A 52967-nucleotide genomic window follows, 5' to 3' on the forward strand; every position below is an offset into this window, starting at 1 on the left:
CGCGCGCGCAGGCTGTAGCGCGGCTGGCCGGCGTAGACGGCGTCGGCGCCAAAGTTGTAGGCGGCGCGCATGCGGTGCAGCGAGCCGGCGGGCAGGAGCAGTTCGGGGGCTTTCATCAGGGGGTGGATTGTCCCGCATCGCCCGCATCCCTGCACGGTCACAAGACCGCACGCCGTGTGCAGGCATTCGCACTGCCCACAATGGTCCGAGCATTTTCAGGAGAGCCCAGCGTGTCGACCACCCGTTTCCACCACCCCTTCTCGGACACCGTCAAACCCTTTCGGACCGCGTCGGGCAAGACCGGGCGCCTGTATTCGCTGCCCGCGCTGGCCCGGCGGTTTCCCAGCGTGAAGCGGCTGCCGGTGTCGCTGCGCATCGTGCTCGAAAGCGTGCTGCGCCATTGCGACGGCGAACGCGTGACGCCCGAGCACGTGGCGCAGCTGGCCCACTGGCAACCCCAGGCCGAACGCACCGACGAGATCCCCTTCACCGTGGCGCGGGTGGTGCTGCAGGACTTCACCGGCGTGCCCCTGCTGGCCGACCTGGCCGCCATGCGCAGCACCGCGCAGCGCCTGGGCCACGACCCGAAAAAAATTGAGCCCCTGGTGCCGGTGGACCTGGTGGTGGACCACTCGGTGACGGTGGACCACTACGGCACGCCCGACGCGCTGGACCTCAACATGCGGCTGGAATTCCAGCGCAACCAGGAGCGCTACCAGTTCATGAAGTGGGGCATGCAGGCCTTCGACACCTTTGGGGTGGTGCCGCCGGGCTTTGGCATCGTGCACCAGGTCAACCTGGAATTTCTGGCGCCCGGCGTGCACATGAAGGGCGGGCTGTACTACCCCGACACCCTGGTGGGCACCGACAGCCACACCACCATGATCAACGGCCTCGGCGTGGTGGGCTGGGGCGTGGGTGGCATCGAGGCCGAGGCCGCCATGCTGGGCCAGCCGGTGTACTTCCTCACGCCCGACGTGGTGGGCTTCGAGCTGACCGGCCGCCTGCGCGAGGGCTGCACCGCCACCGACCTGGTGCTCACGGTCACCGAGATCCTGCGCCAACACAAGGTGGTGGGCAAGTTCGTCGAATTCTTCGGCGAAGGCACGGCCTCGCTGGCGCTGCCCGACCGCGCGACCATCGCCAACATGGCGCCCGAATACGGTGCCACCATGGGCTTCTTTCCGGTCGATGACAAAACGCTGGACTACCTGCGCGGCACCGGCCGCAGCCAGGGCGAGATCGAGGCCTTCGAGGCTTACTTCCGCGCACAGGGCTGGTTTGGTGTGCCGCAGCGCGGCGAGATCGATTATTCGCAGGTGGTCACGCTGGACCTGGGCGCGGTCACGCCCAGCCTGGCTGGCCCCAAGCGCCCGCAGGACCGCATCGAGCTGGGGCAGGTGGCGAGCCAGTTTGCGTCGCTGTTCAGCCAGCCGAACGCAAGCAACGGCTTCAACCGCCCGGCCGAAACGCTGCATGCCCGGTACCGCGCGTGGGATGGTGCGGCCGTGCCTGCGCCGCGGGCCAAGCCCACGCCCAACGGCGCACCGCGCTCGGTGGTGGAGATGGTGGCCAACCGCCCGGCGCACACCAGTGGGTCGGGGCACTCTCCGATCGGCGGTGATCTCACCATCGGCCATGGGGATGTGCTGATCGCCGCCATCACCAGCTGCACCAACACCAGCAACCCCAGCGTGCTGCTGGCGGCGGGCCTGCTGGCCAAGAAGGCGGTCGACGCTGGGCTGAAGGTGCAACCGCACATCAAGACCTCGCTCGCACCGGGCTCGCGCATCGTCACCGAATACCTCGAAGCCACCGGCCTGCTGCCCTACCTGGAAAAACTCGGCTTCGCGCTGGCGGGCTACGGCTGCACCACCTGCATCGGCAACGCGGGGGATCTCACCGCCGAGATCAACGCGGCCATCACGCAGAACGACCTGATCTGCGCAGCCGTGCTCTCGGGCAACCGCAACTTCGAGGCCCGCATCCACCCCAACCTCAAGGCCAACTTCCTGGCCAGCCCGCCGCTGGTGGTGGCCTACGCCATCGCCGGCAACGTGATGACGGACCTGATGACCGAACCCGTGGGCACCGGCCACGGTGGCCGGCCGGTCTACCTGGGCGACATCTGGCCCAGCAGCGACGAGATCCACGCCCTGCTGCGCCATGCCATGAAGGGCCGGGCCTACCGCGACAACTACGCCCGCGTGAAGACCGACCCCGGCGTGCTGTGGGAACGCATCGCGGGGGCAACCGGCACCACCTACGACTGGCCGGCCAGCAGCTACATCGCCGAACCGCCGTTCTTCGAGGGCTTCACACTGGACGCCGGCGCGGCCCCATCGGCCGACGTCAAGGGCGCGCGCATCATGGCCCTGTTCGGCGACTCCATCACCACCGACCACATCTCGCCGGCCGGTTCCATCCAGGCCAGCTCGCCGGCCGGGCAGTGGCTGCGCGCACGTGGTGTGCAACCGGCCGACTTCAACAGCTACGGCGCGCGCCGCGGCCACCACGAGGTGATGATGCGCGGCACCTTCGCCAACGTGCGCATCCAGAACCGGATGCTGCCGCCGCTGGCGGGCGGATCGCGGCCCGAAGGCGGCCTCACGCTGCACCAGCCCTCGGGCGAACAGCTGCCCATCTACGACGCCGCCATGCGCTACCGCGCGGCCGGTGTGCCCACGGTCATCTTCGCGGGCGAGGAATACGGCACCGGTTCCAGCCGCGACTGGGCCGCCAAGGGCACGCAGCTGCTGGGCATCCGCGCGGTGATCGCCAAGAGCTTCGAGCGCATCCACCGCAGCAACCTGGTGGGCATGGGCGTGCTGCCGCTGCAGTGCGCGCCCGGCGACGGCTGGGAGGCGCTGGGCCTGCGCGGCGATGAGGTGATCGACGTGCTGCCGCAGGCCGACCTGGCGCCGCGCAGCCCGGCCCGGCTGCGCATCACCCGGGCCGACGGCACGGTGGAGGAGCGCATGCTGGTGCTGCGCATCGACACCCCGGTGGAAGTGCAGCAGTTCCGCGCGGGTGGCATCCTGCCGTTTGTGCTGCGGCAACTGCTCGGCGCTTGAGCCCGCGACGGCCATCCGGCATCATGTGAGCAACGCACCCGCTTCGGGTGCCAGAGGAGTCGCGATGCGCCGTTCCGCCCTCTACAGCCCCTCACGGCGCGCCGACGCGGCGCCGGGGCCGGCGCGCCCGGCCGCAGCGGACGCGGCGCCACCCCACGGGGCCTGGCGCGCACGCCTGGCCCGCGCCGCGGTGGACCCCCGCCTGCTCTGGGGGGCGCTCGCGGCCCTGGCGGCGCTGTTACTGACGCTGCTGTGGCAGCAGGCCGCCCACCCGCCGCGGGCGCTGACCCAGAAAGACATCGACGCCGCGGTGCTGCGCACCCTGACCACGCAGAACCTGCCCTCGCGCGCAGCGCGCGCGGCCGACAAGATCCGGACCGCGGTGGTGCGGGTGGAAGCCCTGGCCAAGAACAAGCGCGGCGAGCTGGTCGAGCAGGGCGTGGGCACCGGCGTGGTGATCACCGACAAGGGCATCATCCTGACCAACCTGCACGTGGTGCAGGCCGCGCAGGCGGTGCGGCTGGTGTTCGCCGACGGCAGCACCTCCGACGCGCAGCTCGCCGGCGTGCAGCCCGAGCACGACCTGGCCGTGCTGCAGGCGCTGATCATTCCCGACGACTTCCACGCCGCCACGCTGCGCAGCACGCACGACCTGCGCCCCGGTGACGAGGTGGTGGCGGTGGGCTTTCCCTTCGGCATTGGCCCCTCGACCTCGGCCGGCGTCGTGTCGGGCCTGGGGCGCTCGTTCCGTGCACCCGAGGGCGAGCAGGACATCGAGAACCTGATCCAGTTCGACGCCGCGGCCAACCCGGGCAATTCCGGCGGTCCGCTGGTCACCATGGACGGTGAGGTGGTCGGCATCGTCACCGGCATCCTCAACCCCACCCGCCACCGCACCTTCGTGGGCATTGGTTTTGCGGTGCCGATCGAGAGCGCGGCGGCGGCCGCAGGCCTCCCCCCCTTCTGACCTCAAGGAGTTTTCATGAGCGACACGCAAACCCCCGACACCGCCCGGCTCATGGAACAGATCCTGTACGAGGTCAAGCGCGTGGTGGTCGGGCAGGATCGCTTCCTGGAGCGCGTCATGGTCGCGCTGCTGGCGGGCGGGCACCTGCTGGTCGAGGGCGTGCCCGGCCTGGCCAAGACGCTGACCGTGAAGACCCTGGCCCAGGTGGTGCAGGGCCGTTTCAAGCGCATCCAGTTCACGCCCGACCTGGTGCCGGCCGACCTGGTGGGCACGCGCATCTACAACCAGAAAACCGGCGACTTCGCCACTGCGCTGGGCCCGGTGTTCGCCAACCTGTTGCTGGCCGACGAGATCAACCGCGCGCCGGCCAAGGTGCAGAGCGCGCTGCTGGAGGTGATGCAGGAGCGACAGGTGACCATCGCCGGCGAGACGCACCGCGTGCCCGAACCCTTTCTGGTGATGGCGACGCAGAACCCGATCGAGACCGAAGGCACCTACCCGCTGCCCGAGGCGCAGGTCGACCGCTTCATGATGAAGGTGCTGGTGGACTACCCGACCGACGAGGAGGAGGTGGTGATCGTCGAACGCGTCACCGGCCCCGCCGTGCAGGTGCAGGCGGTGGCCACCACCGACCAGCTGGCCGCGCTGCAGGCGTTGTGCCGCGAGGTGTATGTCGATCCCTCGCTGGTGCAGTACGCGGTCAGGCTGGTCTCGGCCACGCGCACGCCCGACAAGCACGGCCTGAAAGACACCGCGCGCCTGATCACCTACGGCGCCAGCCCGCGCGCCACCATCGGCCTGGTCGAAGGGGCCAGGGCGCTGGCGCTGCTGCGTGGGCGCAGCTACGCGCTGCCCGAAGACATGAGCGACCTGGTGCCCGACGTGCTGCGCCACCGTGTGGTGCTGTCCTACGAAGGCCTGTCCGAAGGGCTCACCAGCGACGCGCTGATCGAACGCATCATGAAAGCCGTGCCGCCACCGGCCAAGCCGCTGGAGCACGAGCGCAAAGTCGCCTGACGGAGTGCCGCCATGTTGCTGAGCCTGTTCAAACGCAAAGTGCCTCCGCCTCCCGCGGCGCCTGCGGGCGACGGTGGCCGGACAGAAGCGCTGCTCCAGCGGCTGGAATGGACCGTGATCAAGCGGCTGGACGGCTGGCTGCTGGGCGACCACCGCACGCTGATGCGCGGCACCGGGCTGGACCTGGCCGACCTGCGCGAGTACCAGCACCACGACGACGTGCGCCACATCGACTGGAACGTCACCGCGCGGCTGCAGACCCCGCACGTGCGCGTGTTCACCGAAGACCGCGAAATGGCCGCCTGGTTCCTGCTGGACCTCAGCCCTTCGGTGGACTTCGGCTCCGGCACACGGCGCAAGCGCGAACTGCTGCAGGGTTTTGTGGGCGTGGTGGCGCGGCTCATCAGCCGCCACGGCAACCGCGTGGGCGCCATGCTCTACGGGGCCCGCGGCGTGGCCGCGGTGGACACGGTGCTGCCCGCGCGCGGCGGCCGCATCCAGGTGCTGCGGCTGATGGGGTTGTTGGGCACCCCCGCCGCGCTGTGCGCGACCCCCTCAAGGGGGCGACACCAGCCGTCCGGCGAAGCCGGCCCGGCGGTGTCTCTGGCGAAGCCGGGGGCAGACGCATCGGCATTCGGTGGTCCCACGCGCCTGGCCGAGCTGTTGCGCAGCGCGGTCCTGTCGCTGCGCCAGCGTTCCACCGTGTTCGTGGTGTCCGACTTCATCAGCGAACCTGGCTGGGAGCTGCCCCTGGGCGAACTCGCCCGACGGCACGACGTGGTGGCCGTGCGCCTGCTGGACCCGCTGGAACGGGAGCTGCCCGACCTGGGCCTGCTGACCCTGCGCGACGCCGAGACCGGTGAACAGCTCCTGGTGGACACGCACGACAGCGGCTTTCGCCAGCGCTTCGCGCGCATCGCCGCCCAGCGCGAGGCGCAGCTGCGCGAGAGCCTGGCTCGCTCCGGCGTGGACGCACTGGAACTGGCCACCGACGACGACCTGTTCGAAGCGGTGCGGCGCTTCGTGCAGCTGCGCCGCCAGCGCACCCGCCCGCAGGGTGCGCACTCACCGGGAGTCGCCGCATGAACGCACTGGACTTTCTGGGTGCGCTGCCGGTGCAGTTCCTCTGGCCGCAGTTTCTGTGGGGCCTGCTGGCGCTGCCGCTGCTGGTGCTGCTGTATGGGTGGCTGCTGCGCCGGCGGCGCCGGGCGGCGCTGCGTTACGCGAGCCTGTCCATCGTGCGCGAAGCCATGGGCGGCGGCCTCCACTGGCGCCGGCACGTGCCGCCCGCGCTGCTGCTGCTGGCCTTTGCCGCCATGCTGCTGGCCAGCGCACGGCCCATGGCCACGGTGCTGCTGCCGTCCACCCAGCAGACCATCATCCTGGCGATGGACGTCTCGGGCAGCATGCGCGCCACCGATGTGCTGCCCAACCGGCTGATCGCTTCGCAGCAGGCGGCCAAGGCCTTTCTGGCGGAGCTGCCGCGGCACGTGAAGGTGGGCATCGTGGCCTTTGCCGGCAGCGCCCAGGTGGTGCAGCCGATCACCCTCAGCCGCGAAGACCTCAACACCGCCATCGACAAGTTCCAGCTGCAGCGCGCCACCGCCATCGGCAGCGCCATCGTGGTGGCGTTGTCCGAACTCTTCCCCGGCCAGGTGGACCTGGCCAGCGTCACCTACGGTCGGCAGAACGACCCGTTTGCGGAGCAGGGCCGCGCCATCGACCAGTCTGCGGCGGCGGGCGACAAGAAACCGTTCCAGCCGGTGCCGCCGGGCTCGTACGGCTCGGCCGCCATCATCCTGCTGACCGACGGCCAGCGCACCACCGGCGTGGACACCGAAGAGGCCACCCAGATGGCGGCCGACCGCGGCGTGCGCGTCTACACCGTGGGCGTGGGCACCGTCGACGGTGAGGTGATCGGCTTCGAGGGTTGGTCCATGCGGGTGCGGCTGGACGAAGCCACCCTTAAAGCGGTGGCGCGCGAAACCAAAGGCGAGTACTTCTACGCCGGCACGGCCGAGAACCTGAAGCAGGTCTACGAAACCCTGAGCACCCGCCTGACGGTGGAGAAGCAAGAAACCGAAATCTCGGGCCTGCTGGCGCTGGTGGCGGCGGTGCTGGTGCTGCTGTCGGCGGGCCTTTCGCTCTTCTGGTTCAACAGGGTGTTGTAGGCGCCTTTCCCCCCACGCTCCGCCGCTGCGCGGGTCGCTGCCCCCCAGGGGGGCTGGGCCTGCCTTGGGGCGGCCCGGCGGCTGGCCTGTCACCCCCACGCTCCGCCGCTGCGCGGGTCGCTGCCCCCCGGGGGGGCTGGGCCTGCCTTGGGGCGGCCCGGCGGCTGGCCCGTCGCCCCCACACTCCGCCGCTGCGCGGGACGCTGCATCCCAAGAGGGCTGGGCCTGCCTGGGGGCGGCCTGGCGGCTGGCCCGTCGCCGCTGCACGGGGCGTTTGCGTTGCGTCAAGGCGGTGCGGGAGGCGGCGGGCACAATGCCCCGCCATGACACAACACGTGGTGATCGCCGGAGGGGGCATTGGGGGTCTGGCTTGCGCTTTGGCGCTGGCACGGGCCGGGGTTTCGGTGGACCTGCTGGAACAGGCGGGCGCGCTGGGCGAGGTGGGCGCCGGTCTGCAGCTCGGGCCCAACGCGGTGCGGGTGCTCGACGAATGGGGCCTGATGGCCCCGTTGCACGCGCGGGCCGCCTTCCCCGACGAACTGCGCGTGCGCGACGCGCACGGTGGTCAGACCCTGGGCCAGCTGCGGCTGGGGGCGGTCATCCGCGCACGCTATGGCCAGCCCTACGCCACCATCCACCGCGCCGACCTGCACGGCCTGCTGCTCGAAGCCGTGCAACGCCACAGCGGCGTGCGCCTGCACCTGGGCGCGCGGGTCGCGGCCTACGAGTCCACGGCGTCGAGCGTGCGCGTGACCTGTGAAGACGATTCGGTGTTCCAGGGCGCGGCGCTGATCGGCGCCGATGGCCTGTGGAGCCGCGTGCGCACACAGCTGCTGGGCGCGCACCCGGTGCGTGTGAGCGGGCACCTGGCCTACCGCGGCATGGTGCCGGCCGATCAGGTGCCGGCGGCGCTGCGCGGCAACGGCGTCATCGCCTGGCTGGGGCCGCGCCTGCACGTGGTGCAGTACCCGGTCAAGCGCGGTGACTGGTTCAACGTGGTGGCCGTGGTGCACGGGGTGCTGGGTGCGGGCCACGGCGGACCGCCCGGTGGCGATCCGCAGAGCTGGAGCCACGAGGCGCGCTGGAACGACCTGCAGCACGCCCTGGGTCCGGTCTGCCCCGATCTGCGGGCCATGCTGGCGGCGGTGGGGGAGTGGAAGCTCTGGGCCTTGAACGACCGCCCGCCCATGGCCGGCGCCCACGAACAGGCCCAGGGCCGCGTGGCGCTGCTGGGCGATGCGGCCCACCCGTTGCGGCCCTACCTGGCGCAGGGCGCGGCGATGGCGATCGAAGACGCCTGGACGCTCGGGCGCCTGGTGCAGGGCCAGCGCGACCTGGGTGCCGACCCCTGGCCCGAGTGGCTGCAACGCTTCGCGCGCACGCGCTGGGCGCGCAACGCCATGGTGCAAAGCCGTTCGCAGCGCAACGGCACCATCTTCCACGCCAGCGGTGCGCTGCGCCTTGCGCGCAACGCGGCCATGACCATGCGCGGCGAACCGTTGCTGGACAACCCCTGGCTGTACAACGGCCCCCCAGCGCCGGTGGCGTGAGCTCCTGGCACGTCTGACCCCTCTGCCTCCGGCTGCGCGGGCCGACCCCGGCGGTGGCCGGGCAGGGCCCGTTCCACGGTGGTCCAGGGGCCTTGCGTGCAGTTAGGCTGATAACCTGTCGCCCTGTTTTTGACCCACAAAGGAATGCCGTATGCGCCACATTCAACGCCGCTCTGTCATCGCCGCCGCCATCGTCCTGGCTTGCGGTGCCTCCACCGCGTTGGCCCAGACCACCTGGCCCAGCAGGCCGCTGAAGCTGGTGGTGGGGTTCCCGGCCGGGTCTTCGCCCGATCTCACGGCGCGCCTGCTGGCCGAGCCGCTGTCGCAGGCCCTGGGCCAGCCGGTGATCGTCGAGAACAAGGCCGGCGCCGGTGGCAACATCGGTGCCGATGCTGTGTCCCGCGCCACCGACGACCACACCATCGGCCTGATGATCAACGGCAACCTCACCATCGCCAAGATCCTCAACCCCGCCACCACCTACGACCCGCTCAAGGACCTGCAGCCGGTGTCGCTGATCGCGGTCTCGCCGCTGGTGCTGGCGGTGCCGGCGAGCACGGTGGCCAGCGGCAAGGCTTTCTTCGATGACGCGAAAGCCCAGGGCGACAAGCTCAACTACGGCACGCCCGGCGTGGGCACCGTGGCCCACCTGGGCATGGAACTGCTCAAGGCCAAGGCCGGCATCGCGCCGGTGCACGTGCCTTACCCGGGCAATCCGCAGGTCATCACCGGTCTCATCGGTGGCCAGGTGCAGATGGCGCTGCTGCCGCCGGGGCTGGCGATGGCGCAGGTCAAGGGTGGCAAGCTCAAGGCCATCGGCGTCACGTCCGCCGGCCGCAGCAGCGTGGCCCCCGAACTGCCCAGCCTGGCCGAGGCGGGTGTGCAGGGCCTGCAGCTGGAAATCTGGAACGCGGTGGCCGCGCCGGTGGGCCTGCCCAAGGCGCACGTGCGCAAGCTCGCCAGCTTGCTGGCCGAGATCGTGCGCCGCCCCGAGGTGCGCCAGAAGATCCTCAACCAGGGCTGGCAGGTGGCGGGCACCTCGCCCGAGGGGCTGGCACGGCGCATCGCGACCGACACCGCGGCGATGTCTGACGTGATTCAGAAGAACAACATCAAGCCGAATTGAATCGGGACACCCCCGCGCCGTGCTGCGCGCGTGCCTTGCAGGCCGCGCCACCGTCGGAGCCGGTGTCACTTCGGGCTGTCCCAGTCTGCGCGGGCAGACTCGGAGCCGCGGCCCTCAGCCCCCTCAAGGGGTCGATGCGTGTGGCCCGGCGGAGCCGGTTCCACCGCATGCTGAATGGGGCAGGCGCTCGGGCTCAGCTCTGTCGGATCTCAAGAAAACCGGCCACGTCCGCCAGTTCGGCGTCCAGCGCCGCGCGGTAGTCCGTTTCTTTCGGTGCCTGCCCGCTGACGTAGCCGATCTCGGCCCGCAGCCGGCCGTCCACCACCGACAGGTTGCCCCAGCCGATCACCGCATCGCGCCAGAGCAGGGGCAGGGCATAGTAGCCGCGCACCCGTTTGGCGGGCGGGGTGTAGGCCTCGAAGCGGTAGGCCCAGCCCCACAGGTGTTCGAATCGGCCACGGTCCCAGACCACGGGGTCGAAAGGGGCCAGCAGGCGCACCCGGTCGGGGGCCTTCCAGCGGCGCGCGGCCGGGTCTTCATCCACCGGCCAGAACCAGCGCACGCTGTCCACCTCGGCGTTCGGCAGCCGTTGCATCGCACGTTGCAGCGCACCCCGCAGCTGGCCCTGCCACTGCGGCACGGCGTGCCGGAGCATGGCCACCAGCTGGCGCAGGCCGGGCTGGGGCAGGGGCGCGTACTTCATCACCAGCACGTCCACCAATTGGTCCAGCACGGCGGCCACATCTTCGGGCGGTTTCTGCGGCTGGTGGGCCGCGTAGAGGCGCACGCCGTTGTCGCGCCGCGCCACGCGCAGCAGGCCGCGGTAATGCATGGCGTCCAGCAGCTGGGTGCTGGCCTTGGAACGGCCACCGAAGCCGTTGGTGGTGTGGCCGTGGGCGAAGTGCGCGTCGACCTCGCGCGGGTGCGCCTCGCCGCGCGCCTGCACGAAGTGCCAGACCGCTTCGGCCTGCGCCCAGCGCTCGGCCGGCCAGTCGCGCAGCGCGCTGCGCGGGTGCATCAGCGCGTGCAGCGCGGGCGTGACGAAACCGTAGTTGACGAAGAAGTCCTCTTCCACATCAAGCGCCGTGTAGCGCCGTTCCAGCTCACCGGCGCGGTACCCTTTTACGCGGTGGCGCAGGATCAGGTCCTGCGCCCGCGCGGGGGCGCGGATCGGGTCGGCCTGCACGAAGCCCAGGCGCGCGATGGCCTTGGGCAGTGTGGTGGGGGTGAACAGGCTGCGCGCCACGGCGTGGCGGCGCAGGTGGGCGAGGGTGATGGCAGGCATCGGCCCATCATGCCGCAGTGGGCCGCATGTCCGGCGCGAAGGGGCTGATCAAGGGCACCGCGGAACCGGCTTTGCCGGGCCGCCAGTGCCGCCCCCTGGGGGGTGACGCGCGCAGCGCGGCGCGGGGGGGACCTCAGAGCGCGGTGCGCAGCGTCCAGATTTCCGGGAATAGCACCACGTCCAGCATCTTGCGCAAGTAGCTCACGCCGCCGGTGCCGCCGGTGCCGCGCTTGAAGCCGATCACGCGCTCCACCGTGGTGACGTGGCGGAAGCGCCAGAGGCGGAAGGCGTCTTCCAGGTCGGTGAGTTCTTCGCCGAGCTGGTAGAGGTCCCAGTACTGTTTCGGGTCGCGGTAGACCTGCAGCCAGGCCTGCTCGACGCCTGCGCTGGCCTCGTAGGCTTGCGTCCAGTCGCGCGCGGTGTGCGAGGCGGGCACGGCGATGCCCCGGCGCGCCAGCAGGCGCAAGGCCTCGTCGTACAGCGAGGGCGCTTCGTAGGCCGCCTGCACCATGGCGGCGCGTTCCGGGTGGTGTGCGTGCGGCTGGAGCATGGCCGCGTTCTTGTTGCCCATCGCGAACTCGATGCAGCGGTACTGGAAGCTCTGGAAGCCGCTGGAGTGGCCCAGGTAGGGACGGATCGCGCTGTACTCGGGCGGCGTCATGGTGGCCAGCACGTCCCAGGCGTGCACCAGCTGTTCCATGATTTTCGAAACGCGCGCCATCTGCTTGAAGGCGGCGTTGAGTTCGTCGCCGGCGATGTTGCGCACGGCCGCGGTCAGCTCGTGCAGCATCAGCTTCATCCAGAGTTCGCTGGTCTGGTGCTGCACGATGAACAGCAGCTCGTCGTGCGCGGGCGAGAGTGGCTTCTGCGCGTTCAGGATGGCGTCGAGCTGCAGGTAGTCGCCGTAGCTCATGTCACGGCTGAAATCCAGCTGCGCTTTCTCGTCGCGCACGATGGTTTCGGTGGCCGAGGTGGGGGTCTGGTCGTGCGTGCTGTGGTGGGGGCAGGTCATGGCGGCTCCTTTCAGGTCACGGCGTGTTTGCGGTTGAATTCGGGGCGCTTCCATTCGTCCGATTCGAGCACCTGCCTGAGGTGCTCGACCGCGTTCCACACATCGGCAAAGCCGATGTACAGCGGCGTGAAACCGAAGCGCAGGATGTCCTGGTGGCGCCCGCCATCGCCGGCGCGGAAATCGCCGATCACGCCGCGTGCGATCAGGGCCTGCACGATGGCGTAGGCGCCTTCGGTCCTCGTCAAACACACTTGAGAACCCCGGTGCGCGTGTTCACGCGGCGTGGCCAGGCCCAGGCCATGGCCGGCGCAGCGTTCTTCCACCAGCGCGATGAACAGGTCCGTCAGCGCCAGCGACTTGGCGCGCAACGCGGCCATGCCACCCAGGGGCTCGGCGCCCAGCACGGTGTCCACGCCGCACTCCAGCGCGGCCAGGCTGATCATGGGTTGCGTGCCGCACTGGTAGCGCGTGATGCCCGGCGCGGGCTGGTAGTCGGGCGTGAAGGCGAAGGGCGCCGCGTGGCCCCACCAGCCGGCCAGTGGCTGCCAGAAGCGGTCGGCGTGCAGCGGATTGACCCACACGAAGGCCGGGGCGCCCGGGCCACCGTTGAGGTATTTGTAGCCGCAGCCCACGGCGAAATCGGCCTTGGCCTTTTTCAGTTCCACCGGCACCGCGCCCGCGCTGTGCGCCAGGTCCCAGACGGTCAGGATGCCCTCGGCGTGCGCGGCGGCGGTCACGGCCGCCATGTCGTGCATGGCGCCGGTGCGGTAGTTGACGTGGGTGAGCATGAGGATGGCGACCTCGGCCGTCAGCGAGGCCGCGATCTCTTCGGGCTCCACCAGCACCAGCTCCATGCCGTGCTGTTTGCACAGCGCTTCGGCGATGTACAGATCGGTCGGGAAGTTGCTGCGCTCGCTCACGATGCGCTTGCGCTGCGGTGCATCGGCGGCCGCGATGTTCATCGCGGCGCTCAGCACCTTGAACAGGTTGACCGAGGTGCTGTCGGTCGCGACCACTTCGCCGGGGCCGGCGCCGATCAGGCGCGCGATCTTGTCGCCGACCATGCCCGGCATCTGGAACCAGCCGTGCTTGTTCCAGCTCTGGATCAGGTCGGTGCCCCATTCCTGCGTGACCACCTGGGTCACGCGGGCGGGCGCGCTGCGCGGCATCACGCCCAGCGAGTTGCCGTCCAGGTAGATGGTGTTGGTGGGGATGTTGAAAGCGTCGCGCAGGTCGCGCAGCGGATCGTTGGCGTCCAGGGCGATGCAGTCTTGTTGTGTGGTCATTCAGGTCTCCTTCGGGTCACAGTTCACGGAGCACCGCGCGCACCGGGCTGGCGTCGGCGGTGGTCAGTTTCAGGGGCAGGGCGATCAGCTCGTAGTCGCCTTCGGGCACGTCGTCGAGCAGCAGGTTCTCCAGCACGCGCAGGCCGCGCCGGCGGATGGTCTGGTGGCTCTCCAGGGCCTTGCTCTCGGCCGGGTCGATGCTGGCGCTGTCGATGCCGATCAGCACCACGCCACGGTCGGCCAGCAGCGCCACGGTCTCGGGCGCGAAGGCGGGCAGGGCGGTGTCGAAGCGGTCCTGCGGCATGCATTCGTACACGCGGACCAGCACCCTGGGCGGAAGGGGGTTGAGCCCCCACGCTCCGCCGCTGCGCGGGTCGCTGTCTCCCGCGGGGGCTGATTCGCCTTGGGAACGGCCCGGCGGCGAATCGCCTAAGGCATGGGCCAGGTGTTCTGGCCGCACCAGCGGCCCGCAGCCGATGGCGTGGATCACGCGGCAGGGGCCTATGAAGGCCTGCAGCTCCACGGCGCCGATGGCCGCGCCTTGGGGGTCGTAGTGCAGCGGCGCGTCGGCGTGCGCGCCCACGTGCGGGCTGAGCGTGATGGCGCTGACGTTGACCGGGCAGCCCGGCGAGATGCTGGCCACCCACTGCTGGTTGTAGGCCGTGTCACCCGGGAAAACCGGAGATGCCGCGTGAATGGGCGGGGAAATGTCCCAGAGCTTTTTCATCGCCGGGCCGCCCCAAGATGAAAAGTGCCCCCTTGGGGGGCAGCGACCCGCGCAGCGGCGGAGCGTGAGGGGTTGTTTTTCATGGTCCGGTGAAGGTAGCACCGGGGAAAAAGCCGTGGTGTCGGTAATTTCCAACGACCGGTGTTGTTTGTTCTGAACCTGTCCCAGATGGCTGTTGTCGGCTGGTTGTAGCCGTCCTGCGTCGCGTTCATCACGGAGCGACGTACCGCGAGTTGAATGCGGAAAGCCTGACAGGCTCTGAACGGGGCGCGCGACGTGACCTTCCATAGAATATGGACGCTTACTTTTGTAAACACCTTTTATTTCGACAGGGAGTCTGAATGAAGCGCCATCTTTTTGTGTCGGTAGGTCTGGTCGTTACGTTTGCGATAGGTGGCTGCGCTACCGAAGTCTCTCGGGCACTCGTGGTCGAGAAGACGCAAGCTGCTTCGACGGCATATTCGGGGGTACGGGTCCCGGTATCGGTTGGTAAGTTCGACAATCGCTCGAACTTCATGCGAGGGGTCTTCTCTGATGGCGTTGACCGCCTGGGCAGCCAAGCGAAGACCACGCTCATTTCGCATCTGCAGCAGTCTCAACGTTTCTCTGTTCTGGATCGCGAAAACCTTGCGGAATCCAGTCAGGAAGCCAAGCTGCAGGGGGCCGCTCAGACCATCCGCGGTGCCTCGTACATCGTGACGGGCGACATTTCGGAGTTCGGTCGCAAAGAAGTTGGGGATATGCAGCTCTTCGGCATTTTGGGTCGAGGCAAGAAGCAGATCGCCTACGCAAAGATCACGCTGAATGTGGTCAACCCCCTGACCTCCGAAGTGGTCTTTTCTTCGCGCGGCGCTGGTGAATATGAGTTGTCCAACCGGGAGGTGCTCGGATTTGGCGGCACTGCCGGGTACGACGCAACACTGAATGGCAAGGTGTTGGACCTTGCACTCCGCGAGGCGGTTGATGGACTGGCGGCCGGGCGTGACGCTGCTCAGTGGGGGAAATGATGCTTCGTACAGCACTTAACTTGGCTGTGATTGCAGGCCTTCTGGGCTTGGTCGGCTGCGCCAGCAAGCCCAAACCGCTCTATCACTGGGAATCGTTCACCAACCAGCAATACAGCACGTTGCTGCGGGAGACTTCCAGCCCCGATGGGCAGATTCGCACTCTCGAAGCGCAGGCCGAAAAAGCGCGCGCGACCAACGCCGCGTTGCCGCCAGGTTTCCGGGCCCACTTGGGCATGCTCTATCTGAGCGCGGGCAATCCTCAGCGGGCAAAGGAACTGTGGGGCGCGGAGAAGGCTGCATTTCCAGAGGCTTCGCCCTATATGGACCGGCTACTCAAGAAACTGGATGGTCCTGTTGAATCGAAGAAGGCAGGGAGCCACGCATGATGAAAACTTTCACGGTATTTGCTTGCACAGTCATGGGTGCCATGTTGATGGGTGGTTGTGCGACCAAGGTACCGCCATACGACTACACCGCATTCAACCAAGCCAAGCCTGTCACGTTGCTGGTATTGCCACCGGTCAATGAATCGCCTGACGTCAAGGCAACGCCTTCGCTCTGGGCCAACGCAGCCAAGCCGCTTTCCGAGGCCGGCTATTACGTTCTGCCAGTCACGCTGGTGGATGAAACGCTGAGGCAAAACGGCGTGGACACAGCAACTGATGCGCACTCGATAGCCGTCAACAAGCTCAGAGACTACTTTGGCGCCGATGCTGCCGTGTATATCAAGGTGGCACGCTACGGGTCGACGTACTCCGTCGTGATGAGCGAAACGGTTGTCGAGGCAAACGCCAAGATAGTCGATTTGCGTTCTGGAGCATTGTTGTGGGAGGGAAAAGCGCGTGCTTCATCGGCTGAGCAACAGCAAAATCAGGGCGGAGTTGCCGGGCTCCTCATTGCTGCTCTGGTCCAGCAGGTGCTGAGTACAACCACAGATGCGGCCCACAGCTATGCGGGTATCGCCAGTGAGCGGCTGTTCGCTGCACCTCGTTACAACGGGGTGTTGCCTGGGCCTCGCTCACCGATGTACGGAAAAGCGGTCTCGACACCTTGATTGGATCAAGCGCACACCGCGATCGCCTCGTCTATTGCCGCTGGAGCGAGTCGCGCTCCAGCGGCTCTTCAACCGCTGACCACTAGAACCTTCAGCGCCCGGTCGGAAGAAACGTCGGCGAACACGGCGGGGTTGGGCAGGCGCTGCTCGATGACGAGTTCCGGCGCCTGCTCTGCCAGCACGTCGTGCAGGAACTGTTCGGGGATCTCTGGCGCGTTCAGGCAGAGCAGGGCGTGGCCGCCGGGGCGCAGCAGGTCGGGCAGGCGGCGCACCAGACGGGCGTAGTCCTTGTTCGCGACGAAGCTGCCTTTCTGGTAGCTCGGCGGGTCGGCGATCACCAGACCGTACGGCCCCATGCGCGTGACCTTGCCCCACGAACTGAACAGGTCGTGCGCGAGGAACTTGGCGCCGTTGTTGAAGCCGTTGAGCTGGTGGTTCTGCTGGCCGGTGGTCAGCGCGCCCTGCGCCATGTCGAGGTTGACCACCTCCTTCGCGCCGCCCTGCAGCGCGGCCACCGAAAATCCGCAGGTGTAGGCGAACAGGTTGAGCACCTTGTGGCCTTGCGCGTGCGCACGCACCCAGCGCCGGCCCTCGGCCATGTCCAGGAACAGGCCGTGGTTCTGCCCGCGCAGCAGGTTGATGCGGTAGCGGGCGCCGTCTTCGCTGACCACGTGGGACTCGGGCACGTCGCCGGCCAGCACGGTGGTCTCGCTGCGGCCCTCGTGCCGCGTCTGCAGCACGGCGTTCAGCGGCTGGTCGGGCGCGACCTGCACCTGGCGCGCCTGCAGCGCATCGGTCAGCGCGGCCCGTTCCTCGGGTGTTGCTTCGCCGAACTTGGTGACCAGCCAGACCGGCGGGTAGGCGTCCAGCGCCCAGGCCTCACTGCCCGGGAAGCGGCCACCGCGGCCGTGGAAGAGCCGCTGCGCGTCGCTGGGCATGACGGCGGTGGCGATGGTGTCGAGCAGGGCTTGCATGGGGATCGGTTTCAAAGGGGCAGGCCATCGCCCAGGGCGGGCAGGCCGTGGCGGCGGCGGGCCTGGGCGCAGGCGTCGCTGCCTTCTTCGAACTCGCGACACGGATTGGGCCGCCATTCGTAGATGCCGCAGGTGGCCTTTTGCCCAATCGGGCCGTACAGCGCCGCGCAGCGCGGGCGGCCGTGGTCGGTGCCGCGCATGCGGGCGGTGTGGTCGGTCACCGGTACCCACAGGCCGTCGGGCACGTTGCCGCCTTCGGATTGCGTTTCGAACACCGAGAAGTCCACGCGGAAACTGGCGCAGCAGGCGCCGCAGCTGGTGCAGGCGCTCACGGAGCGATCTCATGCACGTACATGATCGCGCCGTTGTACTGCGCGACCTGGTCGTAGAGAGCGCGGGCCGTGCTGTTGTCTTCAAAGGTCGTCCAGTACACCCTGGAGCAGGCTTTGGACCGCGCTTCTGCGTACACCCGCTCAATCAGCGCGCGGCCAACGCCCCGGCCTCTGGTCACTGGCGAGGTGAACAGGTCTTGCAGGTAGCAGACATCGTTTTGGCGGCTGGTGCTGGGGTGGTAGACCAGGTGCACCAGGCCCACGACCTGCCCGTCCAGCTCGGCGACAAACGCCTGGACGGGATCGGATGCCACGAAGAAGCGATCCCATGTCTGGCGGGTGATCGCTTCATCCAGGGCCGTGTCGCCCGTACGTCCGTAGAACGCGTTGTAGCCGTCCCAGAGCGGACGCCAGCCAGCGTAGTCTGTTTGTTCGACAGGGCGAATCCGCATCGATTCCGATCAGGCCAGCTGGCCCAGCAGCAGGTACTCCATGAGTGCCTTCTGCACGTGCATGCGGTTCTCGGCCTCGTCCCACACCACGCTCTGCGGGCCGTCGATGACTTCGGCGGTCACTTCCTCGCCACGGTGGGCGGGCAGACAGTGCATGAAGAGGGCATCGGGTTGGGCCACGGCCATCATGGCCTCGTCCACGCACCACTGTTTGAAGGCGGCACGGCGGACCTCGTTCTCGGCCTCGTAGCCCATGCTGGTCCACACGTCGGTGGTCACCAGATCGGCGCCTTTGCACGCCTCATTCGGGTCGCTGAACACCTTGTAGCAAGCCGGGTTCGTGATACCGGCGAGCTTCGCATCCACTTCGTAGCCGCTGGGCGTGCTCACGTGCACGGTGAAGCCCAGCAGCTCGGCCGCCTGCAGCCAGGTGTTGGCCATGTTGTTGCCGTCGCCCACCCAGGTCACAACCTTGCCGCGGATGGCGTCCAGCGGGTCGCCGCTGGGGGCCGGGCGGTATTCGGTCAGGGTGAACAGGTCGGCCAGGATCTGGCAGGGGTGGAACTCGTTGGTCAGGCCGTTGATGACCGGCACGCGCGAGAACTGCGCGAACTTCTCGATCTTGTCCTGGCCGAAGGTGCGGATCATCACGAGGTCGACCATGCGGCTGATCACGCGCGCGCTGTCCTCGATGGGTTCGGCGCGGCCGAGCTGGCTGTCGCCGGTGGTCAGGTGCACCACCGAGCCGCCCATCTGGTACATGCCGGCCTCGAAGCTCACGCGGGTGCGCGTGCTGGCCTTCTCGAAGATCATGGCCAGGGTGCGGTCCGGGTCGGCGAAGGGCTGGTACTTCTCGACCGCCTTGAACTTGGCCTTGATGAAGGCGGCGCGGCGCAGCAGGTAGCCGTATTCGGCGGCGCTGAAATCCTTGAACTGCAGGTAGTGGCGGATGGACATGCGGTGCACTCCGGGCGATCAGCCCTGTTCTTTGAGGAAGGTGTCGATGATGGGCAGCAGACGGGCGACGATTTCGTCGGCCTCGGCGCCGGTGATGATCAGTGGTGGCACCAGGCGGATCACGCTGTCGGCGGTGACCGAGAGCAGCAGGCCGGCGTCGGCCGCGCGCTGGGTGATCGCGCCGCAGGGCATGTCCAGCTCGATGCCGATCATCAGGCCCTGGCCGCGCACTTCCTTGACGCCCTTCTTGCCCATCAGGGCGGTCACCAGTTTGGTCTGGATCAGGGTGCCCATTTTCGCGGCGTTCTCCAGCAGACCGTCCTCTTCCATGATGCGGATGGTCTCGATGCCCGCGCGCATGGACAGCGGGTTGCCGCCGAAGGTGGTGCCGTGGTTGCCCGGCGCGAAGATGTTGGCGGCCTTGGGGCCGGCGACGACCGCACCGATCGGCACGCCAGAGCCCAGGCCCTTGGCCAGCGGCATCACGTCGGGCTGGATGCCGGCCCATTGGTGGGCGAACCACTTGCCGGTGCGGCCCATGCCGCACTGCACTTCGTCGATCATCATCAGCCAGTCGTTGGCATCGCACAGCGCGCGCACGCCCTGCAGGTACTCGACGCGCATCGGGTTCACGCCGCCTTCGCCCTGGATGGTCTCGAAGAACACCGCCACCACATTGGGGTTGCCGGCGGTGGCCTTCTTCAGCGCTTCGATGTCGTTCATCGGCACGCGGATGAAGCCTTCGACCAGCGGGCCGAAGCCGGCCTGCACCTTGGGGTTGCCGGTGGCCGACAGGGTGGCGATGGAGCGGCCGTGGAAGGCCTTCTCGTAGACCACGATCTCCGGGCGCTCGATGCCCTTGTCGTGACCGTACTTGCGCGCCAGCTTCAGCGCGGCTTCGTTCGCCTCCAGCCCGGTGGAGCAGAAGAACACGTTGGTCAGACCCGAACGCTCCACCAGCAGCTTGGCCAGTTCTTCCTGCCCGGGCACGTGGTAGTAGTTGCAGCAGTGGATCATGTCCGCCACCTGCTGCTGCAGCGCCTTCACCAGCTTGGGGTGGCCATGGCCCAGGGTGTTCACGGCGATGCCGGCCAGCGCGTCCAGGTATTCCTTGCCGTTGACGTCCCAGACACGGCAACCCTTGCCGTGCGTCAGGGCGATCGGGAGGCGCCCGTAGGTGTTCATCACGTGGGGCGACGACGGGACGATGGGGGCAGCGGCGCTCATGCAGGACTCCAGAAAAGGAAGGGCGGACCGATAGAAACAGAAGCGGCCCAACGAAGGGTTGAGCCGTTGAAAGCCGATTTTAGGCGCTGCATTGGGCACGATCATTGCTGATGCAGCATCGCTGTCATGAAAGCACGCCAGCATGTCAATCCGGTGGCGCGGCGACCCCGAGACGGGCGCGCCGTTCATCCGGGTAATCCCTTGGCTCAAGTCTTATATAAGATATAATTCCGGCATCCGCAACGGCATCCCATCCGATGACGTTGCGTTGCACAGCCGCCCTCCACACGAGGCTCAGCGCACGACGCCCACCGCCCGCTCGCTCCCCCACCCATGGCCGCCAACCCCACCGCCAAACAAGTGTTCATCCAGGGCGTGACCCGGAGCGGACGCACGTTCCGCCCCAGCGACTGGGCCGAGCGCCTGGCCGGCGTGATGAGCCAGTTCCGCCCCGGCGGGGGCAGCGCCCGCATCGGCAGCCACCTAGCCTACTCGCCCTGGTGCGTGCCCACGGTGGTCAACGGCATCAAGGTCGTCATCGTCCACACCGATCTGCGCGACGCCGAACCCATGGCCTGGGACTTCTGCATGAACTTCGCCAAAGACAACGACCTGCAGGTGGCCGAAGGCTGCCTGCTGCCGGACGCCAAGTAACCCGCCCCCGCCGCGCTGTGCGCGACGACTCCCTCAAGTGGGCAGCGCGGTGCGGCTTGGCAGAGCCCGTTCCGCCGCGTTCTGGTCGGGCGAAATGGCGCGTCGGGGAGTTTCCGCCGACCCGCCATCTGCATCCGCTATCCTCCGCCGGTCGGGCCGCCAGGCCCCTACCTGTAACGGAGCAAACCATGGCGATGGATGTGGTGGATTACCAATTGCACGGCGACGACATGCAGTTCGTCGAAATCGAACTCGACCCCGGTGAGGCCGCCATCGGCGAAGCCGGCAGCATGATGTACATGGAAGACGGCATCCGCATGGACACCGTCTTCGGCGACGGTTCGGCCGGCTCCGGCGGTGGCGGCCTGTTCGGCAAGCTGCTGGGCGCGGGCAAGCGCCTGATCACCGGGGAGTCGCTGTTCACCACGGTCTACACCAACGAAGGCCGTGGCAAGAAGAAGGTCGCTTTCGCTGCGCCCTACACCGGCAAGATCATCCCGTTCGACCTGAGCCAGCACGGCGGCACCCTGATCTGCCAGCGAGACGCCTTCCTCTGCGCCGCCAAGGGCGTGGCCCTGGGTGTGGCCTTCCAGCGCAAGCTGGGCACCGGCTTCTTCGGCGGCGAGGGCTTCATCATGCAGAAGCTTGACGGCGACGGTCTGGCCTTCGTGCATTCGGGTGGCACAGTGCTCGAACGCAAGCTCGCCCCCGGCGAGGTGCTGCGCGTGGACACCGGCTGCGTGGTCGCCTACACGCCGGACGTGGACTTCGACATCCAGTTCGTGGGCGGCGTGAAGACCGCGCTGTTCGGTGGTGAGGGCCTGTTCCTCGCCACGCTGCGCGGCCCGGGCACGGTGTGGATCCAGTCGCTGCCGTTCGCTCGCCTGGCCTCGCGCATCTTCGCGGCGGCACCCATGAGCCAGGGTGGCGGCGGCCGCGGTGGCGAGCAGGGTGGTCTGGCCGGTGGCATCCTGGGCGGCAGCCTGCTGGGCGGCTTCATCGGCGGGGACGACGACTGACCGCCAGGTGAGCGCCCAAAGAAAAACCGCCCCGAAGGGCGGTTTTCTCTTTTTGCTGGCAGCGCACCGTTTCAAACGGCAGACCGGGGCATCGGCGATGCATCGGTCCGGGCTGATGGCCTGCCGGGGCAGGCCGGCCGTCGCTGAAATTAAGCGGCGGCGGTGGCCAGGGCCTTGACCTTGGAGGACAGGCGGCTCTTGTCGCGAGCGGCCTTGTTCTTGTGGAAGATGCCCTTGTCGGCGACGGTGTCGACCACGGTCTGCATCTTGGCGAACAGCTCGGCGGCCTTGGTCTTGTCGCCGGCCAGAACAGCCTTTTCGACGTTCTTGACGGCGGTGCGGTACTTCGAACGCAGCGAGGTGTTGGCTGCGTTCAGCTTGACGTCCTGGCGTGCACGCTTGCGGCCAGACGCCAGACGGGGGTTCTTTTTCTTCGGCTTGGTTGCCATGGTGTGATTCCTTTACGTGTTTGGGATGATGCCAGCAAAGCCGAACATTATAGCCCGGCGCTCCATCGCTCGCTACCCACCTGCATTCAGCCCGCGGTGCCCGTGAAAGGGCTTGAGTCCGCCGCTGGCCGTGTTCCCCTTCCAGGCCGCAGGTGCCAGAGCGCGGGCGGCGGCGCCGAAGGCAGCGCAGGGGGTGCTCTTACACTCCTCGCGTGTCGCTCTTCAAATCCGCCTCGCTCGTCTCCCTGCTGACCCTGGCCTCGCGCATCACCGGGTTGGTGCGCGAACTGCTCATGGCCTCGGCTTTTGGCGCCAGTGCGCTGACCGACGCCTTCAACGTCGCCTTCCGCATCCCCAACCTGCTGCGCCGCCTGTTCGCCGAAGGCGCGTTCAGCCAGGCCTTCGTGCCGGTGCTGGCCGCCGCGCGCCAGAAGGAGGGCGACGACGCCACCCGCCAGATGGTGGACCAGATCGCCACCGTGCTGGCCTGGGCGCTCACGCTCACCTGCGTGCTGGGCGTGGCGGGGGCGCCGGTGCTGGTCTGGGCCATGGCCAGCGGCCTGCAGCAGAACCCGCACGGGTTCGAGGCGGCGGTGTTCATGACGCGCTGGATGTTCCCTTACATCGGCTTCATGTCCTTCGTGGCGCTGTCGGCCGGCATCCTGAACACCTGGAAGCACTTTGCCGTGCCCGCCGCCACGCCGGTGCTGCTGAACGTGGCCATGATCGCCGCCGCCGGCTGGGGCGCGCCGTGGCTCCAGACGCTGGGCATCGAACCCATCTACGCCATGGTCGGCGGCGTGCTGCTGGGCGGCACGCTGCAGCTGGCGGTGCAGATTCCCGCGCTGCGCCGCCTGGGCATGCTGCCGCGCATCGGCCTGCGCTGGGCCACGCTCCAGGCGGCCTGGAACCACCCCGGCACGCGCCGCGTCACCACGCTCATGCTGCCGGCCCTGCTGGGCGTCAGCGTGGCGCAGATCTCGCTGCTCATCAACACCCAGATCGCCTCGCACCTGACCACCGGCAGCGTCAGCTGGTTGACCTACGCCGACCGTCTGATGGAATTCCCCACCGCCATGCTGGGCGTGGCCCTGGGCGTGGTGTTGCTGCCGCAGCTGGCCGCGGCCCGGGCGGCCGACGACGGAGACCGCTACAGCGGCCTGCTGGACTGGGGCCTGCGTCTGGTGGTGCTGCTGGCCGTGCCCTGCGCGGTGGCCCTGCTCACCTTCGCCCGGCCGCTGGTGGCCGTGCTCTACCACTACGGCGCCTTCAGCAGCACCGACGTGCAGCAGACCACCGTGGCGCTGATGGGTTACGGCGCCGGACTGCTGGGCCTGATCGCCATCAAGGTGCTGGCGCCGGGCTTCTATGCGCGGCAGGACATCCGCACCCCGGTGAAGATCGCGGTGGTGGTGCTGGCGCTGACGCAGCTGATGAACCTGGTGTTTGTGCCGTACCTCGCGCACGCCGGGCTGGCGCTGGCCATCGGCCTGGGCGCGATGGTCAACGCGCTGTGGCTGCTGATCGGCCTGATCCGCCGCGGCGCCTACACCCCCTCGGCCGGCTGGGCGCGGTTCGGGCTGCAGGTGCTGGCGGCCAGCGCGCTGCTGGCGGTGTACCTGATGTGGCTGGCCGCCCATGTGGACTGGGTGGCACTGCAGGCCCACGCGCTGCAGCGGGTCGGCCTGCTGGCGCTGTCGGTAGCGGGGGCGGTGCTGGTCTACTTCGTCAGCCTGACGCTGGCCGGTGTGAAGCTGCGCCAATTCGTCCGAAAATAAAGCCCCGATGCGCGCTGGAAATCGCCATGCCCCCTGCGTTTGACTTCCTGACCCCGCCCACGCCGCTGGCCTACTTTGCCAGTCTGGTCGGCGACGACGATCAGTTGCCCCTGCTGGAGGCGGCGGCGTCCATCGCGCAGGACGAATACCCCGACCTGGACGTGCAGACCGTGCTGGGCGATGTGGACCAGCTGCTGGCGCGCCTGCGCCGCCGCACCCCGGCCGACGCCGACGCCCTGCAGCGCCTGCGCGCCCTCAACCAGTTCTTCTTCCGCGACCTGGGTTTTGGCGGCAACGTCAACAACTACTACGACCCCGACAACAGCTACCTCAACGTGCTGCTCAAGACGCGGCGCGGCATCCCCATCACCCTGGCCGTGCTGTGGCTGGAACTGGCGCAGGGCATGGGCCTGAAGGCCATGGGCATCAATTTTCCGGGCCACTTCATGGTCAAGGTCAATCTGCCCAACGGGCAGGTGGTGATCGACCCGTTCACCGGCCAGTCGCTCAGCCGCGAGGAGCTGTCGGAGCGGCTGGAGCCCTACAAGCGCCGCAACGGACTGGTGGACGATTTCGACGTGCCGGTGGGGCTGTACCTGCAGGCCGCGCCGGGGCGCGACGTCCTGGCGCGCATGCTGCGCAACCTCAAGGAAATCCACCGCACCGCCGAAGACTGGCTGCGCCTGATCGCCGTGCAGGACCGCCTGCTGGTGCTGCTGCCCGACGCCTGGATCGAGTACCGCGACCGTGGCCTGGCCTGGGCCGAGATGGGCGATGCCCGGCTGGCGGTGGACGACCTGTCGATCTACATCGCCCACACCGACGATGCGCTGGACCGCGAGGCCATGACCCAGCGGGTGCAGGAACTCAGGCGCGCGCTCAGCTGAGCTGATATGTGTCACGGCGCAAAGCCGTGTTTCTCGGTGTAAGTCGCGTTGACGCGCCTGGCCGACACGCCCACCATGCGGCTTCCGTCACCACTGCGGCTTCTGGCCGCACCTGCCATGTCCAAAAACGTCCAACGCCTGATCGCCTCTGCCCTCATTCCCTGCCTGCTGCTGGGCGGCTTGCCCCTGTCGGCCCAGGCCGCCCTGGTCACCAGCGAAGAGGCCCTGGTCACCACCCCGGCCAGTGCGGCGAACCGCGAACGCGTCACTGCTTTCTTCTCGCGCGACGACGTGCGCCAGCAGCTGCAGGCCCAGGGCGTGAGCGCCGACGACGCCGTGGCCCGCGTGCAGGCCATGAGCGACGCCGAAGTGGCCCAGCTGGCCGACCGCGTGGACCGCGCGCCCGCCGGCGGCGGTGTGGTGGGCGTGCTGTTCACCGTGTTCCTGATCCTGCTGGTGACCGACATCCTGGGCTTCACCAAGGTGTTCCCGTTCACCCGCGCGATCCGATGACCCCTGGGCGGCCGTCGGCCCGCACAAGCCCCGCCCTGGCGGGGCTTGTGCTTTGTGCCGTGCTGGTCCTGGGCGGCTGCGCCACGGCGCCGCAGATGGCCGCGCTCGAACGCGCCTGGCCGCCCGCCTGGCCCGACCAGATGCTGCTGGGCACGGTGCCCTTTTTTGCGCAGGACGACCACCTCTGTGGCCCCGCCTCGCTGGCCATGGTGGCCCAGGCCGCTGGGCGTGGGGTCACCCCCGCGCAGCTCACGCCCCAGGTCTACCTGCCGGGGCGCCAGGGCGCGCTGCAGGTCGAAATGCTGGCCGCCACGCGCCGCCTGGGCCTGGTGCCGTACCCGCTGGCCCCCGAACTGCAGGCCCTGCTGGCCGAGGTGACCGCGGGCGAGCCGGTGCTGGTGCTGCAGAACCTCGGCTTGTCTTTTTCGCCGCTGTGGCACTACGCGGTGGTGATCGGCTACGACCGCGCCACGCAGGACCTGATCCTGCATTCCGGCACCACGGCACGCCAGCGCCTGCCGGTCAGCACCTTCGAGCAGACCTGGGCGCGCGGCGGCAACTGGGCGCTGCGCGCCACGCCGCCCGCGCAATTGCCGGCCACGGCACAGCCCGAGCCCTGGGCGCGTGCGGTGGCGGCCCTGGAGCGGGTGGACCCGCCAGCGGCCTACACCGCCTGGGCCACCGCGCTGCAGCGCTGGCCGGGCGACCGATCGGCCCTGCTGGGGCTGGGCAATGCCGCGTACGCCATGGGCCAGCGCGAACGCGCGGCGCAGGCCTTTGACGCCGCCACGCAGGCGCAGCCGGACTTTGCCGACGCCTGGCACAACCTGGCCCAGGTGCAGCTCGAACTGGACCGGTTGCCGGCCGCGCAAGCCGCCGCCAACCGCGCCGTGGCCCTGGGGGGCCCCCGGCTGGCCGTGTACCAGGCACTGCAGCAGCAGATTGCACAACGCACACAGCGCTGAGCGGGGCGGGGCGGACAATCCCGTCTTTTGACGAACGGGGCAAGTCCATGAAAACCGTGATGCTGGTCGGCGCGACCGGGCTGGTGGGGCAGCAGGTGCTGCAACAGGCGCTGGCGAGTGACCAGGTGGGCCGGGTCGTCGCGCCCACGCGCCGCGCGCTGCCGGCGCACCCCAAGCTGCACAACCCGGTGGTGGACTTCGACCACCTGCCCGAAGACGCGCCCTGGTGGGCGGTGGACGCGGTGGTCTGCACCCTGGGCACCACCATCAAGGTCGCCGGCTCGCAGGCCGCCTTCTACCGCGTGGACCACGACCTGCCGCTGCGCGCGGCGCAGCTTGCCTTGCGCCACGGCGCCCGGGCCTATGCACTCAATTCGGCGCTGGGGGCCGACCCGCGGTCGCCGGTGTTCTATTCGCGCACCAAGGGCGAACTCGAACGCGACTTGCAGGCGTTGGGGTATCCGTCGCTGACGCTGGTGCGGCCGGGGCTGATCGGTGGCGACCGCCAGGAGCCGCGGCCCGCGGAGCAGATCGGTGTGCGCGTGTCGCAATGGCTGCGGCCGCTGCTGCCGCCGCGCTACCGCGTGGTGCCGCCCGAACGCATCGCGCACCACCTGCTGCGGGCGGCACTGGCGGCCGTGCCCGGCGCCACCGTGTTGCTGTCCGAAGCCCTCGTCTGACGTACCGTCCACCCTGTGTTCAGCGCCCGGTGGTTGACGGCGTGCCCGCCTTGCCCAGCTGGTGCCAGGCACGGCGCAGCTGTGTGTCGGAACTGAAGCCCGCCAGTTCCGCCGCCCGGCCCACGCTGCAGCCGGCGTGCAGCGCGGCCTCGGCCAGGTCCAGCCGGATGCGGCGCAGGTAGTCCAGCGGCGCGATGCCCGCGTGCGCCAGAAACAGGCGGCTCAGGTGGCGCGGCGAGGTGCAGGCCACGTCGGCCATGGTCTGGGCCGACCAGGCCTCCTGCGGCCGCTGGCTCACCGCGTCTTGCACGCGGTGCAGGGCTGGGTGCAGGTGGTCGCGGTAGCGCAGGAAGGGCGAGAGTTCCGGGTCGCCCGGGCCGCGCCGCAGGGCCACCACCATGGTCTGTGCCACGCGGGCCGCCAGCGCCGGGCCACACACCGCCGCGATGCGGTGCAGGAACAGGTCGATGCCGGTGGTCACGCCCGCGCTGCTGCTGACCGCGCCGTCCAGCACAAACACCCGGTTGGCCACCGCGTCGCAGCGCGGCGCGGCCTGGCGCAGCTCGTCCAGGTGGTGGTGATGGGTGGTGGCGCGGTGGCCGTCCAGCAGTCCGGCGTGCGCCGCCAGGATGGCGCCCGCGCACACCGTCACCAGCTCCAGCCGTCCCGTCTGCAGGCGCAGGCCGCGCAGCCAGTGCAGCAGCTCGGGGGCGCCGGGGCCGCGCACGTCGATGGTGTTGCCGGGTTGGCCGAGCAGCACGATCCAGGTCGGCGGGGCGTCGCTGCCCGGGGCGATGGTGGACAGCGGCTCGATGCCGGCCACCAGCGCGCCCACCGAACTGGCCGCCTGCGCCGCCGGGCCGACGAAGCGCAGTTCGAAGGCCGGGGCCTGGCCGGACTCCGCCAGGCACTGGTTGGCGATGCGCAGCGCCTCGGCCGGACCGGCCCAGTCCAGGATCAGGCTGCCGGGCAGCAGCACGAAGGCCACCCGGATGGGGGGCCTCACCCCCGCGTCCACTGGAACTCCATCTGCCGCGCGGTGCGCAGCGCCAGCGCTTCGCCGGCCAGCCGTGCCACCAGGTGCAGGCTCATGTCGATGCCGGCGCTGATGCCACCGGACGTGACCACCCGGCCCTGGTCCAGCCAGCGCACGCCGGCCCGCACCTCCAGCGCCGGGAAGGCGCGCGCCAGGTCGGCCTGGTCTTCCCAGTGGGTGGTGGCCGGGCCCGCCTGCAGCACGCCGCTGGCTGCGAGCAGGAAGGCGCCCGTGCAGACCGATGCGGTCAGCTCTGCCTGTGCGCTGGTCCGTGCCAGCCACGGCAGGGTGTCGGGGCAACGCTGGGCCTGGTCCACCACGCCCCCGGGGACGATGAGCAGGTCCACCGTCGGGGCATCGGCGAAACCGTGGTCTGGCAGCAAGGTCAGGCCGGCGCGGGCACGCACCGGGTGGCGGGTGCGGGCCACGCTGAACACCTCGAACGGTGCGGCGGCGGCCGGCGCTTCGCGCAGGGCCATGCGGCTGGCGGTGGTGAACACCTCGTAAGGGCCGGCGAAGTCCAACGCCTCGACCTCGTCGAAGGCCAGGATCGCGACCCGGCGGGTGGCCGCGCTCATGCGAGGGCCTGCGCCGCCTCGGCCACGCTGCACAGGCGGGCGAAACGGTCCTTCAGGACGGTGGCCGTGCGGCTGGTGATGTCGGCCGCGCTCAGCGCCCGGCCGTCGGGCTGCACCATGGCGAAGGTGAGCGTGGCCTCGGGCACGAAGTCCACGCGGTAACCCAGGTCCGACGCATGGCGGGTGGTGGTCTCGCAGCACTGCTCGGTGCGGATGCCGCTGATCACCAGGTGGCGGATGCCACGTTCGGTGAACCACACGTCCAGCCCGGTGCCCACCAGCGCGCTGTGGCGCGACTTCTGGAACGTGGCCGCCGCCTCGAAGGGGGCCAGCCCGTCCAGCGGTCGCACAGCGCCCGAGGCGAGGGCAAAGGCGTTCTCGGGCAGGTCCGGTCCGTCCACATGGAAGACGCGCACGATGGGCGTGCCTGCCGCCTGCGCGGCGTGGATCAGCGCGTTCTGCGCGGTCAGGTAGGCGGGCAGGCCCGCGTCGGAAAAATACGGCCGGCGCCGGAACGATTCCTGGACATCGATCACCAGCAGACAGGTTTTCATGAAGGCAACTCCTTGTGGAACAGGCCTGCATTGTTCTGTTGCGACAAAGGTCTGTCCGGCATCAGGCCAGACAAGCTTCGATCGTTTCCGGACACGAGCCGCCGGTGGATCAGGTGCTGACCGGCACCGGTGGCGGCCGCAACAGCAGCACGGCCAGCGCCAGGCAGGCCAGCACCAGACTGGCGGCAAAGGTGGCGCTGGCGCCCAGCCGGTCCCACAGCAGGCCGGCCAGGCCGCTGGCCAGCAGCATCGCCACGCCCGACACCAGGTTGAACAGGCCGAAGGCCGTGCCGCGCAGATCGGCGGGCGCGGTGTCGGCCACCATGGTCGCCAGCAGGCCCTGCGTCAGAGCCATGTGCAGGCCCCAGAGGGCGATGCCGGCCCAGGCGATGGCGCCGCGGTCGCGCCAGGCGAGCAGGGCGTCGGCGGCCATCAGCACCAGCAGGCCCGCGGCGAGCAGCCGCCGGTGGTCTGTGGTGTCGGCCAGCTTGCCCAGCGGGTAGGCGCCCAGCGCGTAGACCAGGTTCATCACGATCAGCACCAGCGGCACCCAGGCCAGTGCCAGCCCGCCCTGCTGCACCCGCAGCACCAGAAAGGCTTCGGAAAACCGCGCCAGCGTGAACACGGCGCCCAGGCCGACCACCCACCAGTAGGCGCCACCGAGCTGGCGCAGCTTCTCGCGCGAGATGGGTTGCGTGCGGGGCGCGCCCGCCGGTCGTTCGGGCTCTTGCACGCCGAACATCAGCAGCAGGACGCAGAGCACCGCCGGGATCACCGCGACCCAGAACACGGCCTGGAAGTCGTTGTGCCACAGCAGCATCAGGCCCACGGCCAGCACCGGGCCGAGGAAGGCGCCCACCGTGTCCAGCGACTGGCGCAGGCCGAAGGCCGCGCCACGCTGGTCGGGCGGCGCAATGTCGGCCACCAGCGCGTCGCGCGGGGCGCCGCGGATGCCTTTGCCCACACGGTCGATCAGCCGCGCCGCGATCACGGGTTCGACCGATGTGGCGAGCGCAAACAGGGGTTTGGAGAGGGCGCCCAGGCCGTAGCCCAGCAGCGCCAGTGGCTTGCGTTTGCCCCACCAGTCGCTCAGCGCGCCCGAGAAGACTTTGACGATCAGCGCGGTCGCTTCGGCCGCGCCTTCGAGCAGGCCGACGGTCACCATGCTGGCGCCCAGGCCGGTGACCAGAAACACCGGCAACAGGCTGTGGATCAGCTCCGAAGAGATGTCCATCAGCAGGCTGACGAAACCCAGCGCCCAGATGGCGCCGGGGAGCCGGCGCCGGGGAGTCGGGGCGCCGGCCATGCGGGGCAGGGTCAGGCCACGACCACCGAGGCGCCGTCGCCCTTGGCGGCGATGGCGCCGATCTCGTACACCGTCTCGCCCAGCCCGCGCAGGGTGGCGGCGCAGGCAGCAGCTTCGGTGGCGTCGATGACGACGACCATGCCGATGCCGTTGTTGAAGGTGCGGTTCATCTCGATGTCGTCGATGCCGGCGACCTTCTGCAACCAGGCGAACAGCTCGGTCTGCGGCCAGCTGCCCTTTTTCAGGTGGGCGGCCGTGCCTTCGGGCAGCACGCGCGGGATGTTCTCCAGCAGGCCGCCGCCGGTGATGTGGGCCAGGGCCTTGACCGGGTGCTGGGCGAGGGTGGCCAGCACGTTCTTCACGTACAGGCGGGTCGGGGCCATGATGGCCTGCTTGAAGGGCTGGCCATCCAGCGTGGCGGGCAGGTCGCTGCCGGCGCGTTCGATGCACTTGCGCACCAGCGAGAAGCCGTTGGAGTGCACGCCGTGCGAGGCCAGGCCCAGCACCACGTCGCCCGGCTTCACATCCTTGCCGGTCAGGATCTTGCTCTTTTCGACCGCGCCGACGCAGAAGCCCGCCAGGTCGTATTCGCCGGCCGGGTACATGCCGGGCATTTCAGCGGTTTCGCCGCCGATCAGGGCGCAGCCCGAGAGTTCACAACCCTTGGCGATGCCGCCGACCACGGCCGCGGCCGTTTCCACGTCCAGCTTGCCGCAGGCGAAATAGTCCAGGAAGAACAGCGGCTCGGCGCCCTGCACCAGCACGTCGTTCACGCTCATGCCCACCAGATCGATGCCCACGGTGTCGTGCAGGTTCCATTCAAACGCCAGCTTGAGCTTGGTGCCCACGCCGTCGGTGCCGGAGACCAGCACGGGTTCCTGGTAGCGCTTGGGCACTTCGAACAGCGCGCCGAAACCGCCGATGCCGGCCAGCACGCCTTCGCGCATGGTCTTTTTGGCCAGCGGCTTGATGCGCTCGACCAGCGCGTCGCCTGCGTCGATGTCAACGCCGGCGTCTTTGTAGGAGAGGGGAGTGGTGCTGGAAGTCATGGGAACGGAAGCCGCCGTGCGGGCGGGCAGGAGGAGGGCCAAGGGAAGCGGGCAGCCGGCGCCCAGGGGGCCGACTAGAATTTGCCTCTGATTTTAAGGGTTCGCCCTGTCCCGTCGCCGCCCGTCCCGAGCCCGCCCGCATGACCTTCACCCCCCAACAGATCCGCGCCGCCGCCTGGCTGGGCATTGCCCTGGCGGTCTGGCTGCTGCTGTCGCTGCTGGCGCCGGTGCTCACGCCCTTCCTGCTGGCGGGGGTGCTGGCCTACGCGCTGCACCCCGCGGTGGAGCGTTTGCACGCGCGCCGCGTGCCGCGCTGGCTGGGGGCCGGCGTCGCGCTCACCCTGCTGATGCTGGTGATGCTGGCGGTGCTGTTGCTCATCGTGCCCGTCATCACCAAACAGGTGCCGTTGCTCAAAGAACAGGTGCCGGTGCTGCTGGACCGGCTCAACGACTGGCTGATCCCGGTGCTGGGCCGCTTCGGGGTGGAACTGCAGGTGGACGTGGCCCTGGTGCGCGGCTGGCTGCAGCAGCTCATCTCCGGGCACGAAGGGGAGCTGGTGGACGGCCTGCTGTCGTCCCTGCGCATCGGCGGCAGCGCGCTCATGGCGGTGGCGGGCAACCTGGTGCTCGCGCCCATCGTCGCCTACTACCTGTTGCTGGACTGGGCCAACCTGGTCGGGCGGGCCAAGGGCCTGATCCCGCCGCGCTGGCGCACCGTGGTGCAAGGCTTTCTGGACGAAACCGACGAGGTGCTGGGCCAGTACCTGCGCGGGCAACTGCTGGTCATGGGTGTGCTGGCGGTGTTCTACACCGTGGGGCTGGCCCTGGTGGGGCTCAAGCTGGCGCTGCCCATCGGCGTGTTCACCGGCCTGGCGGTCTTCATTCCCTACCTGGGCTTTGGCCTGGGGCTGGTGCTGGCCCTGCTGGCCGCGGTGCTGCAGTTCCAGGCCGTGCTGGGCGTGGCCCTGGTGGGCGCGGTCTACGCCGTCGGCCAGGTGGTCGAGAGCATGTATGTCACGCCGCGCCTGCTGGGCGAACGCATCGGCCTGCACCCCATTGCCGTCATCTTCGCCCTCATGGCCTTTGGCCACCTGCTGGGCTTCGTGGGCGTGCTGATCGCCCTGCCGGCCAGCGCCGTGTTGCTGGTGGCCATCCGCCGTCTCAAGACCCGCTACATGAACAGTGCGCTGTACCTCGACGGTGCCGCGCCCGCCGCCACGGCTGCCCAGCCGGTGGCCAAAGATCCCAACCTATGACCCCTGGGCCTTCCTCCATGAAACAGATGGCGCTGGACATCGGCCTGGCGCCGGTGCCCACGCTGGACAACTTCGTGGCCATCAGCAACGAGGCCGCGCTCGACCACCTGCGCCTGTGGGTGGGCAACCCGCTGCGTTCGCCCGTGCCCACCTTTTTGTGGGGCGAGGGCGGCAGCGGCAAGTCGCACCTGCTGCGCGCGGTGCGCGAGGCGCTGCGCGAACACGGCGGCCGCGTCGGCTGGCTCGATGCGCAGACCCTGCACCCGGCCGAATACGACGAGCACTGGGAAGCCGTGCTGCTGGACGACGTACACCTCTACACCGCCGAGCAGCAGGCCGCGGCCTTCAACTGGTTCGTCAACGCGCAGGCGCCGGCCCACGGCCCGGCGCGCTGGGTGCTGGCCGCGGGCGACCGGCCGCCGGCCGACCTGCAGCTGCGCGAAGACCTGCGCACCCGCCTGGGCTGGGGCCATGTGTTCCAGCTCAAGGCGCTGGGCGAGGCCGAGCGCCGTTCGGTGCTGCGCCGTGCGGCCGACGAACGCGGCGTGTTCCTGGGCGACGAGGTCATGGACTTCATGCTCAACCGCTTCTCGCGCGACCTCTCCAGCCTGATGATGCTGCTCGACCAGCTCGACGCCTACGCCCTGCGCACCCAGCGGGCCATCACCATCCCGCTGATCAAGTCCATGCTGGAAAACGAATAAGACTCCCGATGCGCCTCGCTTTATTTGATCTCGACCACACCCTCATCCCCATCGATTCCGACTACGCCTGGGGTCAGTTCACCGTCCAGCTCGGCTGGCGCGACGCCGAGAGCCACACCCGCGCCAACGACGCCTTCTACGAGCAGTACAAGGCCGGCACGCTGGACATCCACGAATACATCCGCTTCACCGTGCAGGCCCTGCGCGAGCACGGTGTGGCGCAGTCCGACGCGGCGCACCGCCGCTTCATGGACGACATCATTCGCCCCGCCATCCAGCCCCAGGCGCTGGAGCTGGTGCGCCGCCACCAGGCCGCGGGCGACCAGGTGGTCATCGTCACCGCCACCAACGAATTCGTCACCCGCCCCATCGCCACCGCCTTCGGCGTGCCCGAGCTGATCGCCATCGACCTCGAACGCGACGCCCAGGGCAACCCCACCGGGGCCATCCGCGGCACACCCTCGTTCCGCGAGGGCAAGGTCGCGCGTGTGGAACAATGGCTGGCCGAGCGCGGCCTGGACTGGTCGCGTGTGGCGCACAGCACCTTCTACAGCGACTCCATCAACGACCTGCCGCTGCTCGACAAGGTGCACGAGCCGGTGGCCACCAACCCGGATGCCCGCCTCCAAGCCATCGCCACCGAACGCGGCTGGCGCATCCTGAACCTCTTCGCATGATCAAAAAATTCATCGACAAGCTGCTGGGCAAGTCCGGCAGCAAGAGCACCGGCAAGTTCGGCAAGCGCGAAGACGTGCCGGCCAGCGTGCACGGCATCAACCCCAAGCTGGTGGACCAGCGCGCGCTGGACGTGGTGCACACGCTGCAGCAGGCCGGTTTCGAGGCCTACATCGTCGGCGGCGCCGTGCGCGACCTGCTGCTGGGCCTGCGCCCCAAGGACTTCGACGTCGCCACCAACGCCACGCCCGAGCAGGTCAAGAACCTGTTCCGCCGTGCCTTCATCATCGGCCGGCGCTTTCGCATCGTGCACGTGGTCTACGGCCGCGGGCGCGACAACGAGGTCATCGAGGTCTCGACCTTCCGTGCCTACCTCGACAGCGCCGACGCCGAACAGGTCAGTGGCAACGAGCGCACCAGCAAGGGCGAACTCTCGGGCATGAAGCACGCCGTGGACGCCAGCGGCCGCGTGCTGCGCGACAACGTCTGGGGCCCGATCGAGCAGGACGCCGCGCGGCGCGACTTCTCGATCAACGCCATGTACTACGACCCGGAAACGCAGGTCGTGGTCGACTTCCACAACGGCATCCGCGACGCGAAAAACAAGACCCTGCGCATGATCGGCGACGCCGCCACCCGCTACCGCGAAGACCCGGTGCGCATCATCCGCGCGGTGCGCTTCGGCGCCAAGCTCAGTGGCCTGGGTTTCAGCTTCGACGCCAAGACGCTGGCACCGCTGGCCTCGTCGCGCAACCTGCTGGCCGACGTGCCGCAAAGCCGCCTGTTCGACGAAATGCTCAAGCTGCTGCAGACCGGCCACGCGCTGGCCAGCATCGAACAGCTCAAGTCCACCGGGCTGAACACCGGCATCTACCCGCTGCTGGACGTGGTGGTCGAGCGCGGCGACGACCCCTTCGTCAAGCTCGCCCTGCAAGACACCGACCGCCGCGTGGGCGAAGGCAAGCCCGTGGCGCCCAGCTTTTTGCTGGCCTGCGTGCTGTGGGCCGATGTGCGCCTGGGCTGGGACCGCCGCCTCAAGCCGCGCGGCAACCAGCGCCCGCCCACGCCCTTTGCCGCCTTGCAGGACGCGGTGGACGAGGTGTTCGACGCCCGCATCGGCGACGTGTCCGGCCGCGGCAAGCTGGGCACCGACATGCGCGAGATCTGGCTCATGCAGCCGCGTTTTGACAAACGCGTGGGCAGCGGCCCCTTCAGCCTGGCCGACCAGCCGCGCTTTCGCGCCGGCTTCGACTTTTTGCGCCTGCGCGCGCAGACCGGCGAGGTGGACGAAGAGCTGGCCCACTGGTGGGAAACCTTCAGCACCGCCGACGACGACCACCGCCAGGACATGGTGGACGCCCAGCGCAAGGCCGGCCTGCCCAAGGCCGGCGCCGGCAAGGCCCGCCGCGTGAAGAAGACCGACGCCGACCACCCCGCAGCGGTGGCCGCGGAACAGCCCGAAGACGACCCGCGCTTCCGCACCGCGGACGGCGAGGAAATGCCGGCACAGCGTCCGGCACCGGCTCCGGCACCCGCCCCCGCGCGTTCCTACGGCAGCGCCTTCGCGCCTGATGAAGATGGCGCCGACGACACCGAGGCCGGTGACGAAGGCGAGGGTGGTGACGACGGTGCGGCCGCCGCACCCGCCAAGAAACGCCGCCGTCGCCGCCGCAAGCCGTCGGGCGGCGGTGCAGCCGGTGGTGGCAGCGGTGACGCTGGCCCCGCCCCGGCCGGCGACTGACGTGAAGCCTGCGCAGCGCCCGGAAGTCACGGCCTACGTGGCGCTGGGCGCCAACCTGGGCGACGCCGCCCAGACCCTGCGCGACGCGCTGCACCGCCTGGACCACACGCCTGGTCTGCGGCTGATCCATGCCTCCAGCCTCTACCGCACCGCGCCCATCGACTCCAGCGGCCCGGACTACCTCAACGCCGTGGCCGAAGTGAGCACCACGCTCACCGCACCCGCCCTGCTGGCCGCCCTGCAGGCCATCGAGCTGGCCCACGGCCGCGAACGCCCCTACCGCAACGCCCCGCGCACGCTGGACCTGGACCTGCTGCTGTATGGCGATGCCCGCATCGAATCGCCTGCCTTGACCGTGCCGCACCCGCGCATGGGGGAGCGGGCGTTTGTGCTGGTGCCGCTGGCGGAGATTGCTCCGAACACGGTATCTCCCGATGCTTTGCTTTCAGTGCAGGGTCAATCGATTAACCGCATATAGATGCCCGCCGTACACCTGCTGAATATGCTCTTGCCTTTCCGCAAGTGACCATCGCTTATCGCCACCTTATTGATGAAAAAAAAAAGAGAACTCTGGCATGGGTGCAGATCTCAAAGACGACCCCACATTTTTTGACCGTGCAGACGGCTTTATCCGTTTGGCAAATGAAAATTGCAGCGGGGTCGGCAGAGGAAAGGTGAGTGCCTCACTGATGTATGGTGCTGCGCGATTTCAAGCGTGGAACGCCGCTTGCTGGGCAGGTGATGCTGCGGAGATGCAAGCAAAGCGCCAGGAAACCATCGACTACTTCGTAAATCAGTACAAGTCGATGCTCGAAGAAAATGTCGACGACTACATCACGAACTACTCAAAGTACATGGGTTCGAGTGAAGACACCTGATCTCCCGACTCTTATCAATGAAGCCAGTGATCTGAGGTTTAGGGAGCCAGTCGCTCCCGCAGCCACCCGCCATCGGCCTGCAGGGTGTAGCGCAGCCGGTCGTGCAGGCGGCTTTTGCGGCCTTGCCAGAACTGCCAGGTGTCGGGCTTGAGGCGGTAGCCGCCCCAGTGCGGCGGGCGCGGTGGGTGCAGCAGGAACTGAGCGCCGTACTTGGCGGCGTTGGTCACCAGCACGGTGCGGCTGTCGATCACTTCGCTCTGCGGGCTGGCCCAGGCGCCGATGCGGCTGTCCAGCGGGCGGCTCTTGAAGTATTCGTCGCTTTCTTCGTCGCTGACTTTTTCGACGAGGCCTTCGATGCGCACCACGCGTTCCATCTCGACCCAGTGGAACTGCAGCGCCGCGTAGGGGTTGCCCGCGAGTTCGCGGCCTTTCTGGCTGTTGTAGTTGGTGTACCAGACGATGCCGCGCGCATCAAAGCCCTTGATGAGCACGACGCGGGTGCTGGGGCGCAGGTCCGAACCCACGGTGGCCAGGGTCATGGCGTTGGGTTCGGGCACTTCGCCCTGGATGGCTTCGTTCAGCCACTGGTCGAACTGCTGCAGCGGGTCGGCGTGCGAGGCGGTCTCGCTGAGTTCGGCTTTTTCGTAGCTCTTGCGCAGGTCGGCGATGTTCATGGTGTCAGTGTAGGCAGGTGATCAGGGGATGTCATTGACCAGGCGCAGCAGCCTGGCCAGTGCCCGGTCTTCGATGCCGTGGCGGCGCAGGCCGTCCAGCGTCTGGCGCGCGTAGTCCAGGGTGCTGCCGTAGCGGCCGCGCGCATGGGCAAAGATGTCGCGGTACTGCGCGTCGCTCAGCGGGCCGGTGTGGTTGGGGCTGTTGGGGTGCAGGGTGAAGGTCAGGACGGGCACCGGGCCCTGTGCGGTCTCGGCGCGCAGCCATTTGGGGTCGTACACCGGGTTGGGCATTTCGCGCGCCCACAGGGCGGGCATGGCGGCTTCCACCTGCTCGTGCGGCAGGCGCAGGGCCATGCCGGTGCAGCTGCCGCCGCGCATGAGGGCGAACACCAGGCCGGGGCGCTCGGGCGTGCCGCGGTTGACGCGGCTGGCCATGTGCAGGCAGCGGTGGTAGCCGTGCACTTTGGCGATGCGCTGTTCGGCGGCTTCAAACTCCGGCCGCCAGACCAGGGACGCATAGCCGAACACCCAGAGATCGGCCCGCGGGCCGAGGCTGCGCCACTGGGCCAGGGTGTCGGCCATCATCTGCGCGCCGTCGCGTTCGGCGGGCACCCAGGTGCGGGGGCGGGGTGTGGGGGGCAGTGTGAGGAAAGGGGCGGCCATTACAATCAGAGGCTGTCTTTGTCAGTCTTTTGCATTCGTTCGCGGCCGTGGCGCCGCGGCGCGGTGCCTGTCGGTTTCGATCCATTCATCTCGATTTTCAAGGAGTATTGCCCATGTCTTCCCAAGACAACGATCAGGACATTCGTGTCGTCGCTGCGGTGCTGATTGCCGCCATCCTGCTGGCCGTCGGTCTGGCCGTGGGCATCGGCATCCACAAGGCTCGTGGCGGTGCGGGCGACAAGGCTGCGGCACCCGCTGCCGCGGTGGCAGCGGCTCCGGCCGCGCCCGCCGCCGACGCTGCGCCGGCACCGGCCGCCGCCCCGGTGGGTGACGACGCCAGCGTGGTGGTGGACAACGGCGTGGTGAAGTTCTACTTCGCTTCGGGCAAGGCCGATCTGGCCACAGGTGCTGTGGAGGCCCTGGGCGATGCCGTGGCCGCCGCCAAGGCGGGCAAGAAGCTGGTGATCTCCGGCTTCCACGACACCACCGGCGACCCGGCCAAGAACGCCGAACTGGCCAAGCAGCGCGCCTTTGCGGTGCGCGACGCGCTCAAGGGCGCGGGCGTGGACGAAGCCAGCCTGGAACTCAAGAAGCCGGAAGAAACCGCCGCCACCGGCAGCAACGCCGAAGCGCGCCGTGTGGAAGTGATGATCGCGCCGTAAGCGGTTCGTCTCTCCCCACAAAAAAGCCCGGCAGTGCCGGGCTTTTTGCTTTCTGCGCCTGGGCGTTCAGCGCAGGCCGGCGCCCGCAGCGTGTTCGGCCCGCTGGATGAGTTCGATCTTGTACCCATCCGGATCGGTCACGAATGCAATGACGGTGCTGCCGCCCGCCACCGGGCCGGCTGCGCGGGTGATGTTGCCGCCGGCCGCTTTGATTTTCTCGCAGGCGGCGTAGGCGTCGGGCACGCCCAGGGCAATGTGGCCGTAGGCCGTGCCCAGTTCGTACTGCTCCACGCCCCAGTTGTAGGTCAGCTCGATCTCGGCCTGGCCGGGGTTGCCGCCTTCAAAGCCGAGGAAGGCCAGCGAGTACTTGTATTCAGGGTTTTCCGAAGTGCGCAGCAGCTGCATGCCCAGCACCTGGGTGTAGAAGTCGATGGAGCGCTGCAGGTTGCCCACGCGCAGCATGGTGTGGAGGAATCGCATGGCCGGCGGTCTTTCTCGCAAAGGTGAAAGCCGCGGATTATGGGCTGGCACCCTCTGCGGGGGGCGGGTGCCGCTCAAAAACCGGACGGCCCGTGGTGGCGTGCGCCCCCCCCGGTGAGCCGTCAGGAGCCTACCCGGCGGCGCGCTCGGGCAGCGCGATGATTTCGGACAGTTTGGCGCGCAAAGATTCCATGCGCACGGGTTTGGGCAGGAAGTGGTCCATGCCGGCGGCCATGCAGCGGTTGCGGTCGCTTTCGAAGGCGTTGGCGGTGAGGGCGATGATGCCGGGCTGCCGGGGCAGCTGCAGGCCGCGGATGAACTCGGTCGCCTGAACGCCGTCCATGCCGGGCATCTGCATGTCCATGAGCACGATGTCCACGCCGCCTTCGGCCACGCGGCTGACCGCGTCTTCGCCACAGGCCACCGCTTCGGCCTTGAGGCCGAGTTTGCCGAGCATGGCCACCGCCAGGGTGCGGTTGACCAGGTCGTCGTCCACCACCAGGATGTGGTGCGGTTCGCTGTCCGCGTGTTGCTCGATGGGGCCGAGTTCGGCGGGCACGGTCTCGGTGGCCCGTGCGGCCAGTTCCAGCCGCACCGTGAAGCGGAAGGTGGAGCCTTGGCCGAGCTTGCTGGTGGCGCCGATCTTGCCGTCCATGGCGTTGCACAGGCGGTGGCAGATGGCCAGCCCGAGGCCGGAGCCGCCGTACTGGCGGGTGGTGGACGAATCCACCTGCGAAAACGCCTTGAACAGGCGGTCCAGCTTGTGGGCCGGGATGCCGACACCGGTGTCGTGCACGGCCACGCCCAGCAACAGGCTGTGTTCGTTGCGTTCGCGCACCAGCACGCGGACCAGGACCTCGCCCTCATCGGTGAACTTGATGGCGTTGCCCAGCAGGTTGGACAGGATCTGCCGCAGCCGGGTGCGGTCGCCGCGCACGTAGGCGGGCAGATCGGGCGCGAGTTGAAGGTGCAGCTGCAGTCCCTTGCGGGCGGCCAGCGGTCGGTAGAGTTCCAGCGTGCTTTCCAGCGCCCGTTCGAGCACGAAGTCACGCGACTCCAGTTCGAGCTTGCCGGCCTCGATCTTGGAGAAATCCAGGATGTCGTTGATCAGCACCAGCAGAGCGTCGCCGCTGCTGCGGATGGTGGTGACGTAGCTGCGCTGTTCTTCGTTGAGCGAGGTCAGCTCCAGCAGCTGGGACATGCCCAGGATGCCGTTCATGGGCGTGCGGATTTCGTGGCTCATCATGGCCAGGAATTCGCTCTTGGCGCGGGTGGCCGATTCGGCCTTGTCCAGTGCGAACTGGAGTTCGGATGTGCGCTCGGTCACCTGCTGTTCCAGGCTGCTGGCGAGTTCCTGCAGCGACTGGTTGGCGTTGTAGAGCGCCAGGCTTTTTTCTTCCAGCAGGCGTTCGGCCTCCTTGCGGGCCGCGCGTTCGCGTTCGAGCCGGCGGGCGTGCTGGGTGGCTTCGTCGTTCATGTCGGTGTCAGCCCTGGCGGGTGAGGACAAATCGTTGTGCATGGGCGCCTGCGGTCGTGGGGGTGGGTTCGCGTTCGATGTGGATCGGCTCGCCGAAGTGGGCCAGGCAGCCGCGCATCAGGCCCTCGGCCAGGTCTTCGAAGTGGCGCGGCGACTGGTACAGCAGCACCAGTCGGTGCGGGTCGTGGTGTTCGACGATGAATTTCGGGAGTTCGGCGTCGGGATAAAGCTTGAGCACCTCGGCGTGGATGATGTTCTCGATGCCCGAGAGGAAGTGAAAGGCATCCTTCACGCCGATGAAGAAATGGGGGTAGGCCAGCACGAAGCGGCCGAACAGGTGCTGGCCGAACACGCGGATCAGATCGGGCGCCGGTGTGCCCGAGCGCTGCGACAGCGCCATCACCATGGCGACGATTTCACCGTGCGGGTAGGTGCCCACGGCGGTGTAGACGCCGCCGTGCGGCACCTGGGCGTCGTCGATGATGTGGTCGACCATGTCGGCCGAGAAACGGTCCTCCACCATTTCGAGGAACTCGGTGAAAACGACGCCTTTCATGGGGGACTCCGTGCAAGTGGGGCTGGGGGGCGGCCGCGCGGGGACGGCACTTCAACGGCCTGACGGATGTATCGGCACCGGATGGCGCGACTGAAGGCCCGGAGGGTCGCGGCGACCCGATGCGCCGCCAGGCGGTTCAGCGCGTGCCGCTGGGCGAGGACGCCGCCGCGGTGTCCAGCTGGGCGGCCAGGGCCTCGTGGCCCGCCGCGCGGGCGTGGTCGGCGGCGCTCTGGCCCCGATGGTCGGTGCGGCCGGGGTCGGCGCCCGCGGCCAGCAACAGGGTCACCAGTCGGTCGTCGTTCGCGCCGGCCGCGACCATCAAGGCCGTGCGGCCCTGGCGGTCGGTCTGGTTCACGTCGGTGCCCAGGTCCAGCAGGCGGCGCACTTCGCCGGCCTGACCGGCGGCGGCGGCCGCCAGCAGCGGCGGCAGGCGGGCCGCCCTTGTCGCAGACCGCGCCGGCGCGGCGGTTTCCGTTTCCGTTGCCGCTTCTGCTGCCGGTGCGCCGGCCAGGGCGGGTGCCTGGGCCGAGAGGGGCGCCTCTGCCGCGGCGGGGGCGGGCGGGGCCTTCAGGCGCGGACCCGGCTCGGGCGCTGCGCTGCGGGCCATTGGCGCCGGTGCGGCGGCGGCCGCGGGTGGCGCGGGTGGCGCGGGCGCGTCGGCCGTCGCTGGCGTGGCCGGGGGCGCTGGTGGTGCCGGGGTGGGCGCCTCGGCGATGGCCGCCCGTTCGGCCGGGGCCGGCGGCCTGGCCGACGGGGCGCGGCGGCGTGGTGGTGCGGGCGGCACCGCATCGGGAAGGGGCTGGCGCTCGGCTGCGGTCGCATCCGCATCCGCTTGTGGCGATGGTGATGGTGATGGCGATGACGGGGCGCGGGCGGACTTTTCCGTGGCCGGCGCCCCGGCGGTGGCTGGGGCGGGTGCTGCGGCCGGCGGGCTGGGCGGTGCCGCCAGCGGCGGGCGCGGCGTGGTGCCGAACGCCACGTCGCGCTCTTCGGGGGTGCCGCGGTCGAACTGCAGGGCCAGCAGACCCACCAGGCCGAGCACCGCCAGGCTGCCCAGGGCGCGCAGCGTCCAGGTGCGGTCGTTGGCCGCGGTGCGCGGTGGGGCGGGGCTCGTGGTGGGCGCCTGTGTGTTCAGCGCCGCCTGGGCGCGGGCCTGGGCCAGCACGCGTTCGCGCAGTGCCGGGTCGGGCCGTGCGGTGTCCAGCGCGTTGGCCTCGTGGTAGCGCTGCAGCAGCCGGTCTTCGGGGGCGGGCGGGCGGTGGTCGCTCAAGGGGACACCTCCGGGCCGCGTGCGGCGGTGCGGCCAGGCGCAAGGCTCACGGGACGACCTTCCGCGCAGCGCTCAGCAGAGCGCGCGTGCATCGGAGCGGCCGTGCGGGCGTTCATGCGTGCACCTCCAGCGTTTCGCGCAGGCGGGCGCGGGCGTAGCGCAGGCGGCTCTTGGCGGTCTCCTGCGTCACGCCGGTGGCCTGCGCGATGTCGGCCAGGCTCAGGCCGCCTTCGGCCTGCAGCAAGAAGGCTTCGCGCTGCGCCGTGGGCAGGTCGGCCAGCGCGTCCAGCAGGGCCTGGGCCTGTTCGCGCGAGCTCAGGCGCCGCTCGGGGCCGAAGCCCGATTCGGCGGCCAGCGTCTCGGCCAGCGCGGCGCCGTCGTCGGTGTCGGCGTCCAGGCTGGTGTGGTGTTTGTGGGTGCGCCAGTGGTCGACCAGCCGGTGGTGCGCGAGGGTGAACAGCCAGGTGCGGAACCTGGCGCGTGGCTGGTACTGCGGGGCGTGGCGCACCAGCGTGAACCACACGTCCTGCACCAGGTCGTCGGCCACGCTGGCGTCGGGCAGGCTGCGCCGCACGAAACGCCACACGGGCAGGGCATGGCGGTCGTACAGGGTCTCGAAGGCGCGCGCGTCGCCGGCTGCAAAGGCTTGCATCAGTTGCTCGTCCGTGGTGTCGCTGGCCGCGCCGGTCATGCGGGCATTATGGGTTTCGCCTAGGGTGGCCGCGACCCGCGCAGCGATGGGGCGTGGGGGCAAGGTTTCGCCGCCGGGCCGTCCCCAAGGCGAAACAGCCCTCGTGGGGGGCAGCGACCCGCGCAGCGGTGGAGCGTGGGGGCAGCAGCGCCGTGTTCACGACGGATCGGGCACGTAGCCCCGCGGGACCGGCGCCGGGAACGGGTTCGGGCGTGGCGGCACCGGGCGGGTGGGGATGATGCCCATGGCCACCAGGTTCTCGTGGCTGTCGTAGCGGATGCGGATCAGGTCGTCGGGCCGTTCGCTGCGGCGCTCGAAGCTGGTGTGGCCGACCCAGGCGTTTTCGCGTTCGCCATGGCCGGTGCCCAGGCGCGGGGCCGCGCTGGCCATGCGTTCCTGTGCCTGCGGGGCGGCGGCGCTGTCCTGTGCGGTCGCGCCGGCCGGAGCCGGGGCTGGGGGGGTCGCGGGGGCGTCGCTGCGCGCCAGGCGTTCGCGGCGCTCGTGCTGGCTGTAGGGCCGGGGTTCGGGCTGGGGCAGCAGCACCGGCGCCGGTTTTTCGCGGAACACCGCCACGCCGACCACGCCCACATGGTCCGGCCGGCCGGTGCGCTCGGCGTACGAGGCCGGCGCCGCGGTGAAGTGGAAGGCCGCGATCTCGTGGCTGCTTTTGCGCCAGCCGTTGATGTCGTATTGCTGCCAGGGCGAGAGCACGTAGCCGGTCTGGTTCCAGGCGGCGGTTTCGCCCGAGACGACGTTGACGCCATCGACCGAGACCACCGTCATCACGCGCGCGCCGGTGGTGTTGCGCACCGACACCGCGTAACGCGCGCCGGGCCGCCCGGCCACCCAGTATTCGCCCTGGTGGCGGTGGACCTGCAGGGTTTCGCCGCTGTCGCGGTCGATCACCTGCACGTCGGTCAGGCGGCCCACGGCGTGGGCGGGCAGGGCGGCGAACAGGGCGCTGCTGGCCAGGCAGGTCAGGGCCAGGCGGTGCAGGTGGGCGCGCAAGTGGGGGCGCAGGCGGGGGTGGTTCATGGCGGCTCCAAAAAAAGTGGAAGGAGCCGACTGAAACGAATGAACCGCCCGAACGGGGTTGCGCCGGGTGCGCTGATGAAGCAACAGGATGTAAACGCGTCAGCGCGCCGGCAGGTGCGCGGCTCAGCAGGCGGCGCAGGCCGCCAGTGCATTGGCCACGCCGACCCGGGTCTGCTCGGTCAGGTAGTCGAGGAACACACGGGTGCGTTGCGGCAGGAACTTGCGGCTGGGCAGTGCGGCGTACAGCGTGAAGCGCCCGGCGATCCAGGGGTTGAGCACCCGCACCAGGCTGCCGCTGGCCAGGTGGGGGGCGGCCAGTTCCACCGCCGTGGCGGCGATGCCGGCGCCATCGAGGGCGGCGCGGATCAGGGTGTCGTTGTGGTTGGACCAGACCACGGGCTGCACGTCCAGTTCCACCCGGTCGCGGTCGTTGTCGGCGCGAAACAGCGTCCAGTGGCGCTGGCGCAGGCTCTCGGGCTTGGTGCGCAGGCAGTCGTGCTGCAGCAGGTCGGAGGGGGTCTGGGGCGCGCCCCGGCGGGCCAGGTAGCGCGGCGACGCGACCAGGATGCCCTCGGTCTCGTTGATCTTGCGGGCGATCACGTTGGCATCAAAACCGCTGCTGGTGCCCAGCAGCGTGATGTCGAACTGCTCGATCTGCGGTACGCGGTGGTTCTCGACCTCGATGTCCAGCTGCACGCTGGGAAACCGCTCGTGGAAGCCCGCCACCAGCGGCGCCAGCACGTGGGTGGCCAGCACCGGCGACGCCAGCACGCGCAGCACGCCGGCCAGCTCCCGCGTGCGCGAACTCACCAGGGCGTCGGCCTCTTCCAGGTCCTGCAGCAGCGGGCGCACCCGGTCCAGGTAGGCCTCGCCCGCGTCGGTCAGCGACTGGCGCCGCGTGGTCCGATGCAGCAGGCGCGTGCCCAGGTGGTCTTCGAGGTCGGCCACCAGGCGCGTCACCACGGCGGGCGACATGTCCAGCGCGCGCGCCGCCGCGGCAAAACCGCCTTCGTCCACCACTTTCAGGAACACGCGCATCGAATGCAGTCGGTCCATGGGCTTGCCCTCTCAAAGCTTTGATTGTTGCTGAAACAGAAATATATCAACGACGAGCAGGCTGTTTTTCTCTTGAAAGAGAAATTTTAAAGTTCACCCCATCGCAGCGCAGTTCCCCTCCAACGCTTCGATACCGGGCCAGCCACCCGGGTGTCCGACACCGCCGCCGCCGAGCTGAAACACAGCGAAAAAAAGCGATACCGCGGTGAGACGACACCCAGGCGCCAGGCCGGCACGATGCCTCTGCCCTGTGCCTTGAGTTTTTTTTGTTCGATTTCTGTTTGTTTTTTAGTCACTGAAAGGACTTCACCATGAACCGCCAAGTTGTTTCCGCCATCGCCCTCGCCGTTGCCGCCCTGTCCGCTGGTCAGGTGCTGGCCCAGGACGCCGCCCCCAAGACCCGCGAGCAAGTGCGCGCCGAACTGCTGCAAGCCCAGCGCAACGGCGACGTCATCGTCAACGCCGAAACCGGCCAGACCGCCCGCGACATCACCCCGGACCTGTACCCCCAGAGCACGGCCGTGGCCGGCAAGACCCGCGCCGACGTGAAGGCCGAGCTGGCCGAAGCCATCCGCACCGGCGACATCGTGGCCGACAGTGAAACCGGCCTCAAGCGCAACCAGCTGGAACCGCACCGCTACGCCGCCACGGCTGTGGCCCAGGGCAAGACCCGCGCCGACGTGAAGGCCGAGCTGGCCGAAGCCATCCGCAACGGCGACCTGGTGGCCAACACCGAGACCGGCGCGACCTACCGCGAGCTGTTCCCCACCAACTACCCGGCCGCCACCACCGTGGTCGCAGTCAAGACCCGCGCCGAAGTGAAGGCCGAACTGGCCGAAGCCGTGCGCACCGGTGACGTGCTGGCCGATGGCGACAGCGGCAAGAAGCTCAACGAGCTGTACCCCAGCCGTTACCCCGCCAAGGCCGTGAACTGATCCTGGCCCACCGGTTTCTCCAAGGTTTTGACAGCCCGGCCGCCCATGGCGCCGGGCTTTTTTCATGGGCGCGGCGCCCCTCTGGTACAAAGCCTGCCAACTGGAGAAACCCATGACCGTTTTCAACAAAGTGGTGCTGTTCACCGGCGCCGATGGCCGCGCCGCCTTCCGCGACGAAACCGTGGAACTGAGTGACGGCACGCCCGCGGCGCGCCTCTCCCCGCTCATGCCCTCGGACGGCTTCCAGCTGCGCGAGAGCCCGGTGGGTTTTCGCAGCCAGTTCCACTGCACCGGCGCGCCGCAATGGCTGTTTGTGCTGCAGGGGCAGATGGAGATCGGCCTGCAGGACGGCAGCTCGCGGATCTTCGGGCCGGGCGATCACTTCTATTCCGCCGACACCCTGCCCGAAGGCGCCAGCTTCGACCCCGCCGTGCACGGCCACTGGAGCCGCCAGGTGGGGGACCAGCCCCTGGTGACTTTGTTCGTGCGCGGCTGACGCGGCGCGGGGCATCCCCTTTCTGGCACCGGGGTGGCGCTTGTGCCGGCCGGGCGCCTGCCAGACACTGGCGAACTGGTTCATCACCATGGTCACCGTCGAATTCGCCCCTGCCCTGCAGCGCCACGTGAACTGTGCGCCCCAGTCCGTCGCGCCCGGCACGCTGCGCGAGGTGCTGGAAGCGGCGCTGCGGGCCGCGCCCGAGTTGGCCCATTACGTGTTCGACGACCAGCGCGCGGTGCGCCAGCATGTGGCCGTGTTCGTCAACCGGCAGCTGGTGCAGGACCGTGTGACCCTGGCGCAGCCGCTGGGGGACGGGGACCGTGTGTTCGTGGTGCAGGCGCTCAGCGGCGGCTGAACCCTGGTGCATAACCCTTGCAGAGCCCTTGTTCAGGAGGCGGACATGCAAACACTTTTGGTGGCGACCCGAAAAGGCCTGTTGGTGTTGCGGGGTGCGGGCACCGAATGGGCCATCGCGGCCCACCACTTCCCGGGTGAGCCGGTCACCGCTGTGTTGGCGGATGCGCGCGACGGCAGCTGGACCGCCGCCCTGCGCCTGGGGCACTTTGGCGTGAAGTTGCACCGCAGCACCGACGGGGGCCAGCACTGGCAGGCCATCGCCGCGCCGGCTTTTCCGCCCAAGCCCACCGAAGGCCCAGACGCCGACGACCTCACGCCCTGGAGCGTGGATCTGGTCTGGTCGCTCGCGGCGGGTGGGCCGGACGAACCCGGCACGCTGTGGGCCGGCTGCCTGCCGGCGGGGCTGTTCCGTTCCACCGACGCGGGCGCGAGCTGGTCCTTGAACACATCGCTGTGGAACCAGCCCGGCCGCCGCGCCTGGTTCGGCGGGGGCTACGACCACGCGGGCATCCACTCCATCGTGGTGGACCCGCGGAATGCGCGGCACGTGACGCTGGCGGTGTCCTGCGGCGGTGTCTGGCAGACGCGCGATGGTGGCGAACACTGGGCGCTCACCGCCAGCGGCATGACGGCCGACTACCTGCCCGAGGGCAGCACCGACGACGGCAACACCCAGGACCCGCACGCGCTGGTGCAGTGCGCCGCGCAGCCGGAGGTGCTCTGGGTGCAGCACCACTGCGGCATCTACCGATCGACCGACGGTGGCCAGGGCTGGCGCCACATCGCCGCGCCCGCGCCCTCGGGCTTCGGGTTCGCGGTGGCGTGTGATCCACAGAACCCGCAACGCGCCTGGTTCGTGCCGGCGCAGGCCGATGTGTGCCGCATCCCGGTGGACGGGCGCCTGGTGGTGAACCGCACCGACGATGGCGGTGCCAGCTTCCAGAGCTTTGCCAGCGGCCTGCCGCAGACCCACGCCTACCACCTGGTCTACCGGCACGGCCTGGACGTGAGCGCCGACGGCCGCACGCTGGCCATGGCCTCGACCACCGGCGGCCTGTGGGTGAGCGCCGACGCCGGTGAGCACTGGCAGCGGGTGTCCAGCGACCTGCCGCCGGTGGCGATGCTGCGCTTCGGTTGAGGCCTCGAGCCCTCAGGTGCCACCGGGCAGGTCTTCCAGCCGCAGGCGCAGCAACGCGCGCACGAAGCCGTGGTCGCTGCGGCTGCGATCGCGGCCTTCGAACAGGTGGTCGTTGAACACCTCGACGCGCCGCACGTCGCCGATGGCGCGGCGGCTGGTGGCCACGAATTCCTCGCTCACCAGCACCTGGTCCAGCACCTCGGGGTAGCCCTGGTGGATGTGGCTGAAGGCCACGTCGCGGCGCAGCGCGCCTTCGCCCTGCACGTCCCAGGCGCTGTAGAGCGCGTGGTCGCGCGCGCCCTTGTCGTAGGCGGTCTCTGAAGTGGCGGCGATCAGCTGCGTGGTGACGCTGTGCGGGCTGTCGTTGAGGTCGCCCATCACGATCAGCGGCAGGCGGGTGCGGTGCAGCAGTTCCACCACCTTCAGGCGCAGCGCCAGCGCTTCGCCGGCGCGCATGAAGAGCGAGCGCAGCGAGGCCACGGCCTGCACGGCCGGGTCGTCGCGGTCTTCCAGGGCCTTGCCCTGCGCGTCCTGCAAAAACTTGGGGCGTTTGCTTTTGAGGTGCGCGGTGATGACCGCGACCTCCTGCCCGTGCTTCATGCGCAGCGTGGCCAGCAGGGGCGGGCGTTCGAAACGGGCGTGCGCCCCGATGCCCGGCACCTGCACCACGGCGGCGGCCGGAAAGTCGGCCAGCGAGGTGACCGATTCGACCTTCAGCCGCGTGACGATGCCCACGCGCGGCGTGCCCTGCGCGCCGTGTTGACCGGGGCCGTTCTCCGCGCCGGGCACCGAGACAAAGCCGTACTGCAGGCCGCTGCGCGCCACGGCCGCGCGCAGCGCCAGTTCGTCCCACACCTCCTGCACCACCAGCACGTCGGCGTTGAGCGACTGGATGCGTGCGCCCAGCCAGTCGGCCTTGCGGTCGAACTCGTGCTGGCTGTACGGGTCCTGCCCGTCGTAGAAGTGCCGCCCGGGCTGCGCCAGGTTGAGCACGTTGGCGGTGGCCACCATCAGGGTGGCAAAGCGGGGCGGCGGTGCGTCGGGTGTGGGGCGGTCGTTCATGTGGGGGTTCCGGTGAAGGCTTCGGACCAGGGGGTGATGCGGCCGGCCGCGCGCGCGTCGTAGCCGGGCAGGGCGTTGATGCCCGAGCGCAGCGCCGGGTCGGCCAGCAGGCGCAGCAGGGCCTGGGCGACCGGGTGGTCCAGCGCGGCGCGGTGGCAGACCAGCACGTAGCGCTCGGTCACCAGGGGCATGAAGTCGAGCTGGAAGTAGCGCGCCGGCCGCTCCAGGCCGAAGCCCACGTCGGCCAGACCGCTGGCCACGCAGGCGGCCACCGCGGCGTGCGTGGCCTCGCTCTGTTCGTAACCGCGGATGCGCTGGCTGGCGATGCCCTGGTCCTGCAGCAGCCCGTCGAGCAGGAAGCGCGTGCCCGCATCGGCCGGGCGGTTGATGAAGCGCACCTCGTCGCGCGCGAGGTCGGCCAGTTCGTACACCTTCTTCGGGTTGCCGGCCGCCACCATCAGGCCCTGGCGCCGGGTGGCGATGTCGATCACCTGCAGGTCGTCGGCCTGCAGCCACTGGCCCAGGTGCGCGCGCATGCGGGCCTGCTGCGCGCCCAGGGGCAGGTGCACGCCGCAGGCGTCGCACTGGCCGTCGCGCAGCGCGGCGGCGGCCGCGGTGCTGGTGGCGTAGCGGCGCGCCACCGGCTGGCCATCGGCCATCAGCGCTTCCAGCAGTTTTTCAATCGAAAAGCCGTGGCTGGCGTGGATGCGAAAGGCATCGGGCGCGTCGGACGAGGTGATGCGCTGGATCTCGCTGCGCAGCTCGGAGGCCACCGAGTCCAGCACCGGCTGCAGGCGGGCGCGGATGCGGTGGTCGGCCCAGACCAGCTTCCCGGCCAGCGGTGACAGGGTGGAGCCCTTGCCGCGCTCCATGTGCAGCAAGGTGGTGTTGAACAGGGTTTCGCCGCTGCGCACCAGGTCCCAGCCGTGGCGGTACGACAGGCCCATGGCCTGGCAGGCGGCCAGCAGGCTGCCTTGCTGTTGCACCAGGCTCAGCAGTTCGATCAGGCGCGGCGACAGGCTGCCCTGTTCGTCGCTCTGGAGGGTCCACACCGGCTGGAGGGTGATCTGGGGCATGTCGGGGAGCCTTCGGTGGGCTTTATGCGGCGCGGCTCATATGGCTGTGGCGATACTGCGCATATTGCCAAGGGTGCCGCCGCAGGCGACCATTGTCCACACACGGCGTGACCGCTCGCCGTCCGCTTCCGACCCACGACACATGCTTTCCACCCGCCCATCCTCCCCCCCCGCCGCCGCCTCCATCAGCCCGGAAGCCCTGCGCGCCACCGCACGCCGGCGCGGCCAGCTCAAGGGCCGCCAGCCCGACGATGCGGCACGCGCCGAGGTGCGCGCCCTCATCGGCCCCGGCCCGCACCGGCGCGACCGGCTCATCGAACTGCTGCACCGGCTCAACGATGCGCACCGCGGTCTGCACGAGGCGCACCTGGTGGCGCTGGCGGCCGAACTGCGCCTGTCCATGGCCGAGGTGTTCGAGGTGGCGAGCTTCTACCACCACTTCGAGGTGATCCCCGAGGGCGAGGCGCCGGCCGCGCTCACCGTGCGCGTGTGCGACGGCCTGAGCTGCGCCATGGCCGGGGCGCAGGCGCTGCTGGACCGTTTGCCTGCCCTCCTGGGCCGTGAGGTGCGCGTGATCCCGGCGCCCTGCGTGGGCCGCTGCGAACAGGCCCCCGTGGCGGTGGTGGGCCAGGCGCCGTTGCTGCGTGCCGATGCGCCGGCGGTGCAGGCGGCCTGTGCGGCGGGCGCTGATCAACACCCCGCCGCGCCCACCGACGGTGTGTTCGACCCCGCGGCCAGCGCACCTTGTGCCATCACCCACGGCCCGGAAGACGTGGCGCCCGCCACTGTGGGCTACACCGCCTACCGCGCCCGCGGCGGCTACGCGCTCGCGGCCGCGGTGGTCAACGGCGAGGAAGACGCCGAAGCGGTGCTCAAGGCGATGGAGGACTCGGGCCTGCGCGGCCTGGGCGGCGCGGGCTTCCCAGCCGGGCGCAAGTGGCGCATCGTGCGCGATCAACCCGCGCCGCGCCTGATGGCGGTGAACATCGACGAAGGCGAGCCCGGCACCTTCAAGGACCGCACCTACCTGGAGCGCGACCCGCACCGTTTCCTGGAAGGCGTGCTCATCGCCGCGCAGGTGGTCGGCATCGAGGCGGTTTACCTCTACCTGCGTGACGAGTACCACGGCGCGCGCGCCGTCCTGCAGCAGGCCCTGGCCGAGCTGATGGCCGACCCGCCGTGCCCGCTGCCCGCCATCGAGCTGCGGCGCGGCGCCGGTGCCTACATCTGCGGCGAAGAGTCCGCGATGATCGAGAGCATCGAAGGCAAGCGTGGCGAGCCGCGCCTGCGCCCGCCCTACATCGCGCAGGTCGGCCTGTTCGGTCGGCCGACGCTGGAACACAACTTTGAAACCCTGTACTGGGTGCGCGACATCGTGCAGCGCGGTCCAGCCTGGTTCAGCGGCTTCGGCCGCCATGGGCGCAAGGGGTTGCGCTCGTTCAGCGTCAGCGGGCGCGTGCGCGAACCCGGCGTGAAGCTCGCGCCCGCCGGCATCACGCTGCGCGAACTGGTCGACGAATACTGCGGCGGCATGGCCGAGGGCCACGCGCTCTACGGCTACCTGCCCGGCGGGGCGTCGGGCGGCATCCTGCCGGCGTCGCTGGCCGATGTGCCACTGGACTTCGACACCCTGCAGCCGCACGGCAGCTTCATCGGCTCGGCCGCGGTGGTGGTGCTGGGCCAGCACGACCGCGCGCGGGACGCCGCGCTCAATGCCATGCGCTTTTTTGAACACGAAAGCTGCGGCCAGTGCACCCCCTGCCGCGTGGGCACCGGCAAGGCTGCTGCGCTGATGCAGGCCGATGTCTGGGATGCCCGCACCCTGGACGACCTGGCCACCGTGATGGTCGACGCCTCCATCTGCGGCCTGGGCCAGGCCGCGCCCAACCCGATGCGCAGCGTGATGCAATATTTTTCGCATGAAGTGGAGGGCGCGAAATGACGATCTCCTTCCAGCTCGATGGCGTGGCGCTGCAGGCCCACACAGGCGAGACCATCCTCAAGGCCGCACAACGCCACGGCGTGGACATTCCGCACCTCTGCTACACCGACGGCCTGCGCCCCGACGGCAACTGCCGCGCCTGCGTGGTGGAGGTGGCGGGTGAACGCACGCTGGCGCCCTCGTGCTGCCGCGCCGTCACCACCGACATGGTGGTCAAAGCCAAGAGCGAACGCGCGCTCAAGAGCCAACAACTGGTGCTGGAGCTGCTGCTGGCCGATCGGCCCGCCGCCGGCCACAAATGGGTGGACGGGCAACCCGACCAGCCGCACGGCGAGCTGAGCCAATGGGCCGAAACGATGGGCGTGACCGTGCGCCCCGAACTCCAGGCCTTGCGCGCACCCGCGCCGGCGCCCGACCTGAGCCACCCGGCCATGGCGGTGAACCTGGACGCCTG

At 69.4% G+C, this 52967-nt stretch carries 56 protein-coding genes; 30 read left to right on the forward strand and 26 right to left on the reverse strand.

Annotated features, from left to right (window positions below):
- Positions 1–200 precede the first annotated feature (200 nt).
- From RMP09_RS06505 to RMP09_RS06535, 7 genes are all read left to right on the forward strand, one after another.
- Complete coding sequence (locus RMP09_RS06505) at positions 201–3074, forward strand: aconitate hydratase (protein WP_310565192.1); 2874 nt, start codon at positions 201–203, stop codon at positions 3072–3074.
- Positions 3075–3138: 64 nt separating this feature from the next.
- Entirely contained in the window at positions 3139–4041 is a 903-nt protein-coding gene (locus tag RMP09_RS06510; RefSeq protein ID WP_310565193.1) for a S1C family serine protease, read from the forward strand.
- Positions 4042–4056: 15 nt separating this feature from the next.
- A complete protein-coding gene (locus tag RMP09_RS06515; protein ID WP_310565194.1) occupies positions 4057–5058 on the forward strand; it encodes an AAA family ATPase in 1002 nt (333 codons plus the stop codon).
- A 12-nt stretch (positions 5059–5070) separates the two neighbouring features.
- The gene (locus RMP09_RS06520; protein ID WP_310565195.1) at positions 5071–6144 is read left to right on the forward strand and encodes a DUF58 domain-containing protein; all 1074 of its coding nucleotides are present in this window, start codon (positions 5071–5073) and stop codon (positions 6142–6144) included.
- 29 nt (positions 6145–6173) lie between these two features.
- The gene (locus RMP09_RS06525; protein ID WP_310565246.1) at positions 6174–7229 is read left to right on the forward strand and encodes a VWA domain-containing protein; all 1056 of its coding nucleotides are present in this window, start codon (positions 6174–6176) and stop codon (positions 7227–7229) included.
- Positions 7230–7552: 323 nt separating this feature from the next.
- On the forward strand, positions 7553–8779 hold the full coding sequence (locus RMP09_RS06530) for an FAD-dependent monooxygenase (RefSeq protein WP_310565196.1): 1227 nt from the start codon (positions 7553–7555) through the stop codon (positions 8777–8779).
- Between the two features lie 151 nt (positions 8780–8930).
- Complete coding sequence (locus RMP09_RS06535) at positions 8931–9905, forward strand: tripartite tricarboxylate transporter substrate binding protein (RefSeq protein ID WP_310565197.1); 975 nt, start codon at positions 8931–8933, stop codon at positions 9903–9905.
- Between the two features lie 193 nt (positions 9906–10098).
- Here the strand turns inward: RMP09_RS06535 and RMP09_RS06540 are convergent, their stop codons facing one another.
- The 4 genes from RMP09_RS06540 to RMP09_RS06555 form a co-directional block, all read right to left on the reverse strand.
- Positions 10099–11190 (reverse strand): DNA glycosylase AlkZ-like family protein, encoded by a 1092-nt coding sequence (locus RMP09_RS06540; protein ID WP_310565198.1) that lies wholly within the window; start codon positions 11188–11190, stop codon positions 10099–10101.
- Positions 11191–11323: 133 nt separating this feature from the next.
- Complete coding sequence (gene kynA / locus RMP09_RS06545) at positions 11324–12202, reverse strand: tryptophan 2,3-dioxygenase (protein ID WP_310565199.1); 879 nt, start codon at positions 12200–12202, stop codon at positions 11324–11326.
- Positions 12203–12213: 11 nt separating this feature from the next.
- Entirely contained in the window at positions 12214–13488 is a 1275-nt protein-coding gene (gene kynU / locus RMP09_RS06550; protein ID WP_310565200.1) for a kynureninase, read from the reverse strand.
- Between the two features lie 16 nt (positions 13489–13504).
- Positions 13505–14215 (reverse strand): cyclase family protein, encoded by a 711-nt coding sequence (locus tag RMP09_RS06555; protein WP_310565201.1) that lies wholly within the window; start codon positions 14213–14215, stop codon positions 13505–13507.
- A gap of 341 nt (positions 14216–14556) precedes the next feature.
- Between RMP09_RS06555 and RMP09_RS06560 the strand changes: the two genes are divergently transcribed.
- Genes RMP09_RS06560 through RMP09_RS06570 form a run of 3 tightly spaced genes read left to right on the forward strand, consistent with a single transcriptional unit; the run spans position 14557 to position 16276 of the window.
- Positions 14557–15222, forward strand: a complete 666-nt coding sequence (locus RMP09_RS06560; RefSeq protein ID WP_310565202.1) for a CsgG/HfaB family protein — start codon at positions 14557–14559, stop codon at positions 15220–15222.
- A complete protein-coding gene (locus tag RMP09_RS06565; RefSeq protein ID WP_310565203.1) occupies positions 15219–15608 on the forward strand; it encodes a DUF4810 domain-containing protein in 390 nt (129 codons plus the stop codon). Before RMP09_RS06560 ends, RMP09_RS06565 begins: the two co-directional genes overlap by 4 nt.
- Positions 15605–16276 carry a DUF799 domain-containing protein gene (locus RMP09_RS06570; protein ID WP_310565204.1) on the forward strand — a complete coding sequence of 224 codons (672 nt, stop codon included), beginning with the start codon at positions 15605–15607 and terminating at the stop codon, positions 16274–16276. The genes RMP09_RS06565 and RMP09_RS06570 overlap by 4 nt, the downstream gene beginning before the upstream one ends.
- A gap of 68 nt (positions 16277–16344) precedes the next feature.
- Here RMP09_RS06570 and RMP09_RS06575 read toward each other — a convergent pair whose 3' ends face one another.
- Genes RMP09_RS06575 through RMP09_RS06595 form a run of 5 tightly spaced genes read right to left on the reverse strand, consistent with a single transcriptional unit; the run spans position 16345 to position 20218 of the window.
- Complete coding sequence (locus RMP09_RS06575; protein WP_310565205.1) at positions 16345–17250, reverse strand: class I SAM-dependent methyltransferase; 906 nt, start codon at positions 17248–17250, stop codon at positions 16345–16347.
- An 11-nt stretch (positions 17251–17261) separates the two neighbouring features.
- A complete protein-coding gene (locus RMP09_RS06580) occupies positions 17262–17582 on the reverse strand; it encodes a YkgJ family cysteine cluster protein (protein WP_310565206.1) in 321 nt (106 codons plus the stop codon).
- Positions 17579–18034 (reverse strand): GNAT family N-acetyltransferase, encoded by a 456-nt coding sequence (locus RMP09_RS06585; RefSeq protein ID WP_310565207.1) that lies wholly within the window; start codon positions 18032–18034, stop codon positions 17579–17581. The genes RMP09_RS06580 and RMP09_RS06585 overlap by 4 nt, the downstream gene beginning before the upstream one ends.
- Positions 18035–18043: 9 nt before the next feature.
- On the reverse strand, positions 18044–18991 hold the full coding sequence (gene argF / locus RMP09_RS06590) for an ornithine carbamoyltransferase (RefSeq protein WP_310565208.1): 948 nt from the start codon (positions 18989–18991) through the stop codon (positions 18044–18046).
- 18 nt (positions 18992–19009) lie between these two features.
- Entirely contained in the window at positions 19010–20218 is a 1209-nt protein-coding gene (locus RMP09_RS06595; RefSeq protein WP_310565209.1) for an aspartate aminotransferase family protein, read from the reverse strand.
- 333 nt (positions 20219–20551) lie between these two features.
- Between RMP09_RS06595 and RMP09_RS06600 the strand changes: the two genes are divergently transcribed.
- Positions 20552–20872, forward strand: a complete 321-nt coding sequence (locus tag RMP09_RS06600; protein ID WP_310565210.1) for a DUF3579 domain-containing protein — start codon at positions 20552–20554, stop codon at positions 20870–20872.
- A gap of 188 nt (positions 20873–21060) precedes the next feature.
- Positions 21061–21891: a TIGR00266 family protein gene (locus RMP09_RS06605; protein ID WP_310565211.1), complete on the forward strand. Its 831-nt coding sequence runs from the start codon at positions 21061–21063 to the stop codon at positions 21889–21891.
- Positions 21892–22040: 149 nt separating this feature from the next.
- Here RMP09_RS06605 and rpsT read toward each other — a convergent pair whose 3' ends face one another.
- A complete protein-coding gene (rpsT, locus tag RMP09_RS06610; protein ID WP_310565212.1) occupies positions 22041–22340 on the reverse strand; it encodes a 30S ribosomal protein S20 in 300 nt (99 codons plus the stop codon).
- 212 nt (positions 22341–22552) lie between these two features.
- Between rpsT and murJ the strand changes: the two genes are divergently transcribed.
- The 5 genes from murJ (at position 22553) to RMP09_RS06635 (ending at position 27163) form a co-directional block, all read left to right on the forward strand.
- Entirely contained in the window at positions 22553–24118 is a 1566-nt protein-coding gene (murJ, locus tag RMP09_RS06615) for a murein biosynthesis integral membrane protein MurJ (RefSeq protein ID WP_310565213.1), read from the forward strand.
- 26 nt (positions 24119–24144) lie between these two features.
- Positions 24145–25005 carry a SirB1 family protein gene (locus tag RMP09_RS06620; RefSeq protein WP_310565214.1) on the forward strand — a complete coding sequence of 287 codons (861 nt, stop codon included), beginning with the start codon at positions 24145–24147 and terminating at the stop codon, positions 25003–25005.
- A 117-nt stretch (positions 25006–25122) separates the two neighbouring features.
- Positions 25123–25518: a PA2779 family protein gene (locus RMP09_RS06625; protein WP_310565215.1), complete on the forward strand. Its 396-nt coding sequence runs from the start codon at positions 25123–25125 to the stop codon at positions 25516–25518.
- A 59-nt stretch (positions 25519–25577) separates the two neighbouring features.
- Positions 25578–26483, forward strand: coding sequence for a PA2778 family cysteine peptidase (locus tag RMP09_RS06630; protein WP_310565216.1), 906 nt, complete (start codon positions 25578–25580; stop codon positions 26481–26483).
- Positions 26484–26530: 47 nt separating this feature from the next.
- The gene (locus tag RMP09_RS06635; protein ID WP_310565217.1) at positions 26531–27163 is read left to right on the forward strand and encodes an NAD-dependent dehydratase; all 633 of its coding nucleotides are present in this window, start codon (positions 26531–26533) and stop codon (positions 27161–27163) included.
- 19 nt (positions 27164–27182) lie between these two features.
- On the opposite strand, the gene RMP09_RS06640 is transcribed toward RMP09_RS06635, so the two are convergent.
- The 5 genes from RMP09_RS06640 to purM form a co-directional block, all read right to left on the reverse strand.
- Positions 27183–28169, reverse strand: a complete 987-nt coding sequence (locus RMP09_RS06640) for a GlxA family transcriptional regulator (RefSeq protein ID WP_310565218.1) — start codon at positions 28167–28169, stop codon at positions 27183–27185.
- On the reverse strand, positions 28166–28777 hold the full coding sequence (locus RMP09_RS06645; RefSeq protein WP_310565219.1) for a DJ-1/PfpI family protein: 612 nt from the start codon (positions 28775–28777) through the stop codon (positions 28166–28168). Before RMP09_RS06645 ends, RMP09_RS06640 begins: the two co-directional genes overlap by 4 nt.
- Positions 28774–29331: an isochorismatase family protein gene (locus RMP09_RS06650; protein WP_310565220.1), complete on the reverse strand. Its 558-nt coding sequence runs from the start codon at positions 29329–29331 to the stop codon at positions 28774–28776. The genes RMP09_RS06645 and RMP09_RS06650 overlap by 4 nt, the downstream gene beginning before the upstream one ends.
- A 109-nt stretch (positions 29332–29440) precedes the next feature.
- Positions 29441–30637, reverse strand: a complete 1197-nt coding sequence (locus RMP09_RS06655; RefSeq protein WP_310565221.1) for an MFS transporter — start codon at positions 30635–30637, stop codon at positions 29441–29443.
- A gap of 11 nt (positions 30638–30648) precedes the next feature.
- Complete coding sequence (gene purM / locus RMP09_RS06660; protein ID WP_310565222.1) at positions 30649–31686, reverse strand: phosphoribosylformylglycinamidine cyclo-ligase; 1038 nt, start codon at positions 31684–31686, stop codon at positions 30649–30651.
- A gap of 140 nt (positions 31687–31826) precedes the next feature.
- On the opposite strand from purM, the gene RMP09_RS06665 reads away from it, so the two are divergent.
- The 6 genes from RMP09_RS06665 (at position 31827) to RMP09_RS06690 (ending at position 36940) form a co-directional block, all read left to right on the forward strand.
- Positions 31827–32942: an AI-2E family transporter gene (locus tag RMP09_RS06665; RefSeq protein WP_310565223.1), complete on the forward strand. Its 1116-nt coding sequence runs from the start codon at positions 31827–31829 to the stop codon at positions 32940–32942.
- Between the two features lie 17 nt (positions 32943–32959).
- Positions 32960–33646, forward strand: coding sequence for a DnaA regulatory inactivator Hda (hda, locus tag RMP09_RS06670; RefSeq protein WP_310565224.1), 687 nt, complete (start codon positions 32960–32962; stop codon positions 33644–33646).
- 8 nt (positions 33647–33654) lie between these two features.
- Entirely contained in the window at positions 33655–34323 is a 669-nt protein-coding gene (locus tag RMP09_RS06675; protein ID WP_310565225.1) for an HAD family hydrolase, read from the forward strand.
- A complete protein-coding gene (gene pcnB, locus RMP09_RS06680; protein ID WP_310565226.1) occupies positions 34320–36062 on the forward strand; it encodes a polynucleotide adenylyltransferase PcnB in 1743 nt (580 codons plus the stop codon). Before RMP09_RS06675 ends, pcnB begins: the two co-directional genes overlap by 4 nt.
- Before the next feature lies 1 nt (position 36063).
- Positions 36064–36540, forward strand: coding sequence for a 2-amino-4-hydroxy-6-hydroxymethyldihydropteridine diphosphokinase (gene folK / locus RMP09_RS06685; protein ID WP_310565227.1), 477 nt, complete (start codon positions 36064–36066; stop codon positions 36538–36540).
- A 97-nt stretch (positions 36541–36637) separates the two neighbouring features.
- Positions 36638–36940, forward strand: coding sequence for a DUF3144 domain-containing protein (locus RMP09_RS06690; protein ID WP_310565228.1), 303 nt, complete (start codon positions 36638–36640; stop codon positions 36938–36940).
- 38 nt (positions 36941–36978) lie between these two features.
- On the opposite strand, the gene pdxH is transcribed toward RMP09_RS06690, so the two are convergent.
- Both pdxH and RMP09_RS06700 read right to left on the reverse strand, forming a co-directional pair.
- Positions 36979–37614 (reverse strand): pyridoxamine 5'-phosphate oxidase, encoded by a 636-nt coding sequence (gene pdxH / locus RMP09_RS06695; protein ID WP_310565229.1) that lies wholly within the window; start codon positions 37612–37614, stop codon positions 36979–36981.
- 21 nt (positions 37615–37635) lie between these two features.
- A complete protein-coding gene (locus RMP09_RS06700; protein ID WP_409559691.1) occupies positions 37636–38277 on the reverse strand; it encodes a gamma-glutamylcyclotransferase in 642 nt (213 codons plus the stop codon).
- A 113-nt stretch (positions 38278–38390) separates the two neighbouring features.
- Here RMP09_RS06700 and RMP09_RS06705 point away from each other — a divergent pair, with 113 nt between their 5' ends.
- The gene (locus tag RMP09_RS06705; RefSeq protein WP_310565230.1) at positions 38391–38939 is read left to right on the forward strand and encodes an OmpA family protein; all 549 of its coding nucleotides are present in this window, start codon (positions 38391–38393) and stop codon (positions 38937–38939) included.
- Positions 38940–39005: 66 nt separating this feature from the next.
- Here the strand turns inward: RMP09_RS06705 and gloA are convergent, their stop codons facing one another.
- The 7 genes from gloA to RMP09_RS06740 form a co-directional block, all read right to left on the reverse strand.
- Positions 39006–39419 carry a lactoylglutathione lyase gene (gene gloA / locus RMP09_RS06710; protein ID WP_310565231.1) on the reverse strand — a complete coding sequence of 138 codons (414 nt, stop codon included), beginning with the start codon at positions 39417–39419 and terminating at the stop codon, positions 39006–39008.
- A 130-nt stretch (positions 39420–39549) separates the two neighbouring features.
- Positions 39550–40896 (reverse strand): ATP-binding protein, encoded by a 1347-nt coding sequence (locus RMP09_RS06715; protein WP_310565232.1) that lies wholly within the window; start codon positions 40894–40896, stop codon positions 39550–39552.
- 7 nt (positions 40897–40903) lie between these two features.
- Positions 40904–41452, reverse strand: a complete 549-nt coding sequence (locus RMP09_RS06720) for a heme NO-binding domain-containing protein (protein ID WP_310565233.1) — start codon at positions 41450–41452, stop codon at positions 40904–40906.
- A gap of 136 nt (positions 41453–41588) precedes the next feature.
- Entirely contained in the window at positions 41589–42722 is a 1134-nt protein-coding gene (locus RMP09_RS06725) for an ankyrin repeat domain-containing protein (protein ID WP_310565234.1), read from the reverse strand.
- A 112-nt stretch (positions 42723–42834) separates the two neighbouring features.
- Positions 42835–43413, reverse strand: a complete 579-nt coding sequence (locus RMP09_RS06730) for an RNA polymerase sigma factor (RefSeq protein WP_310565235.1) — start codon at positions 43411–43413, stop codon at positions 42835–42837.
- A gap of 156 nt (positions 43414–43569) precedes the next feature.
- Positions 43570–44448 carry a hypothetical protein gene (locus tag RMP09_RS06735; RefSeq protein ID WP_310565236.1) on the reverse strand — a complete coding sequence of 293 codons (879 nt, stop codon included), beginning with the start codon at positions 44446–44448 and terminating at the stop codon, positions 43570–43572.
- A gap of 123 nt (positions 44449–44571) precedes the next feature.
- Positions 44572–45504, reverse strand: a complete 933-nt coding sequence (locus tag RMP09_RS06740) for a LysR family transcriptional regulator (protein ID WP_310565237.1) — start codon at positions 45502–45504, stop codon at positions 44572–44574.
- Between the two features lie 311 nt (positions 45505–45815).
- Between RMP09_RS06740 and RMP09_RS06745 the strand changes: the two genes are divergently transcribed.
- The 4 genes from RMP09_RS06745 to RMP09_RS06760 all read left to right on the forward strand — a co-directional run bounded on the left by RMP09_RS06745 (position 45816) and on the right by RMP09_RS06760 (position 48433).
- Entirely contained in the window at positions 45816–46439 is a 624-nt protein-coding gene (locus RMP09_RS06745) for a DUF4148 domain-containing protein (protein ID WP_310565238.1), read from the forward strand.
- A 112-nt stretch (positions 46440–46551) separates the two neighbouring features.
- Positions 46552–46935 (forward strand): hypothetical protein, encoded by a 384-nt coding sequence (locus tag RMP09_RS06750; RefSeq protein WP_310565239.1) that lies wholly within the window; start codon positions 46552–46554, stop codon positions 46933–46935.
- 88 nt (positions 46936–47023) lie between these two features.
- Complete coding sequence (locus RMP09_RS06755) at positions 47024–47293, forward strand: MoaD/ThiS family protein (protein ID WP_310565240.1); 270 nt, start codon at positions 47024–47026, stop codon at positions 47291–47293.
- 45 nt (positions 47294–47338) lie between these two features.
- Positions 47339–48433 carry an exo-alpha-sialidase gene (locus RMP09_RS06760; RefSeq protein WP_310565241.1) on the forward strand — a complete coding sequence of 365 codons (1095 nt, stop codon included), beginning with the start codon at positions 47339–47341 and terminating at the stop codon, positions 48431–48433.
- 12 nt (positions 48434–48445) lie between these two features.
- On the opposite strand, the gene RMP09_RS06765 is transcribed toward RMP09_RS06760, so the two are convergent.
- Together RMP09_RS06765 and RMP09_RS06770 are read right to left on the reverse strand one after the other, a co-directional pair.
- Positions 48446–49495, reverse strand: a complete 1050-nt coding sequence (locus RMP09_RS06765; protein ID WP_310565242.1) for an endonuclease/exonuclease/phosphatase family protein — start codon at positions 49493–49495, stop codon at positions 48446–48448.
- A complete protein-coding gene (locus RMP09_RS06770; protein WP_310565243.1) occupies positions 49492–50571 on the reverse strand; it encodes a substrate-binding domain-containing protein in 1080 nt (359 codons plus the stop codon). Before RMP09_RS06770 ends, RMP09_RS06765 begins: the two co-directional genes overlap by 4 nt.
- Positions 50572–50713: 142 nt before the next feature.
- Between RMP09_RS06770 and RMP09_RS06775 the strand changes: the two genes are divergently transcribed.
- Together RMP09_RS06775 and RMP09_RS06780 are read left to right on the forward strand one after the other, a co-directional pair.
- A complete protein-coding gene (locus RMP09_RS06775; protein WP_310565244.1) occupies positions 50714–52513 on the forward strand; it encodes an NADH-ubiquinone oxidoreductase-F iron-sulfur binding region domain-containing protein in 1800 nt (599 codons plus the stop codon).
- Positions 52510–52967 (forward strand): 2Fe-2S iron-sulfur cluster-binding protein (locus RMP09_RS06780; RefSeq protein ID WP_310565245.1); only part of this gene is annotated, 458 nt, incomplete at its 3' end. The genes RMP09_RS06775 and RMP09_RS06780, both read left to right, overlap by 4 nt.

This window comes from Hydrogenophaga sp. (genome assembly GCF_031426985.1).
In the GTDB taxonomy this organism is placed as follows: domain Bacteria; phylum Pseudomonadota; class Gammaproteobacteria; order Burkholderiales; family Burkholderiaceae_C; genus Hydrogenophaga.

Bases quoted from the DNA above. Each gene is read 5' to 3' on its own strand.
- RMP09_RS06505 (WP_310565192.1), top strand. From the start codon at position 201: ATGGTCCGAGCATTTTCAGGAGAGCCCAGCGTGTCGACCACCCGTTTC.
- RMP09_RS06510 (WP_310565193.1), top strand. From the start codon at position 3,139: ATGCGCCGTTCCGCCCTCTACAGCCCCTCACGGCGCGCCGACGCGGCG.
- RMP09_RS06515 (WP_310565194.1), top strand. From the start codon at position 4,057: ATGAGCGACACGCAAACCCCCGACACCGCCCGGCTCATGGAACAGATC.
- RMP09_RS06520 (WP_310565195.1), top strand. From the start codon at position 5,071: ATGTTGCTGAGCCTGTTCAAACGCAAAGTGCCTCCGCCTCCCGCGGCG.
- RMP09_RS06530 (WP_310565196.1), top strand. From the start codon at position 7,553: ATGACACAACACGTGGTGATCGCCGGAGGGGGCATTGGGGGTCTGGCT.
- RMP09_RS06535 (WP_310565197.1), top strand. From the start codon at position 8,931: ATGCGCCACATTCAACGCCGCTCTGTCATCGCCGCCGCCATCGTCCTG.
- RMP09_RS06540 (WP_310565198.1), bottom strand. From the start codon at position 11,190: ATGCCTGCCATCACCCTCGCCCACCTGCGCCGCCACGCCGTGGCGCGC.
- kynA (WP_310565199.1), bottom strand. From the start codon at position 12,202: ATGACCTGCCCCCACCACAGCACGCACGACCAGACCCCCACCTCGGCC.
- kynU (WP_310565200.1), bottom strand. From the start codon at position 13,488: ATGACCACACAACAAGACTGCATCGCCCTGGACGCCAACGATCCGCTG.
- RMP09_RS06555 (WP_310565201.1), bottom strand. From the start codon at position 14,215: ATGAAAAAGCTCTGGGACATTTCCCCGCCCATTCACGCGGCATCTCCG.
- RMP09_RS06560 (WP_310565202.1), top strand. From the start codon at position 14,557: ATGAAGCGCCATCTTTTTGTGTCGGTAGGTCTGGTCGTTACGTTTGCG.
- RMP09_RS06565 (WP_310565203.1), top strand. From the start codon at position 15,219: ATGATGCTTCGTACAGCACTTAACTTGGCTGTGATTGCAGGCCTTCTG.
- RMP09_RS06570 (WP_310565204.1), top strand. From the start codon at position 15,605: ATGATGAAAACTTTCACGGTATTTGCTTGCACAGTCATGGGTGCCATG.
- RMP09_RS06575 (WP_310565205.1), bottom strand. From the start codon at position 17,250: ATGCAAGCCCTGCTCGACACCATCGCCACCGCCGTCATGCCCAGCGAC.
- RMP09_RS06585 (WP_310565207.1), bottom strand. From the start codon at position 18,034: ATGCGGATTCGCCCTGTCGAACAAACAGACTACGCTGGCTGGCGTCCG.
- argF (WP_310565208.1), bottom strand. From the start codon at position 18,991: ATGTCCATCCGCCACTACCTGCAGTTCAAGGATTTCAGCGCCGCCGAA.
- RMP09_RS06595 (WP_310565209.1), bottom strand. From the start codon at position 20,218: ATGAGCGCCGCTGCCCCCATCGTCCCGTCGTCGCCCCACGTGATGAAC.
- RMP09_RS06600 (WP_310565210.1), top strand. From the start codon at position 20,552: ATGGCCGCCAACCCCACCGCCAAACAAGTGTTCATCCAGGGCGTGACC.
- RMP09_RS06605 (WP_310565211.1), top strand. From the start codon at position 21,061: ATGGCGATGGATGTGGTGGATTACCAATTGCACGGCGACGACATGCAG.
- rpsT (WP_310565212.1), bottom strand. From the start codon at position 22,340: ATGGCAACCAAGCCGAAGAAAAAGAACCCCCGTCTGGCGTCTGGCCGC.
- RMP09_RS06620 (WP_310565214.1), top strand. From the start codon at position 24,145: ATGCCCCCTGCGTTTGACTTCCTGACCCCGCCCACGCCGCTGGCCTAC.
- RMP09_RS06625 (WP_310565215.1), top strand. From the start codon at position 25,123: ATGTCCAAAAACGTCCAACGCCTGATCGCCTCTGCCCTCATTCCCTGC.
- RMP09_RS06635 (WP_310565217.1), top strand. From the start codon at position 26,531: ATGAAAACCGTGATGCTGGTCGGCGCGACCGGGCTGGTGGGGCAGCAG.
- RMP09_RS06645 (WP_310565219.1), bottom strand. From the start codon at position 28,777: ATGAGCGCGGCCACCCGCCGGGTCGCGATCCTGGCCTTCGACGAGGTC.
- RMP09_RS06650 (WP_310565220.1), bottom strand. From the start codon at position 29,331: ATGAAAACCTGTCTGCTGGTGATCGATGTCCAGGAATCGTTCCGGCGC.
- RMP09_RS06655 (WP_310565221.1), bottom strand. From the start codon at position 30,637: ATGGCCGGCGCCCCGACTCCCCGGCGCCGGCTCCCCGGCGCCATCTGG.
- purM (WP_310565222.1), bottom strand. From the start codon at position 31,686: ATGACTTCCAGCACCACTCCCCTCTCCTACAAAGACGCCGGCGTTGAC.
- RMP09_RS06665 (WP_310565223.1), top strand. From the start codon at position 31,827: ATGACCTTCACCCCCCAACAGATCCGCGCCGCCGCCTGGCTGGGCATT.
- hda (WP_310565224.1), top strand. From the start codon at position 32,960: ATGAAACAGATGGCGCTGGACATCGGCCTGGCGCCGGTGCCCACGCTG.
- RMP09_RS06675 (WP_310565225.1), top strand. From the start codon at position 33,655: ATGCGCCTCGCTTTATTTGATCTCGACCACACCCTCATCCCCATCGAT.
- pcnB (WP_310565226.1), top strand. From the start codon at position 34,320: ATGATCAAAAAATTCATCGACAAGCTGCTGGGCAAGTCCGGCAGCAAG.
- RMP09_RS06690 (WP_310565228.1), top strand. From the start codon at position 36,638: ATGGGTGCAGATCTCAAAGACGACCCCACATTTTTTGACCGTGCAGAC.
- pdxH (WP_310565229.1), bottom strand. From the start codon at position 37,614: ATGAACATCGCCGACCTGCGCAAGAGCTACGAAAAAGCCGAACTCAGC.
- RMP09_RS06700 (WP_409559691.1), bottom strand. From the start codon at position 38,277: ATGGCCGCCCCTTTCCTCACACTGCCCCCCACACCCCGCCCCCGCACC.
- RMP09_RS06705 (WP_310565230.1), top strand. From the start codon at position 38,391: ATGTCTTCCCAAGACAACGATCAGGACATTCGTGTCGTCGCTGCGGTG.
- gloA (WP_310565231.1), bottom strand. From the start codon at position 39,419: ATGCGATTCCTCCACACCATGCTGCGCGTGGGCAACCTGCAGCGCTCC.
- RMP09_RS06715 (WP_310565232.1), bottom strand. From the start codon at position 40,896: ATGAACGACGAAGCCACCCAGCACGCCCGCCGGCTCGAACGCGAACGC.
- RMP09_RS06720 (WP_310565233.1), bottom strand. From the start codon at position 41,452: ATGAAAGGCGTCGTTTTCACCGAGTTCCTCGAAATGGTGGAGGACCGT.
- RMP09_RS06730 (WP_310565235.1), bottom strand. From the start codon at position 43,413: ATGACCGGCGCGGCCAGCGACACCACGGACGAGCAACTGATGCAAGCC.
- RMP09_RS06735 (WP_310565236.1), bottom strand. From the start codon at position 44,448: ATGAACCACCCCCGCCTGCGCCCCCACTTGCGCGCCCACCTGCACCGC.
- RMP09_RS06740 (WP_310565237.1), bottom strand. From the start codon at position 45,504: ATGGACCGACTGCATTCGATGCGCGTGTTCCTGAAAGTGGTGGACGAA.
- RMP09_RS06745 (WP_310565238.1), top strand. From the start codon at position 45,816: ATGAACCGCCAAGTTGTTTCCGCCATCGCCCTCGCCGTTGCCGCCCTG.
- RMP09_RS06750 (WP_310565239.1), top strand. From the start codon at position 46,552: ATGACCGTTTTCAACAAAGTGGTGCTGTTCACCGGCGCCGATGGCCGC.
- RMP09_RS06755 (WP_310565240.1), top strand. From the start codon at position 47,024: ATGGTCACCGTCGAATTCGCCCCTGCCCTGCAGCGCCACGTGAACTGT.
- RMP09_RS06760 (WP_310565241.1), top strand. From the start codon at position 47,339: ATGCAAACACTTTTGGTGGCGACCCGAAAAGGCCTGTTGGTGTTGCGG.
- RMP09_RS06765 (WP_310565242.1), bottom strand. From the start codon at position 49,495: ATGAACGACCGCCCCACACCCGACGCACCGCCGCCCCGCTTTGCCACC.
- RMP09_RS06770 (WP_310565243.1), bottom strand. From the start codon at position 50,571: ATGCCCCAGATCACCCTCCAGCCGGTGTGGACCCTCCAGAGCGACGAA.
- RMP09_RS06775 (WP_310565244.1), top strand. From the start codon at position 50,714: ATGCTTTCCACCCGCCCATCCTCCCCCCCCGCCGCCGCCTCCATCAGC.